Source organism: Chromatium okenii (assembly GCF_016583745.1).
GTDB lineage: Bacteria > Pseudomonadota > Gammaproteobacteria > Chromatiales > Chromatiaceae > Chromatium > Chromatium okenii.
In genome coordinates, this window is the sequence record NZ_NRRQ01000014.1 from 1 (window position 1) to 57,671 (window position 57,671).

Consider the following 57,671-nt stretch of genomic DNA (forward strand, 5'->3'; position numbering starts at 1 on the left):
CGGAGTAGCGATTAAAAACTGAATGTAATCTTGTTCGGTACATTTTGCAGCGTTCATCTTTGTATAGCCAAGCCAGAATAAATTGATTGCGGCACAACAGTAGGATTGAAGGTGCTGCGCCGATTTTAACAATCATTTTGTGGTGGATCGACTATATTCTAAAGCTATTTTTGGTCAACTGCGTAACTCCTATTTTAGCATAACCCGCCATAAAACGCTGTGGTGCCCTTGACAGGAATTGAACCTGTGACCTACCGCTTAGGAGGCGATCGCTCTATCCAACTGAGCTACAAGGGCAAAACTAAATGCGGCAGATTCAAGAACGCGGTGACACAATCCCTAATAAATGCGCCATATCTTTAAAGAAAATGCGCAAATGTGCGCCGGGACGCGCTTTTACCAGCCGTTTATTCATATACGCTTCCCACGTCAGATATTGAATATCGGGATCGGCGCATAAACTGACAAATCGCTCGCGCCGTTTGTCATTCGCATACCAAAACCGCTGCATAATGCCCAATACCCAAAACACTTTACCGTGCGCTTTCATAAACTTTTTTCGCGCCGATTGCAGCGCTGCCGCTTTGCCGGTGGTTAAAAATTCTGCCACCGCTTCACCCGCCAACCGTCCGCCCGCCAGCGCGTAATAAATGCCTTCACCCGACGCTGGCGCGACCACGCCAGCCGCGTCGCCAGCCAACACGATGTCGCGCCCGTTATCCCAGCACCGCAGCGGCTCCAACGGAATCGGCGCACCTTCGCGGCGCAGCGTTTCCGCGTCTGCCAGCCCAGCGCGACGGCGCAATTCAGTGCAAGCCGAGCGTAGCGAAAATCCCTCAACCGCCGTGCCAACGCCAACGCTGACGGTCGCGCCGTGCGGAAACACCCAGCCGTAAAAGTCTGGCGAAATGTCGCCCTGATAATAAACGTCGCAGCGGGTGCCATCGAAACCCGCCGGCGTGCGCACGATTTCGTGATACGCGGAGACAAATTTCATGCCTTCCGAGCCGGGAATGCACTGCTTGGCGACCGCAGAATGCGCACCATCTGCGCCAATCACCGCTCGCGCCCGCACCCGCTCGGAATCGCTGCCGCTGCGACCTTGACCGGGGCGATAACACACCAGCGCCGTGCCGTCCGTATCGCGTTCAATCTGCTCGAAGGTGCCGGTGCGCCGCGTCGCGCCAGCAGTCGCTGCCCGCTCGCGCAGCCACTCATCAAAATGCTCCCGATCCACCATTCCGACGTAACCGCCGTTGATGGGCATGTCCACCGTGCGATCCGTCGGCGACACCATCCGCGCCGAATTGACCTGACTCGCCAGCATGGATTCGGGAATCTCAAATTCGCGCATCGCTTGCGGCGGAATCGCGCCACCACAGGGTTTGATCCGCCCAGCGCGATCCAGCAACAGCACCGAGCGTCCCAGTTTGGCGAGATCGGTCGCCGCCGTCGCGCCAGCGGGACCGCCGCCAATCACGACTACATCAAAGGTTTCAACATTTGCCATGACAGATTCCATTGCTAGAAATCAATAAAAATCAAACTGTTTGCGCCATGCCGCGCACCGCAAAGGCGCTGATCATCATGCCGATGACGTACACGCTCACGCCCAAGCCGCTAAACCACGTCGCCCGCTCACGCGGACTGCCGAGAAAACGCACCATCAGCGCCACCTGAATCAGCAGAATGATGCCAACGGCGAGCGCGTGAACCGGTTTGTCCCATGAATACAACAGCGCGATGACCACCACCTGCGGCAGTCCCATCACCAGACAAGCGACTCGCGCTGCGCCGTCCACGCCGAGCTGCACCGGCAGCGAGCGCACGCCCATTTGAATATCGCCCTCAATCGCTTTGAAATCGTTGAGCGTCATAATGCCGTGAGCGCCGAGGCTGTAGAGCAGCGCCAGCGCCAGAATCGGCCACTCCGGCATCGCGCCGCCGATCATCAACGTCGCGCCGGTGAACCACGCCAGCCCTTCATACGAAATGCCCGCCGCGAGATTGCCCCACCAGCCATTGGCTTTCAGACGCAGCGGCGGGGCGCTGTAAATCCACGCAATCGTCATGCCGATCAGCGCCGCACCAAATACCCAAGTGCCGAGAAAATAAGCCAAAGTCAGCGACACTGCCGTCCAAATCAGCGACAAATAAAAACCCCATTTGCCGGGAATGCGTCCCGACGGAATCGGGCGATATGGCTCGTTAATCGCGTCCACGTCGCGGTCATACCAATCGTTGACGACCTGACTGGTGGCGCACATCAGCGGCCCGGCAAAGACGATGCCGATCAACACCAGCAGCCACTGCGCGGCAATCGGCTGACCGGAGGAGACGACGCCGCAGGTAAATGCCCACATCGGCGGAAACCATGTAATCGGATGCAACACTTCGAGAATCGCCGCTGGCGCGGGATAGCGCCGCAGCGGTAGCTGGGTGACGTGATTCATGCAGAAAACCTATCAAGGGAGATGTTTGTGCTCAGGTGCGGGCGCATCGGGCGTGTGGTCAGCAACAATGCCGTAACGGTCGATTTTGACGTACAGACTTTGGCGGCTCAAGCCAAGCAATTCGGCGGCAGATGCGCGATTGTCGCCGGTCAATTTCAGCGCCGCTTCAATGCACAGCCGCTCAATCGTATCGGTCGATTCGCGCACCAATTCCTTCAGCGGCACGCGTCCCACCCGCTCCGTCAATTGATCCAGCCAGCGCGTTTGTTCGGGGCTGATGGGCTGCTCGCTACTTAACCGCCGCCCGACATCGCGGATAAAAAAGCCAAAATAAGGACGCTCGCCGCTGTGGACGGCGGCAGCGGAAATCTCCACTTCCGTCGTCGAGCCGTATTCGCCGCGCAACATGGTGGCAAATAAACGGACGGTGACGTGCTGGCGCAGGTTCGCCATCAACACGTTGAGATCAACGCCGGGACGACCGAGCCAGCGATCCAGCGATTCACCGCGTGCCTGCTGTTCGGTGGCGATTTCCGCCAAACTCAAAAAGGTGCTGTTAGCGGTGAGAATCCGCCCGTCGGCGTCGGTGATGACCACGCCATCCGGTGCATTTTCGAGCACCCGCAAATAACGCGCTTTCGTTTCCGGCAAGACGGCGCTGCTCGCATCCGCCAGCAACGGCGATAGCCGCACCAATAAAAAGGTCACGTTTTCTTGGCGCAGCAGCGACGCAGACACGAGGAATTCCTGCAAGCCGTCAATCAGCCGCGCTCGCACGTCATCAGCGCGACCGGCTGCCCGCACGCCAGCGAGTAAACCGTTGATTGCTTGGGTACTTTCGGGATCAAAGCCTTCGGGAAATGGTCGCCCGATGACGCGAGTTGGCGTCTCACCGAGCAGTTGACCGGCAGCGGGATTGACTTCCACCACGCGCTGCGTGGGCGCATCAATGATGAGGATGGCTTCGGAAACCATCCGAAACAGCAGCCGATAACGGGTTTCGACCTGCCGGAAGCGCCAATAATCGCGCTCCAACGCTTGCTGCGCATCGACGAGCTGCTGTTGCAACGCCGCCATGCCCTGCAAATTGCGTCCGACAGCAATCACCACTCCGGCGTCACTCAGCCGCAGCGCCCGATATTGAATGGGAATGTCGCTGCCGCGCAGCGAGGGGTGATTGATCTGGCGCCAGCGCGTCATTCCGTGCATGTGCGATTCGGCCAGCAGAGCTTCGAGATTGAGACGACTTTCTGGTGACACGGTTGCCAGCCATGGCTGCCCAATCCAGTCGGCGCTGAAATCCGCCTGCAGATCGGCGCTGCCAAAGATAATATCGCTGACCACGCCGTGAGAATCGACGACAACGGCGATGTCAGCCATGCCTTCAATAAGGGCGGCTGCTGTCTTGGCGTCAAGGCTGCAAGTCAACCCTTGTTGTATTGGATTTAGCAACCAGACCACCTCCCTTTCTTGCTTGCTTTTTTTCAATCCTTCGTTGTGATGAGCAACCGAAAAGTGGAAAAATCCAGTGGCAAGTGTTCACAACCACACTGCCGCTCATGCCAACTCACCCTATTGTGGTAGCTTGTGTACAGTTGTCAAGTTAGCTTTACGTTAAGCACTGTTGACAACTTGCTGAAAAGCAGACTAGATTTACGGTTGCATGTGCGCGTTGATTCAACCCCCAATTTTCCGCGTACAGCACGATTGGTACGCGACTCGCAGGCGGGTCGTTTGACTCACTCCCAAGAAAAAATACCCCGAGTCCAGCTCACCAATGACCGATCAACACACTCAGCCAACTCCGCGTCCGCTGCTGTACACCGCAGAAGAACGGCAGCGGCGCGATGCAACGCCCTGGACTCTGGTGCAGGGTATTCTTGCGCCAATTCAATTTTTAGTTTTTCTCGTTAGCTTATATCTGGTTATCAATTATTTAGTGACTGGCGAAGGCGCAAGCGCCGCCACTGCATCTGTCGTGATTAAAACGCTGGTGCTTTATATCATTATGATTACCGGCTCAATTTGGGAAAAGGTCGTCTTTGGGCGTTATCTATTCGCGCCAGCATTCTTTTGGGAAGATGTCTTTAGCATGTTAGTGCTCGCCTTGCACACTGCTTATCTCATTGCTGTATTCACCCAAACACTTGATATTCATGGGCAAATGTTATTAGCACTCGCCGCCTATACCACTTATCTCATTAACGCTGCGCAATATATTGTTAAATTACGCGCCGCTCGTTTAGATGCTGCCAGTCGCGCTCCGGTGGCACTCGCCGAGGTCGCAGAATGACAACGCCCGTATTCGGCTGTGATGTCGCCAACATCGTCTATGAACGCGGGCAGCGCCAAGCGTTCTGTGGTTTGGCGGGCATCGTCTGGCTGCACCGCAAAATTCAAGATGCCTTCTTTTTAGTCGTTGGTTCGCGCACCTGCGCCCATCTGCTGCAATCCGCTGCCGGCGTGATGATTTTCGCCGAGCCGCGTTTTGCCACTGCGATTCTGCAAGAGCGCGATCTCGCGGGCATGGCGGACTGCAATCAGGAATTGGATCGCGTGGTCGCTGAGGTGCTGGGACGGCGTCCTGATATTAAGAGCCTGTTTTTAGTCGGTTCTTGCCCGTCCGAAGTCATCAAGCTCGATCTCAATAAAGCGGCCGAACGGCTGTCAGCGCAGTATCAAGGACGGGTACAGGTGTTTGATTATTCAGGCAGCGGTCTCGATACCACGTTCACTCAAGGCGAAGATACCTGTTTGCTGGCGCTGGTTCCGCATCTGCCCGCTTTGCCAGCGACTGAACGCAACTTGCTGATTTTGGGCACTTTGCCCGATGTCGTTGAGGATCAATTCACCCGCTTGTTCACCGAGCTGGGCATCACTACCGTGCATTTTTTGCCACCGCGTCGCATCGATGCGCTGCCGCCGGTGGGAGCGGGAACGACGCTGCTGTTGGCGCAGCCGTTTCTCGGCGAAACCGCCCGCGCTTTGCAAAAACGTGGCGCAACGCTGCTGACTGCGCCCTATCCGTTTGGCGTTGAAGGGACGCTCGGCTGGCTACGAGCAGCGACGGAAGCGTGGGGCATTGCGGCGGAGCGTTTGGACACAGTGACGGCAGCGCCGATTGCGCGAGCACAACAGGCGTTATCTCGGCAGCGAGCATTGTTGAGCGGCAAACGCATCACCTTTTTGCCCGATTCACAGTTAGAAATTCCGCTGGCGCGGTTTTTAGCGCGGGAATGCGGCATGGAATTGGTGGAAGTCGCCACGCCCTTTTTAGAACGGCAATTGATGGCACCCGAGCTGGCGCTGTTGCCGGCGGGAGTGCGCTTGACCGAAGGACAAGACCTCGAAGCGCAATTGGAACGGCTGCGCACAGATCGCCCAGATTTGACGGTGTGCGGATTGGGCTTGGCGAATCCGTTGGAAGCGGAGGGTTTGCGCACGAAATGGTCAATTGAGTTGGTGTTTAGTCCGGTACACGGTTTCGATCAAGCTGCCGATTTAGCAGAACTTTTTGCGCGACCCTTGGTACGCGGCGCGTTGTTGCAGGTGTGATGTTATGCAGTTGACGCTTTGGAGCTACGAAGGCCCGCCACACATCGGCGCGATGCGCATTGTCACCTCGATGACCGGGGTGCATTTGGTGTTACACGCGCCGCAGGGCGACACCTACGCCGATTTGCTGTTCACCATGATCGAGCGGCGCAGCCAGCGGCCGCCGGTCAGTTACACCAGTTTTCAAGCGCGGGAGCTGGGCGGTGACACGGCCGAATTGGTGAAGCGCACGATTCAAGAAACGTTTGATCGCTTTCGTCCGCAGTTGATTTTGATTGGTGAATCCTGCACGGCGGAGTTGATTCAGGATCAGCCGGGCGCGTTGGCGCAAGGCATGGAGCTGCCGATTCCGGTGCTGGCGCTGGAACTGCCGGCTTACACCCGCAAAGAAAACTGGGGCGCGAGCGAAACCTTTTATCAATTGGTACGCGGGCTGCTGAAAAGTCGCGTCCCTGCGCCGGGCACAGAACGGGAATTGCGCCACTCGAGAGCGCGTCCGCTGGCAAATCTGCTCGGCCCGACGGCGCTGGGTTTTCGCTGCCGCGATGATGTGGTGGAAATCACACGGTTGTTGGATTCGATTGGCGTGGGCGTGAACGTGGTCGCGCCGCTCGGTGCCAGCCCGCAAGACGTGCTGCGCTTACCAGAAGCGGATTTCAACGTTTGCCTGTATCCTGAAATCGCCGATCAAACGTGCGACTGGCTGCGGCGCAGTTTTGGACAACCAACGATCAAAACGGTGCCAATTGGCATCGGTGCGATCCATGATTTTATTGCTGAAATTGGGCGCGTTGCGGGCATTGATGTCGGCACAACCGTTGCTCCGTCATCCGCCAGAATGGCGTGGTATTCGCGCTCGGTGGATTCAACTTATCTCACCGGCAAGCGCGTATTTATCTTTGGTGATGCGACTCATGCCGTTGCCGCAGCGCGGATGGCGACCGAAGAATTGGGATTGATGGTTGTCGGTTTAGGCACTTACGCCCGCGAGTTTGCGCGGGAAGTGCGGGAAGCCGCCAAGCGGTACGGCGTGGAGCCGTTGATTACTGATGATTATTTGGAAGTCGAGGCGCGAGTTGCCGAAGCGCATCCTGAGCTGGTGTTGGGAACGCAGATGGAGCGCCATATTGCCAAGCGGCTCGGTGTGCCCTGCGCGGTGATTTCAGCGCCAGCGCACATTCAAGATTTTCCCGCCCGCTATGCGCCGCAGATGGGTTTTGAAGGCGCAAATGTGATCTTTGATACTTGGGTGCATCCGTTGATGATGGGACTTGAGGAACATTTGATTACGATGTTTCGGGAAGATTTCGAGTTTCACGAAGGCGCAGCGCCATCGCATTTGGGCGGCATGGCAACGCGCCCGGCGCTGACTGCGGCAGTTGTGCCAGAAGAGGCGGCAGCGGAAGAGACTCCCGCGACAACATGGGCAATGGAAGCCGAACAAGAACTCAAGAAGATTCCGTTTTTCGTTCGCGGCAAGGCTCGGCGCAATACCGAACGCTTCGCTCAAGAACGCGGGATTACCACCATTACCGTGGAGACGCTCTACGATGCCAAAGCGCACTTCGGTCGCTGATATTCGTTCTAAAACTGAGGCGACGCCCGTGCGCGTGGTCATCATCAATCTTGATGGTCACTTGTCGGGGACGACCCAGCGGGCACTGCCAACAGTACGGCGCGAGCTGCCGGGGTTGGAACTCAGTCTCCATGCCGCGACCGAATGGGCTGATTCACCTGATGCGCTGAATCGCTGCCTCGCCGACATCGCCGCTGGCGACATCATCATGGCGACCATGTTGGTGATGGAGGAGCACTTCAAACCGATCCTGCCGGCGTTGGCTGCTCGCCGTGAGCAATGCGACGCGATGATCGTGTGCATGTCCGCTGGCGAGTTGATGAAGCTGACGCGGATGGGCGGCTTTGCGATGGATGGCACGCCGGGCGGCCCAATGGCGCTGCTCAAACGGCTGCGCGGTAATAAAGAGAAAACCCAGAGCACTGGGGCGCAGCAGATGTCCACGCTGCGGCGGATTCCCAAACTGCTGCGGTTCATTCCCGGCACCGCGCAGGATGTCCGCGCTTATTTCCTCACGCTGCAATACTGGCTGGCGGGCACTGACGACAATCTCGGCAACATGGTGCGCTTTTTGGTGGATCGCTACGCCGATGGTCCGCGTCGCCATCTGCGCGGGACGCTGAAAGTTGCAGCGCCAGCGGAATATCCCGAAGTCGGCATTTATCACCCCAAAATGAAGGGGCACATTTCCGAGAAGATCGCGCATCTGCCGGTCATCAACGGCAAACCGAAAGGGCGTGTCGGGCTGTTGCTGATGCGGTCGTATGTGTTGGCGGGGAATGCCAGCCATTACAACGGCGTGATTGAGGCGCTCGAAGCGCGGGGGCTGCATGTCGTGCCCGCGTTTGCCAGCGGTTTAGATGCGCGTCCGGCGATTGAAAAGTTTTTCATGCAAGACGGTCAGGCGACCGTCGATGCCGTTGTGTCATTAACCGGTTTCTCGCTCGTGGGCGGCCCGGCTTATAACGATTCCAAAGCTGCCGAGGAAATACTGGCGCGGCTGGATGTGCCCTATCTCTCCACGTTGGCGGTGGAATTCCAAACGCTCGATCAATGGCAAGACTCCAATCAGGGGCTGCTGCCGGTTGAAGCGACGATGATGGTGGCGATTCCTGAACTTGACGGCGCGACCGGTTCGATGGTTTACGGCGGGCGCAATGGCGGCGGTTCCAACGATGCCCGCGATATGCAATCGCATCGGGAACGGGCGGAATCATTAGCTTCGCGGGTGGAAAAGCTGGTGCGGCTGCGGCGCAGTCAACGCGCCGAGCGCAAGGTCGCCATCGTGTTATTCAATTTCCCGCCGAATGCGGGCAACACCGGCACGGCGGCGTATTTGTCGGTATTCGCGTCGCTGCATCGCACCTTGTTGGCGATGGACGCTGCCGGTTATCGCGTTGATTTACCCGAAGATTTAGACGATCTGCGCGAGCGCATCGTCAACGGCAACGCCGCAAAGTTTGGCGCTCATGCCAATGTTCACATCCGCATTCCGGCTGATGACCACGTCCGCCGCGAGCCGTATTTAGCCGATATTGAAAAGCAGTGGGGTTCAGCGCCCGGCAAACAGCAGAGCGATGGCGCGTCGATTTTTGTGCTCGGTGCGCAGTTCGGCAACGTGTTTGTTGGTATTCAACCAGCGTTCGGTTACGAAGGCGATCCGATGCGCTTGCTGTTTGAAAAAGGCTTTACGCCGACTCACGCTTTCAGCGCCTTTTATCGCTACCTCCGCGACGATTTCGGCGCTCACGCGGTGCTGCATTTTGGGACGCACGGCGCGTTGGAATTTATGCCCGGCAAACAGGCTGGCTTGGCGAGCACCTGCTGGCCAGATCGTTTGATCGGCGATTTGCCGAATATCTACCTGTACGCCTCCAACAATCCGTCCGAAGGCACGATTGCCAAGCGTCGCGCTGCCGCCACGCTCATCAGCTACATGACGCCGCCGATTGCTCATGCCGGGTTGTATAAAGGTTTGATTGATCTGAAAGGGTCGATGGAACGCTGGCGCGGTTTGCCGCCCGAAGATGCCGAGGAACGCAGTCAGCTTGCCGAGTTGATTCAGGCGCAAGCCGCAGAATTGGAGCTGGCGCAACTTGAACCGGCGTGGGGCGCGACGGCGGAATCTGAAGTCGTGACGCTGCACGAGAAGATGCTGGAGCTGGAATACACGTTGATTCCGCACGGGTTGCACGTCGTTGGTGAAGCGCCGACCGAAGAGGAACGGATTGATTTGCTGGACGCAGTTGCTGAGTCAACGAAAAACATCCGCCCTGCGCGTAAAGCAATTGAGGCGTTGGTTGCCGGTAAATCGCCCGAAAAGGCGCTGAAAGCTGGTGGCATGGCGACTTCTGAAGAAAACGTGACGCTGTTCCGCGAGCTGGCGGAAACCGACCGGCTGTTGATTCAAGACAGCGAATTGCCAGCGATTTTGCGGGCGCTGGATGGGCATTTCATCCGCCCCGCGCCCGGCGGCGATTTGCTGCGCACCCCGGCGATTTTGCCGACCGGACGCAATTTGCACGGCTTTGATCCGTTCCGGCTGCCCAGCATTTACGCGGTGAAAGATGGAGCGCAGCAAGCGGCTCGCGTGATTGAGCGGCACATGGCGGAGGGCAATCCCTTCCCAGAAACCATCGCCATCGTGTTGTGGGGCACCGACAATCTCAAAACCGAAGGTGCGCCGATTGGACAGGCGCTGGCGCTGATTGGGGCGCGACCGCGTTTTGATAATTACGGGCGGCTGGCTGGCGCGACCTTGATTCCATTGGAAGAATTGGGGCGACCGCGAGTGGATGTGGTGATGACGCTGTCGGGCATTTTCCGCGATCTGCTGCCGCTGCAAACGCGCTTGCTGGCAGAAGCGGCGTTTCAAGCGGCATCTGCTGACGAGCCGCTGGAGCAGAATTTCATTCGTAAACATGCGCTTGACTATCAAGCTGCGCAGAATTGCGATCTGGAAACTGCGTCGCTGCGCGTGTTCAGCAACGCCGACGGTGCTTACGGCGCGAACGTCAATTATCTGGTGGACAGCAGCAGTTGGGACGAAGGCGACGAGCTGGCGGAGACTTACACCCGCCGCAAGAGCTTTGCTTACGGGCGCTCCGGGCAGCCGGTGCAACAAGCTGCGCTGCTGAAAAGCGTTCTGAGCACGGTGCAGTTGGCGTATCAAAATCTGGATTCCGTTGAGCTGGGCGTCACGACCGTTGACCATTATTTCGACACGCTCGGCGGCATTACTCGCGCCGTCGGTCAATACAAAGGTGACGAGGTGCCGGTTTATATCGGCGATCAAACTCGCGGCGATGGCGTGGTTCGCACGTTGGCCGAACAGGTGGCGCTCGAAACGCGGACGCGGATGCTCAATCCCAAGTGGTACGAGGGTATGTTGAAGCACGGTTATGAGGGCGTGCGCCAGATTGAGGTGCATGTCACCAACACGATGGGCTGGTCGGCAACGACGGGTCAGGTCGCGCCTTGGGTGTATCAGCAGCTCACGGAAACCTTTGTTTTGGATCAAGAAATGCGCGACCGGCTGGCGCAGTTGAATCCGACGGCTTCGGCAAAAGTCGCCAACCGTTTGATTGAAGCCCACGAGCGCAATTATTGGTCGCCCGATGCGGCGACGCTGGAGGCGCTGCGCCGTGCGGGTGAGGAATTGGAAGATCGGCTTGAAGGCGTTACGGAGGCAGCAGCCTGATGAGTGCTTTTTCTAAGGACGATAACCATCTGGACGGCGAAGGCAGCGTACAGGTGCAGCTTGACCCCGATTTGCGCATTGATGGCGCGAAAGTCTTTGCGGTGTACGGCAAGGGCGGGATCGGCAAAAGCACGACTTCGTCGAATCTGTCGGTGGCGTTCTCGAAACTCGGCAAGCGGGTGCTGCAAATTGGCTGCGATCCGAAGCACGATTCGACGTTCACGTTGACCAAATGCCTCGTGCCGACCGTCATCGACATTCTGGAATCGGTCAATTTTCACGCCGAGGAATTGCGCCCCAGCGATTACGTTTACGAAGGCTATAACGGCGTGATGTGCGTGGAAGCTGGCGGGCCGCCAGCGGGCACGGGCTGCGGCGGTTATGTCGTCGGGCAAACGGTGAAGCTGTTGAAACAGCATCATTTGTTGGAAGATACCGACGTGGTGATTTTCGACGTACTCGGCGACGTGGTGTGCGGTGGTTTTGCCGCGCCGCTGCAACACGCAGAGCGGGCGCTGATCGTCACGGCCAACGATTTTGATTCAATCTTTGCCATGAACCGGATCGCTGCGGCGATTGTGGCAAAAGCGAAACATTACAAGGTGCGCATCGGCGGCGTGATCGCCAATCGCAGCGTCAATACCGATGAAATTGATCGTTTTAATGCGGCTATCGGTTTGAAACGGCTGGCGCATTTGCCGGATTTGGACATCATTCGCCGCTCGCGCTTGAAAAAATCGACGCTGTTTGAAATGGTGGAATCAGATGATCCGGGTTTGGAGTTGGCTAAACAGCAATATCTCCAGCTTGCTGAACGGCTCTGGGAAGGCGTCGAGCCGTTGTCGGCGCAGCCAATGCGCGACCGCGACATCTTTGATTTCTTGGGGTTTGATTGAATTGGAATCCAATACAACAAGGATTGAAATATGCAAAATCCAACTCAACAAGGATTGAAACCTTATCAAGAGCGGCAAGCAAAGATCAAAACCTATTTTGATCGCACCGCTGCCGATGCGTGGTCAAAACTGACCTCGGACGCCAAAGTTAGTCGCATTCGGGAAACGGTTCGCGCCGGGCGCGATGACATGCGCGGCACGTTGTTGAGCTGGCTGCCGGCTGATTTGACGGGCAAACGGCTGTTGGATGCGGGCTGCGGCACGGGATTGCTGGCAATTGAAGCGGCGCGACGCGGTGCGGAAGTGATCGCCATTGATGTTGCGCCGACGCTGATTGACATTGCCCGCGAGCGGATGCCGAGCGATTTGGGCGCGGGTTCAATCAATTTTCAAGCTGGCGATATGCTTGATCCGGCGCACGGGCAATTTGATTATGTGGTGGCGATGGATTCGTTGATTCATTATCGCCCGGAGGATGCAGTGAAGGTGCTCGCTGGGCTGGCGCAGCGCACCAATTCCTCAATTGTGTTTACTTTTGCGCCGCGCACCGTGCCCTTGACGCTGATGCTGGCGATTGGGCGATTGTTTCCGCGCAGCGACCGCTCACCAGCGATTGAGCCGGTGAGTGAGAAGGCGATGCGCAAACGGATCGTAGCGGATGATGAGTTGCAGGGGTGGGATGCCCGGCGCACGCGGCGCATTATTTTGGGTTTTTACATGTCTCAGGCTTTGGAGCTGGTGCGCCAAGGTTGAGATGTTTGTTCGGCCTAGCCATTTGCGGCTAGTTATTCTCAATCCTACGGAGGTTATATCGTGTCTGCTGCCCTCACTGACTATCTTGATGTTGCCCAAATTTCGATTTGGGCGTTTTGGTTCTTTTTCGCTGGGCTGGTCTACTATTTACACCGCGAAGACAAGCGCGAAGGGTATCCGCTGGAATCCAGTCGCACTGATCGGTCTGGTGGGCGCGTGAAGGTGGTTGGTTTCCCTGCAATGCCCACGCCAAAAACGTTTGTTCTGCCTCACAACGCTGGCACCGTTTCTGTGCCACGTCAGGAAGCAGTGGCAGCCGTTAATGCGACGCCAGCCGCACCATTTTCTGGCGCACCGCTGATTCCAAACGGTGATCCGATGCTGTCAGCATTCGGACCGGGCGCATCACCTGATCGGGAAAAACATCCTGATTTGACCCACGAGGGCGCACCGAAAATCGTGCCGCTGCGTGTTGCCACTGATTTCTCCATTGCAACCCGTGATCCTGATCCACGCGGCATGACCGTGATCGGATTGGATGGCGAAGTGGGCGGCACCGTGACTGATGTGTGGGTGGATCGTTCTGAGCCGCAAATTCGTTATTTAGAAATGAAAGTTGCACAAGGCGGTAAACAAGCATTGTTGCCGATTAACTTCTGCAAATTCAATAAAAAAGCGCGGACAATCAAAGTATTAGCCATCAAAGCAGCGCATTTTGCTAATGTGCCGGCTTTGACTAATCCTGATCAAGTTACGCTTTTTGAAGAAGATAAAGTTTGCGCTTACTACGGTGGCGGCAAACTGTATGCCACTCCAGAACGTGCCGAGCCGCTGCTGTGAAGGAATACGACTTCGAGCCAGTTCGAGGCTTGCCGGAACAACTTCCAGCGGGTGAGGAAGTGCTCTGGCAAGGTGCGCCCAGTTGGACCGCATTGGCACAGCGTGCCTTTCATGTCCGCACCGTTGGGTTGTACTTCGCGCTGCTCGTGGTCTGGCGCCTCGCCGTCGATTGGTCTAGCGACTCATCGGTGGCGAGTGCGTTATTAGGGGTGCTTTGGATCATCATTTTGGGCGCAGTCGCGGTTGGCGCACTCGCCTTGCTGGGTTGGGCGATGAGTCGCGCCACGATTTACACCATTACAAATCAACGGGTTGTAATGCGCGTTGGCGTAGCAATTCAGATGATTATGAATTTACCCTTCAAACAGATTCGCGCTGCAGATTTGAAACGTTATGCCGATGGCACTGGTGATATTCCGCTGCTATTAGCAGAAACAGCGCATCCGTCATACATTATCTTTTGGCCGCATGTGCGTCCTTGGCATTTTTCGCCACCGCAACCCATGTTGCGCACCATTCCTGATGCTGAAAACGTTGCGGCACTTCTTGCTGATGCGCTCAAAGCGTATGCAGCAGAACAAGTAACGAATACGGCTGCCGATACTGCTGAATAACATTCAGAACTTTTTAATCAATGAGGTTTTCCAGTGAGTGAAGCATTTGGTCAGCGTCCATTCCCCCGGGGCGTATTGATCGCAGTCGCGTCTTTATTGGCTTTTATCATTGTGATGATTAGCATTGCGCGATTGACGGGAATGAAAATGGATCAAGCGGAAGTCACTCCTGAAGTGCAAGCGCGTGAGATTCGTTTCCAAGATGTTCCTGATGGTGGGCTTGCTGTGTATGATGTGAATACCAGTGAATTAATTACCACCTTGCCACCCGGTGAAGGTGGTTTCATTCGCGGCGTATTGCGCACGATGGAAAGACAACGTAAAGGTTATCATGCAACGCTTGCCGAACCTTTTCACTTAGCGCGGCGCGAAGGTGGTGATATTACATTGCGCGATCCCATCACTAGCATTCAACTTGAATTAAAAGCCTTTGGTGCCACCAATGCAGCCGCTTTTGCAACCTTACTACCACCGCCATTAGCCCCAGCGCCGCCGCAACAACAATAGTATTGTTATGCGCGAATACAAATTCAATCAATAAATTTGTCAATTCTCGCCTCGTGTGATGCGGTGCCTTCATTCAATAATACGCATTGACTTGCGTTAATCCTCGGCTGACACCAACTCGGTTCTGAAGCAGCACGATAGTTGGGTTTTATTCATGTCTGACTTCGGTATTCCGATTTTATTTGCCTTAGGACTATGGTGGTTTAGCACCGGCGTGGTTCTCTATGTCGATAATTTACCTGGACGAACTTTCCACTGGACCATGCTCGGCGGTGCGGCGGTGCTGGCTATTGCAACTTTTGGCTTTGTTGTGAGCAGCGCCACCATGACTGTCGTGATGAATTATGCCGCCTTTACTTGCGGCATTATCATTTGGGGAGTGTTAGAAATGAGTTATTTCACTGGGTATGCAATTGGCCCGCGCAAAATTCCTTGTCCCGAACACTGTTCGCATTGGCAACGGTTTGGTCTGGCTATTATGACGAGCCTGTACCACGAATTAGCCATTATGGTCACTGGTCTATTTCTCATTATTATTTCGTGGGATGAACCCAATCAAGTGGGCACTTGGACTTTTATGGTGCTGTGGTTGATGCGCTGGAGCGCCAAGTTAAATTTATTCTTTGGTGTCCCTAATCTCAATGAAAATTGGTTGCCAGAACCGCTCCGCTATTTGAAAACCTATATGATAAAACGCAGCATGAACCTGTTATTTCCACTTTCAGTAACTGTTGCAACGGTCGTTGTCGTATTGATTATTTTGAAAGCGATGGCATTACAAGTGACTGATGCGGAAGTAGTGGGATTTACGCTGGTTGCAACCTTATTAGCATTAGCCATTTTAGAACACTGGTTTTTAGTGTTACCGATTCCTGATGAAGCACTTTGGCGGTGGGCACTGCCAGCAAAACAGAGCAACCCGCGCCGCTAGAGTGTCAATTGATCACCTATTTAACTTTGGTAATGAGAAGACGCGATGACGATTAAATCTGATCGGTGGATTCGACGGATGGCTGAACAAGGAATGATTGAGCCATTTGAACCTTTTCAGGTGCGGGAAGGCGCTCACGGGCGCGTGATTTCTTATGGCACATCGAGCTATGGTTACGACGTGCGCTGCGCTGATGAATTCAAAATTTTTACCAATATCAATTCGACTATTATTGATCCAAAAAACTTTGATTCAAATAGCTTTGTTGATTTCAAAGCTGATGTTTGCATTATTCCACCCAATTCATTTGTATTGGCGCGTACAGTCGAATACTTTCGTATTCCGCGTAATGTATTGACCATTTGTTTAGGAAAATGTTTAACGGCAGAAACCCGAGTTGTTGATGCTGAATCTGGCGCGTATCTTCCAATTGTTGATTTTGCTTTTGGCCGCATGACCATTGGAATGCAAGATTGGCATTTGAAACCAGTTAAAGTTGGAGGATTTCTGCCGCAAGGTATTAAACCCGTTTATGAATTGACGACTAAAACTGGCTTAAAAATACAAGCGACGGCAAATCATCCTTTTCGCCAATTACATGGTTGGACAGCATTAAATCAGTTGAAACGAGGTGATCGGATTGCTGTTGCGCGTGAGATTCCTATTTTTGGTAAAACTCCATTGCCTGATTGGGAAGCAATTTTACTGGGTTTAATGATTCCCGAAGGGCAATGTAAAACACCTGGTTATAGTCCGACCTTTAGCACTGGTGACGCAGTATTGGCTGATTTAGTGAAGCAGTGCGTAAAAAATGGTGGTCTGGGTGAAGTGACGTTTAATGGTCAATATGGCTATCGTTTAGTGAATAAAGCTGGGCGGGGAGGAAAACCAGAACGCAATCGTGCTTACCAATGGCTTATTCAGCATCAATTAAATGTGACTGCTGAGAGTAAATTTGTTCCACAGGCGATCTTTATGTCGCCTAAAGAAACGACGCGCTTGTTTCTAAGGGCGCTTTTTTCTGGTGATGGAGGTGTTTACCGTAGTGGCGAGGTTTTTTATATTGAGTATTACTCAAAATCACGTCGTTTAATTGAAGATGTTCATCACCTGTTGTTACGGTTTGGCATTTTATCGCTGATTCGTCACAAAATAACAGCGATTAACACAGATGCCTATCGTGTTCAAATCACAGACCGAGAACAAATACAGCGGTTTGCAAAAGAGATCGGTTTTTGGGCAGAGTCGATTAAACAGGTGCGCTTAGAACAAGAGATATTACCAGCATTCAAAGATGCGCCTCATCGGTTGCGCAGCAACTTTGATACGTTACCGCAAGCAGCTTGGGAATTGATGAAGAATGCTGTTTTATACGCAGGGACAAGCCTAAATCAGTTGGTGGTTAGCACTCGTCCGACACAATCGCTGCCATATACTTTAGCTAATCAAGTTGCTGTGGCTACTCAATATGATGAGCTTTCTCTTTTAGTTGATGGACCTGTTTGGGATGTCGTCACTGATATTCAGTTTATTGGTGAAAAAGAAGTGTTTGATTTAAACATTCCTAATGTTCACAATTTTCTAGCGAATGACATTATTGTTCATAATTCGACGTATGCACGTTGTTTTAGAGGAGATACTCGCGTTGCATTAGTAGATGGTTCTGCGCCAACATTAGAAGAAATGGCTATTCGTGCTGAACAAGGAGAGTTGTTTTGGGGCTATAGCATTGGTGCAAATGGTCGCTTGATTGTAACGCAACTCGATGCCCCTCGCTATATTGGACGCGATAGTTTAATTGAAATGAAATTAGATAATGAGAAAAGTATCTTTGCGACACCCGATCACTTATTTATGTTGCGCGATGGACACTGGATGACTGCTGGTGAGCTGAAACCTGGGGCTTCGTTAATGCCATTATATCGGCAACTCGCACGAGGTTATGAAATGGTTTATCAGCCGTTAAATGGTCATTTATATCCTACGCATCGTTTAGCAGATGAATGGAATTTGCGTCATGGTTTGCCTAAAAATCATCGTCATATAGAACATGCACGACAAGGTGAACGCATGAAAGCGGTTCGGGAACGTAGTCCAGATAGACATCTGCGTCAGGCTGAACTTGCCAGTCTATTAAACTGTGATCGCGCTGTGTTTGGACGTTTTCCGCATATCATTGATTCATTTCGTGGACACAAAACCGCAGAAAAACAAAACCATAAAGTGGTTTCTGTACGACCGATTGCAGGTGATCATGATGTTTTTTGTTTAACTGTTCCTGAAGCAGGTAATTTCGCACTAGATAACGGTGTTTTTGTTCACAATTGCGGCATTATTGTGAATGTAACGCCTTTAGAACCGGAATGGGAAGGACATGTCACTTTAGAGTTTTCTAATACCACGCCATTACCTGCTAAAATTTATGCAAATGAAGGTATCGCACAAATTTTATTTTTTGAATCTGATGAAATTTGCGCAACATCTTATAAAGACCGTAATGGTAAATATCAAGGACAACGCGGCGTCACCTTACCAAAGTCGTGAACACAACCGTAGTATTGGGAGCATTTGATCGTCCCACCCGTTTGTTTATCATTCTTGGTGGCTTTTTCATTTGTAATGCCCTCATTGCTGAATTCGTTGGCGTCAAAATTTTTGCGCTTGAAGCAACGCTCGGCTTGCCGCCCGTTCATTGGCATCTATTGCAACACACGGGTTCTTTGAATTTTACGGCAGGCGTGTTGTTATGGCCGGTCGTTTTTGTGATGACCGATGTCATTAACGAATACTACGGACAACGCGGAGTACGCTTTCTTTCTTATTTAACTGTGGGCTTGATTGTATATGCGTTTGTATTCGCTTATCTTGCCATTGAATTAGTGCCAGCCGATTGGTGGGTGACAACGCAAACTGATAGTGGGGTGCCAGATATGCAGGCAGCATTTCGGGCAATTTTTGGGCAAGGGTTGTGGATTATTATTGGTTCAGTCGTTGCATTTTTAGTGGGGCAATTATTAGACGTTGCGTTATTTCAGGCTATTCGTCGCGTTACTGGACAACGTTATTTGTGGCTGCGGGCAACCGGATCAACCTTTGTTTCGCAACTCGTCGATAGTTTTGTCGTTTTATATATTGCTTTTGTGTTAGGTCCGCAGCAATGGTCTATTGATTTATTTTTGGCAGTTGCCGTAGTCAATTATGCTTATAAAGTTGTGATCGCATTGTTATTAACACCTGTTATTTATATGGTTCATGCTGTAATTGATCGTTATTTAGGTGCGAGTTTTGCGGCAGCGCAACAGGAAAATTGCACCAAAGTGGTCTAAACTCAATAACAAGTGAAATTAGAGTTGAGGAGCACGCTCATGTTACTTTCTGGGGTCAATCAGGTGGGAATGCGCGGGTTGCAATACGGCATGGAAGGCTTGCGCCAAGATGCGACTGAACTTGCGGATGCACGTCAATTAGAGGGCAATGCGGATAACATTGCTCCGCCATTACTGGATGAAAATTTGCAGTTACAACAGTTGCAATCCGCAGCAAAAGTGATTGATGTGGGCACTGAAGTATTTAGAACCACGATTGATATTACTGCTTAATCCATAACAATACAGAGTGAAAAGAAAAATGATGCTGCGACTGTTTTATTTACTCTGTTTATTGATCCCGCTCGCGGCACACGCGGCGCCGTTGCACGTTTTTGTCAGCGTACTCCCGCAGCAAATGCTGGTTGAACGTGTCGGCGGGGCGCATGTCGTCGTGGAAACGTTGGTCAAACCCGGCTCTAGTCCGCACACCTACGAGCCAACGCCCAGTCAAATTGCGCGGTTGGCGCGAGCGGATTTGTACGTTCACATCGGGATGCCGTTTGAAGCCGCGTGGCTGCCGCGCATTCAGGCGACCAATCCGACGTTGCATCTGATTGATGCCCGTTTGGGTATCGCGCTGCGTCCGCTTGCCGCGCATTCGCACGACGAGGACGCAGCGGCGGCGCACGACCACGCCGCGCTTGATCCGCACATTTGGACGAGTCCGTTGCTGGTCAAGCAGATGGCAGCGACGCTTGAAACCACGCTCGCCGCGCTCGACCCCGCTCATGCTGCCGACTATCGCGCCAATCTCACCAATTTTATCAACGAGTTAGATGCACTTGACCGCGACATCCGCGCCGAATTAGCTAGCGTCACTGCCCGCCGGTTCATGGTCTTTCATCCGGCGTGGGGCTATTTCGCTGCCGCGTATGGGCTGGAGCAGGTTCCGATTGAATTGAGCGGCAAAGAACCCAGCGCCCAACGGTTGGCGGCGTTGATCGAACAGGCGCAACGCGAAGGCGTGCGCGTGATCATCGTCCAGCCGCAATTTCCGCGCAAAGCTGCCGCGCAAGTCGCGCAAGCGATTGATGGCACAGTAGAAAGTGTTGATCCGCTGTCCGCAGAATACTTCGCCACCCTGCGCCAGCTCGCCCATCTCATCGCCCACTCGGCACCGCAACCATGAACGACCGCACCTTTCTCCCGCTCAATCTCGCCGTGCTCACCGTCTCCGACAGTCGCGGCGAAGAACAAGACACCTCCGGACACTTTCTCAAACACGCCGCTGAAACCGCCGGTCATCGCGTGGTCGCCAAAAACATCATCCGCGATGACATTTACCAACTGCGGGCGGTGTATTCGCGCTGGATCGCGGATGCCGCCGTCCACGTCATCATCAGCTCCGGTGGCACCGGCATCACCGGCCGTGACTGCACCCCGGAAGCGGTGAAACCGTTGCTGGATAAAGAGATCGCAGGTTTTGGTGAGCTCTTTCGGCAGGTGTCATTGACCGAAATCGGCACCTCCACCGTGCAATCCCGCGCCTTCGGCGGCGTCGCAAACGGCACCTTTATTTTCTGTTTACCCGGCTCGCCCGGCGCGTGTCGCACTGCGTGGGAGCAGATTTTGCTGCCGCAATTGGACAACCGCACGCGCCCCTGTAACTTTGCGCAATTGATCCCGCGCCTGCTTGAGCACTGAAAAATGACGACATCGAATGCCCCACGCCGCCAGATTTTGAGCAAACAGGAAGCGGTGGATTTTGTGCTGGCGCAGGTCGCGCCGCTGACTGAGATGGAAATCGTCCTGCTGGACGCCGCGCTGGGACGTGTGCTCGCGCAGCCGCTGGTGAGCGCCATCAACGTGCCGAGTTGGGATAACAGCGCGATGGATGGTTACGCCATTCGTCACGCCGATCTTGCCGCGCACAATGGGCAATTGCCCGTCGCCCAACGCATTCCCGCTGGCAGCATTGGCGTGGCGTTGGAGCCGGGGACGGCAGCGCGGATTTTCACCGGCGCACCGATTCCCGCTGGCGCAGATACGGTCGTGGTGCAGGAAAATTGCGAGCGTGATGGCGAGTGGGTGCGCATTCCGCTGGACTGCAAAGCCGGCACCAATATCCGCTGCATCGGTGAAGATGTCCGTGCTGGCGCGGAAATCTGCGCTGCGGGAACGCGCCTCGCTCCGCAACACCTGGGTTTGGCAGCGACGATTGGCGCAGCGCAGGTGACGGTGTATCGACGGTTGCGCGTGGCGGTGTTGACCACCGGCGATGAGCTGGCGCAGCCGGGTGAAGCGTTGCAGCCCGGGCAAATCTACAATTCCAATCAATTCATGCTGCACGGAATGCTGCGGGCGTGGGGCTGCGAAGTGGTGGAGATCGGCATCGTCGCTGACAGCCGTGAGGCGACAGTGGCGGCGCTGCAACGCGGGGCGCACACCGCCGATTTAATCATTGCCAGCGGCGGCGTCTCGGTTGGTGAGGAAGATCATTTGAAACCGGCGCTGGAGGAACTCGGCAGTTTGGCGCTGTGGAATATCAACATCCGTCCTGGCAAGCCGGTCGCGTTTGGCACCATCGCCGGTACGCCGGTGCTCGGAACGCCGGGCAATCCCGTGTCGCTGTTTGTGACTTGCTGTTTATTTGCGCGACCGCTGGTGTTACGGCGGCAAGGCATCAGCGGCGATCTCGCGCCGCGAGTGTTGAAAATCCGCGCTGGTTTCGCGTGGACAAAACCGGATAAACGCGCCGAATTTCATCGCGCTCGCCTCCAAACTGGCGCTGATGGCGAATTGGAAGTGGCGGTATTTCCCACCCGTTCCTCGGCGGTGGTGTCGTCGCTGACGTGGGCAGATGGATTGATTGAACTTGCGCCGAGGCGGGTGATTGCGCCCGGCGAAATGGTTGATTTTCTGCCGTTTGCCGATTTACTGCACTGAGATAACCACTTGATCCAACTGCTTTATTTTGCACAATTGCGCGAACAACTCGCCTGCGCCAGCGAGACGTTGCACCTGCCGCCTGAAATCAACACGGTGGCGGCGCTGCGCGAGCAGTTGCGGCAGCGCGACGGTGCGTGGGCGAGCGCATTTGCGCCGACTGCGCTGGTATTAAGTGCGGTCAATCAAGAGCTTGCAGCAGCCGCTACGCCGATTTGTGACGGCGACGAAGTGGCATTTTTTCCGCCAGTGACGGGCGGCTAACTGTTTCACAGCTTGAATATCAATATGAATCACTTAAAACCGCGTCCCGTCTTTTTAACGCTTTGGCAGATTCAACTGCCGCTGCCGGGTGTCGTCTCGATTCTGCACCGTCTCAGCGGAGTGGTGATGGTGCTGGCGCTGCCGGTCGCCGCAATTGTGGTTGAGCGGGCGCTGGCCTCGCCGGACGGATTCGCAGCGACTGCGGCATTTCTGACCAGTTGGACGGGCAAGCTGGCGCTGCTGCTGATGCTGTGGAGCCTGAGCCATCATCTGCTCGCGGGGCTGCGTCATATTCTGCTGGATGTGGACATCGGGCTGGAGCGGGACGTCGCCCGTCGCAGCGCCCAAATCGTGCTCATCGCTGCGCCAATTCTCACCGTCGCGCTGGTCGCGGCTGGACTCAGCGCATGAGCCGCCACGCTTCCGGTCTCATGGCGTGGCTGATCCAACGCGCCAGCGCCGTTTATCTCGCGCTGTTGATGACTTACTTGTTGATTCATTTCACTTTTTACGCGCCAGCCGATCACGCGGCGCTGGTGACGTGGATCACGCAACCGCTGGTCAACAGCGGGCTGTTGTTGGGAATTCCACTGCTGCTGATCCACGCTTGGGTCGGCATCCGCGACGTGTTGATTGATTACGTCCACCAGCTTGCCCTGCGTCTCAGCTTATTGATGTTATTCGCTTTTCTATTCATCGCTACCGGACTTTGGTTGTTCAAAGCGATCATCACCGCCGGAATCCAGCCATGACTGTTCCCACTCGTCATTTTGATGCGCTCATCATCGGCGCAGGCGGCGCGGGGCTGAATGCCGCGCTGCAATTAGCCAGCGCCGAGCTGCGCGTTGCCGTTGTCTCCAAAGTGTTCCCGACGCGCTCGCACACCGTCGCTGCGCAGGGTGGCGTCAATGCGGCGCTCGCCAATGTGATGCCCGATTCGTGGCATTGGCACATGTTCGATACCGTGAAAGGTTCGGATTATCTCGGCGATCAGGACGCGATTGAGTTTATGTGCCGCGAGGCGATTCCGACTGTGTACGAGTTGGAACATGCTGGAGTGCCGTTTTCGCGGCTGGCGGACGGCAAAATTTATCAACGTCCGTTTGGTGGGCAAAGTCAGCATTTTGGCGGTGAGCAGGCGGCGCGGACGTGCGCGGCAGCGGATCGCACGGGACACGCGATTTTGCACACGCTGTATCAGCAAAACATCCGCGCTCGCACCCATTTTTTTGATGAGTTTTTCGCGCTCGATCTGGTGCGCGATGCTGACGATGTGATCTGCGGGGCGCTGGCGCTGGAAATTGAAAGCGGGCAGCCGCTGTTGATTGAAGCCAAAGCGATTTTGCTGGCGACTGGCGGCTGGGGGCAGGTCTTCCGCACCACGTCAAATGCGCACATCAACACCGGCGATGGTGCGGCAATGGCGTTGCGAGCGGGCATCCCTTTGATGGATATGGAGTTTTTCCAATTTCATCCGACCGGAATTGCTGGCAAAGGAATGTTAATCAGCGAAGGCACTCGCGGCGAAGGCGGCTACCTCATCAATAAAGACGGCGAGCGATTTATGGAACGCTACGCGCCGCGAGCCAAAGATTTAGCCAGCCGCGACGTGGTGGCTCGCGCCATCGTCACCGAGGTCAAAGCGGGGCGCGGCTGCGGAGCACACGGCGATCATGTGTTGCTCAAATTGGATCATTTGGACGAGGCGCTGATTGCCAAACGGCTGCCGGGAATTCGGGAATCGAGCAAAATTTTCGCCGGCGTTGATCCGGCAGTCGCACCGATTCCGGTGTTCCCCACTGCGCATTACGCGATGGGCGGCATTCCGACCGACCGCTTTGGGCGGGTGATTGTGCCTGCCGGACGCGGTGAGGAAGTGGTGGCGGGGCTATATGCGGCGGGCGAATGCGCTTGCGCCTCGGTACACGGCGCGAATCGGCTGGGCGGCAATTCGCTGCTCGACATTCTCGTGTTTGGGCGGCTGGCTGGGAAAGACATCATTGATTTTGTAAAAGAAAATCCATATCAGCGCCCGACTGCGGCAGCGAGTTTGGAAACGGCACTGGCGCGATTGACGCGCTGGGATCAGCACGGCGCGGGAATTGCGGTGGCGACGTTGCGGGCAGAATTCCGCAAATGTATGGAAGATCACGCGGGCGTATTTCGCACCGAAGACGTGATGACAGAAGGCTATAACAAGCTGTGCGCGTTGCGCGAGCAATTAGCAGATGTGCGATTAAGCGATCATTCCAAAGTATTCAATACGGCGCGAATTGAAGCGTTGGAATTAGTGAATATGATGGATGTAGGAATGGCAATTGCGGTATCGGCATTGCAACGTCGTGAAAGTCGCGGGGCGCATTCCCGACCGGATTATCCAGCGCGTGACGATCAGAATTGGTTAAAACACAGTTTATATTATCAAGATGGCGACCGGATGGATTATAAACCTGTGCGCACCAAGCCATTAACTGTTGATTCTTTTCCGCCGCAAGCGCGGGTGTATTAAGTAAAACTTTATCTAAACCTGCGCCCGCTTTGTGACATCAAGCGGGCGTTTTTGATGTGTTTAAATCCGCATAATGCCGCGTTCCATCTCACCTTTAATGATTTCACCAGCTTGTTCAGGAGTGGCATCTTCAACTGCCAGCCAATGAATATAAACCGCTTCCGGTTCCATTTCTAAGGTGATGGTGCCGGGCGTTAAAGTAATGCTATTAGCGAGAATTAAACGCTGATACGGCGTGGTTAATTGCGTGGGAACCCGCACGATGCCGGGGTTAATTGGCAACTTAGGATTAAGAACCCGCATTGCCACATCAACGTTAGCCAACACCAACGCTTTCAAAAAGATCGGAAAATACGCCAACAAACCCAATACACTCCATTGCCGCGTGGTGGTTTCTGCCGGAATAGTCAACCACACGATGACAGTAGTAATGACGATGCCAGCGAGGATTTCTTGGTAGTGAAAAGAATTGGTTAATCCCAACCACACCACGAATAAAACCGCGCCCCACTGCATTTGATTAACGCTAATACGCTGCATAATTAACAATCCTTGGGCATGTATAAAAAGCTATTGGCATCCGCACTAGCATAGCTGTATTCACTGTCAAGCCGCAAGGAATCTGGACCGCAAACATCGGTACATAAACCACACCAACAACAGCGCCCATAATCAATACGAGGCACCAAACCGCTGGCGTTTTTAGGATTGATTTTTCCCACTGCTTCGACCATATCAATGGCTTCATTCATACAGATGTCTTGGCAGTTTCCACACCCAACACACAGGCTCAAACTATTCAAATGAAACCCACGATAACCAATCACATCTTGGCGTTTTTCTAATGGATAATTTAAAGTATGCGGTTGTTTTACCGTGAATTTAAGCGCACCAAAGGGCTGAATGAGCCCCTTAATATCAAGAGTCCAAGCCATGAGAATCACCTTGCAATTGCGGTGGAAATCGGTTGTCCAGCAGCGCGTCAATTGGGTTTAAGCAATGCTTGTTTGCGAGCGGTTGCTGAACGTCGCGATGAAATTAAGTGCGGGGAGGTGGCGACTGATGGTTATCAGTCGCCGTTGGATAGCAGATTAAATGAAAGCGGATTGGCAGAGGGATAACAATGCGGTTGGAAATAGCCCCAGCATTAAAAGAATTAAACCGTTAAATGTCATTGCAAACCGCACGCCACCAGTGGTGACAAGTGGCGGTGCATTCAATACGGCACGATCAAAGTAAATGAACTTAATCACGCGCAAATAATAAAATGCGCCAATGACCGAGAAGAATACTGCCACTAATGCTAACCACAAAAGATCAATACGAATGACCGCTTCTAAGACTAATAACTTCGCCATAAAACCAACAGTTGGCGGCACTCCAGCCATAGAGAACATGATGATCGTCATCATTGCCGCATACCAAGCATCACGATCATTTAATCCTTTTAGGTCTTCAAGCGTTTCGGCATCAAAACCTTTACGGCTTAAAATCAACAAAATACCAAAGGCACCAGCCGCCATGAGCGCATAGACAATCGCGTAAAACATTGCCGACGCATATCCTTGCGTTGATCCCGCCAGCAGACCGAGAAAAATAAAACCAACATGTGAAATCGTCGAATACGCCAACATTCGTTTGATATTCGATTGCGCAATTGCCACTAAATTGCCAAGTCCCATAGAGAGAACGGCTAAAATCAGCAGCATTCCTTGCCAATCCGCGTGTAATTCCTGCAATCCATCAACCAGCATCCGCGTCGCCAAAGCAAAAGCCGCTATTTTTGGTGCGCTACCTAGAATTAAAACTGCGGGTGTTGGTGCGCCTTCATAAATATCGGGTACCCACATGTGAAATGGCACCGCGCCAAACTTAAAGCCAATACCAATCACTAAAAAGACGATACCAAATACCAATACTTCATTCGCCATACCCTGTTCAGAAACCGCTTGCGCGACCGCGCCAAACTCAACACTGCCGGTAGCTCCATACAGCATGGAAATTCCATACAGCAACATGCCAGAACCAAGCGCACCCAGCACAAAGTATTTCATTGCCGCTTCCGCGCCTTTTTTCGACTCACGATCAAAAGCAACTAACGCATACAAAGACAGGGCTTGCAGTTCAAGACCAAGATAAACCGTCAAGAAACTATTTGCCGATGCCATAACCAACATGCCAAGAACTGCAAATAGTCCTAGAACGTAAAATTCACCCACCAACATATCCCGATCTTTTAGCCAAGGACGGGCGTAAATAAATCCCAGCACGCTAACAACGAGAATGGCACCTTTTAATAAATCACTGATGCCATCTTGAATCAGATTGCCATCAAAGAAAATCTGACGATCACCGCCACCAACAACGCCAGTGAGCGCAATTGCGATGATTAGACCAATCAAAGTCAGCGTGTGATTCACATCTTTGTTTTTATCTTGCAAATAAAGATCAACCACAAGCACTAAACAAGCTGTGATTAAAACAGCGATCTCCGGCAAAATGGCGATCAGATTAGCGACATCAAATTGCATGTGGTTTATCCAAAGTTCTGAGACATCGGGTGATTCTGAGAAACCAATACTGAACTTATCTCAGTGATGCGGTGTGTATGGTAGTGAAGAATGATGGAGATTAATTAGCAGCTTACCATTGCCATCTTTCACATAACCAAAAGTAAACTCAACTTTTGTTTCTTTACCAGTCTTGGCGTCAGTGAAATAATAATTCCCCATCGCCGTCGCTGAATGCGTGTTGACATCGATTCCTGCATTTTCAAACCTTACCTTACTCCAAGGTTGAATCGCAAAACCATGATCTTCATGTATGTTTCCGGTTACAAAATACGAAATTGCATCCGTTTTATTCAAGCGAAACTGCCGTTCAGCAGCCTTTGTAGGCTTAAACAAAACAGTGCCTTCATCGTAAGCGTAAAGGTTATCGACAACTTGTGCAGCCAACGCTTTATAATTTTTTCTTTTTGTATATGCGTTGCCAATTGCGACGATAGCATCCGCCCATTCTTTTTGGGCGCGGACAACATCATCTTCAGAAATGCCAGTGATAACGCACTGCGCACTCTGATATGTTTTCAGTGGCGACGCCGAGCAACCAAGTATTGCTGGGAACACTAACAATAAAAGAAGTAACTTCTTTGTCATTATATTACTTCCTTTGCCAAGATGGATTCAAATTAACCGTTAGGTACACGCCATTTCGGTTAATTAACAACTCGCTAAATGCAACCTTAGTTGTTCGGAACGGCTACGATTGGCTCAGGATGTGTCAACACACAATCGGAACGTTCAGAACTAGGCAACTTACAAGTGGTGACTTGAACTACTAAGTTTTCAACTGTCGTGTGCATAACGTTGACCAAAGGTGCTGGCCAAATACCGAGCGCAAGCACTGCAATTGCTAAAACTGCAAGATTAAATGTCTCGCGTTGGTCGATGTCTTTTAATGCTGCAACCTTGTCATTTTTTACTTCACCGAAAATAACACGCTTAACCATCCATAAGGTAAAAGCGGCTGCCAAAATTAATGTCATTGCTGCAAGCACTGCCCACCAAAAATCGGCGCGAAATGTTGCCAAAATGACCATGAATTCACCAACAAATCCTGATGTGCCCGGCAGTCCGGCATTTGCCATTGCAAAAAAAACGACAAAAGCGCCATACCAAGGCATGGTATTGATTACCCCGCCGTAGTCTGCAATTTCCCGTGAATGAACTCGGTCGTAAAGCACACCAACACAAAGGAAGAGCGCTCCAGAAATAAATCCGTGTGAAATCATCTGTACCATGCCGCCTTCAATGCCCATGATAGAACCAGAAGACAACGCTGGATTTTGCGCAATGGTGAATACAATGAAGAAGCCGAGCGTTACAAATCCCATGTGCGCAATAGAAGAATAGGCAATCAGCTTTTTCATATCCTGCTGCACGAGCGCAACAAACCCGATGTAGAGAATAGCAATCAGTGATAATGCAACAATTAGCCAAGTGAGTGAAGCACTTGCATCTGGTGTAATTGGCATGGAAAAGCGTAAAAATCCGTAGCCACCAATTTTAAGCATGATTGCCGCTAAAATAACTGAGCCACCGGTTGGCGCTTCCACATGCGCATCTGGTAACCAAGTGTGCACCGGAAACATGGGCACCTTTACCGCGAAAGCGAGCAAAAAAGCTAAAAAGATAAGTGTTTGGGCAGTGATGCCTAGCTGCATTTCTTGAAAATCTAAAATACTAAAACTGCCAGATTGAAAATACATATAAATCAGTGCGACCAGCATGAACACCGAGCCGAGAAAGGTGTATAGGAAAAATTTAATAGTCGCATAAACGCGATTGGGTCCGCCCCAAACGCCGATGATAATAAACATCGGAATCAACATCGCTTCCCAAAACACATAAAACAAAATGCCATCCAAAGCTGAAAAAACACCAACCATGATGCCATTCATAATCAGGAACGCAGTCATGTATTGTGCAGGTTTATATGTAATGACTTCCCAACCAGCAACAATCACAAAAATTGTGATAAACGTTGTTAACACAATCAGCGGCATTGAAATCCCGTCAACGCCTAAATAATATTCAACGTTAAATGTTGGTATCCACGCTGATCGTTCAACAAATTGCATCTGTGCCGTATTGGAATCAAAACCAATCCACAACCCAATACTTAATAAAAACGTGAGCACTGCAAAGAAAAGCGCGGTCCATTTGGAAATACTAGGAGACTTTTCGCCACTCGCCAAAACGACGATACCACCAACAATAGGCAGCCAAATAACTAACGTCAGCAAGGGAAATTCATTCATTGCATGTGTCTCAGCGCGTCAAAACATCACGAAGAATGTCAAAAGGCCGATTAGCCCGACGATCATCGCAATAGCATAATCATAGAGATAGCCAGTTTGCAGGCGACGTGCCCATTGCGCCATGTGCGCTACACGCCACGCCGAACCATTGACGATCATCCCGTCAATAAGCGTTCGATCACCTGTCAACCACAGCATCCGTCCTAGGTCACGGCTACCACCAGCAAGAACGCGCTGGTTAAAATCATCAAAGCCATATTTATCTTGCAGAAGCTGAGTAACTGGACCACCAGCCGCCTGAATTTGAGCGTCAATCTTTGGATTCCAGCGGAATACTGCCCACCAAATAATGATTGCTAAACCTAAACCAGTCATTGCTAAAAAGAATGGTAAAGCGGTGATTCCATGTTGAACAAATGCGGCTTGACCATGCCAATGCTCACGCAAGTGATGCAAAGTGTCGTGTTCATGTGCAACAACAATTGGATTCCAATTTCCAGAGGCAAACCAATTATCTATTAGCAAAGGCTCCACTGCATACCATCCAATAAAAATGGATGGAATCGCTAACAGTACTAGCGGTAAAGTTACAACCCAAGATGTTTCGTGCAAGTGATGTTTCGTATGTTCATCCATACGTTCCTTGCCGTGAAAAACTAGGAAGTACATCCTAAAGCTGTAAAGCGCCGTAATTAAAACGCCTACGGTCAGTAATAGCGTGGCGTAGCCTGAACCAAAAATTTGGGAAGAACCAACGGCTTCAATAATCGCGTCTTTAGAGAAAAAACCAGAAAATCCGGGAAATCCAATCAACGCTAACGAGCCAAAAAGAGCAGTCAACCAAGTAATTGGCATGTATTTACGCAGACCACCCATCTGACTAATGTCTTGCTTATGATGCAACGCAATGATTACAGAACCTGCCGCTAAAAACAGTAAAGCCTTGAAAAAAGCATGAGTCATCAAATGAAAGATGCCTGCGGCATAAGCGGAAGCACCAAGTGCAGTAACCATATACCCTAATTGTGACAGGGTTGAATACGCGACAACACGCTTAATATCGTTTTGAACAAGACCAATTAGCCCCATGAAAAAGGCTGTACTTGAACCGATAATTAAGATGAAACTCAAAGCCGTTTCAGAAAGTTCATAAAGCGGCGACATCCGCGCTACCATGAATACACCAGCAGTAACCATAGTTGCCGCGTGAATCAATGCTGAAATTGGTGTAGGACCTTCCATTGAATCCGGTAGCCAAACGTGCAACGGGACTTGCGCTGATTTTCCCATTGCACCAACGAATAACAGAATACAGATTAAGGTCATTAACGATGTGCCACCAAAGAGCGCAACTTCAGTGTTTGCTAATTCAGGTGCTCGCGCAAACACCTCTACATAATCCATTGAGTTAAAGTACATGCCAACGGCGGCAATGCCAAGAATAAATCCAAAGTCGCCAACGCGGTTGACTAAAAATGCTTTGAAGTTAGCAAAGATCGCAGTTTCACGAGTTGACCAGAAACCAATCAATAAGTAGGACACTAAACCAACAGCTTCCCAACCGAAAAACAACTGCATGAAGTTATTGGACATTACCAACATCAACATGGAAAAGGTAAACAGGGAAATGTAACTGAAAAACCGTTGATAGCTGTTGCGCCCTGTAAGCGCACCATGTGGCCAGTTATGTTCGTCGTCAGCCATATATCCGATGGTATAAATATGTACCATCAATGAAACAAAACTGACTGTAGCCATCATTAATACAGTCAATTTATCGACTAAAAAGCCAACTTCAAAGTGTATTCCATCTGACACCATCCAAGTGTAAATGGTGTCGTTAAAAACTGGTTGGTCATGCCAGATGAACTGCGACAACACCCATAATGAAAGCGCAGCAGAAACGCCAACGCCAACAATCGTTACCGAATGCGCACCGCGACGCCCAATTTTACCGCCAAAGAAACCGGCGATAATGGCACCGATTAGCGGTGCGAGCACAATAGTCAGGTAGACGTTTTCCATCTCTTCGTTGGCTCTTTACGCTGATCTTGTGAGGGGGATGAACAACATTTCTAAATTAACCTTTTAATGCGTCGAGGTCTTCAACGTTGATTGTTCTCCGCTTGCGGAACAGTACAACTAATATCGCTAATCCAATTGCAGCTTCTGCCGCTGCTACGGTGAGAATGAAAAAGACAAATACCTGCCCCGCCATATCATCAAGGAAGTGCGAGAAGGCTATGAAATTGACGTTCACTGCCAAAAGCATCAGTTCAATGCACATCAAAAGCAAAATAACATTTTTACGGTTTAAGAAGATTCCAGCAACAGCAATGGAAAACAGCAAACCGCTGAAAACTAAGTAGTCGGAAAGTGCAATCATGCCGAATCTTCCTTTTCAAAAGGTTCTGAAGCCATTTTAACAATCCGAATCCGATCAATCCCTTTTTTGACAAGCACTTGACGCGCCGGATCAATATACTTGTTTTCAGGACGTCGCCGCAGTGTTAAACGAATTGCTGCAACAATTGCAACTAATAAAATGACCGCCGCAATCTCAACAGGATAGAGATAAACCGTATACAGCAAAAGTCCCAATTCTCGAGTATTATTGAGACTGGAATCTGCCGCATCAGGTGCCGGAAACGCTGACAGGTTAAAGGTTTCTGAACCAACAACCAAAAATATCTCAATAGCCATTACTAGGGTAACAATCGCCCCTAAAGGCAAATAACGGATAAATCCGGCACGCAAAGCAGCAAGATCAATATCGAGCATCATTACAACAAACAAAAATAGCACCATTACGGCGCCGACATAAACAAGGACTAAAACAATCCCTAAAAATTCAGCTTCTAACAAAATCCATAGTGCTGCGCTTGTTACAAATGCTAATACTAAAAAAAGCACAGAATGAACAGGGTTTCGCCGCGTAATCACCATGCCTGAAGCCCAGAGAGTGATGAGCGCAAAGACGTAAAAAAGAAATTTTTCAAAGCCCATGATTCATCTCGCTCAACGGTAGACTGCATCAGCTGTACGCGCTGCCGCAATCTCAGTTTCATATTGATCACCGATAGCGAGTAACTTTTCTTTAGTCATTATGTTCTCACCACGATTCTCAAAGTGATATTCATAAACATTTGTTTCAACAATAGAATCAACTGGACAGGATTCTTCGCAAAACCCACAGTAAATACATTTGAATAAGTCAATTTCATAACGGGTCGTACGCCGCGAACCATCTGCACGTTCTTCACATTCAATGGTAATTGCTAATGCTGGACACACCGCTTCACAGAGTTTGCAAGCAATACACCGCTCTTCACCATTTGGATAACGACGCAACGCATGTAACCCACGAAAACGCGGCGATAATGGCGCTTTTTCTTCTGGGTATTGAACTGTAAATTTACGCTCGAATAAATAGCTACCGGTCAAAGATAATCCTTTGAACAGTTCCACCATGAACAAGCTATGGAGATAGTTGCGCGCAGTTTTCAGCATGGGTTGTCTCTGGTTCAAGCGGACCACCATGGCGGTAGCTTATAAATGACCGCGAGTGCCACAATCAAAATCCAAACAATCGTGATCGGAATGAAAACTTTCCAGCCTAAACGCATAATCTGGTCATAGCGATAGCGTGGAAATGTTGCCCGAAACCACAAGAATAAAAACATAAAGAAAAACGTTTTTAACAATAACCAGTGAAAGCCATCATCAAGCAAAAAGACGCCATCTACCAAGGTTTGTGGCAATGGCGATAACCAGCCACCTGCAAAAAGTAACGCCGTCAATGCTGACACAAGGATCATGTTGGCGTATTCGGCTAAGAAGAAAATTGCGAAGGTCATGCCGGAATACTCGACATGAAAACCAGCAACAATTTCCGATTCACCTTCTGCGACGTCAAAGGGCGCACGATTCGTTTCAGCGACGCCCGAAATTAAGTAAACGCCAAACAGTGGCAACAATGGCAACCAATACCAAGTGAATACATGACCTGCTTGGGCATTTACAATATCACCTAAATTCAAACTTCCGGCAGCAACTAATACACCAACAAGCGCAAATCCCATAGCAATTTCATAGGAAACGATTTGCGCAGCTGAACGCATTGCTCCGAGTAAAGCGTACTTTGAATTAGAAGACCAACCAGCAATAATAATTCCATATACACCCAGCGACGTCAGCGCCAAAATGTATAGCAGACCCGCATTAATATCAGCCAGCACTAGTTCTTCATCAAAAGGAAATACTGCCCAAGCGGCTAATGCTGGCGCAAGTGCAATAACAGGTGCCATTAAAAATAGCGTTTTATCAGCCTTAGTTGGAATGATGATTTCTTTCATCATTAACTTGACTGCGTCAGCAATTGGCTGCAACCAACCGCGCCAACCCACGCGATTAGGACCAATGCGTACTTGGATATAACCAATTACCTTACGTTCAGCATAAGTGTAATAGGCAACTAATCCCAATAAAGGCAAAACAATCGCTGCAATTTTAAGTAAAATTTGCAAAACCAGTGGCAGCGCGTTCCAAAGTTCAATCATCTTTGCCTCGTCACCTTGTGCCAGTGCGTGTTGGTGCAGCGACCTTGACTAGGAGGTCAATAGCGCCAATTTGATTGCCAAGGAGCGCACTTGCTTCAATTCCTGCGGCAATATAAGCGCATCCCATTGCAATGTGCTCATCAAAGAAGCATGGCGCAGTGATTTCACCATTCGCTTGATGAATACGCACCCAATCAGTTGCAATTAACCCTAATGCAGTTGCTTGATTTGGATGTAAATAAACACCAAAAACTGAGCGCGTCATTGGTAATTGCTGCAATGGAAGCGCCCGTCGTATTAAAGGATCGGTCGCATAAATCGGCACTCCACCAATGCGCATCATGTCCGCTTGCATCAATTCGGTATGTGCCACCAATTCGGCGCTAGGAGCGTTATCAAACTGACTGTCCGCACATAATGCCGCCAATTCATCACGAACCTGCGCCCCGTCTTGATAGTTAAACCCTTGAATATCCAATAAATTGCCAAGCACGCGTAACACTTTCCAGCCAGGACGCGCTTCACCCGGCGGCGGAATCGCACCTTGAAACCGCTGCCAAGTACCACTGGCATTGACATAAGTTCCTGAAGTTTCAGCAAAAATACCAATAGGCAGCAACACATCAGCGGCATTTTCAAGCGCAGGCGAGCGGAAAGCAGAACAGGCAATCACAAAGTCGGCTTTTGCACAGGCATTCAAAGCACTCGCAGGGTTTTCCAGATCAAGCTCTGGCTCTATTCCCCATAAAACCAAAGTTTTCAGTGCGTTATTGAGTATCTCCGCAGTCGTCAACCCGGCTGCAATTGGCTTGGCTCCTGGCAGGCGGCGCGGATGCGCTCCCGCTAAATACGCACCTACGCTATTGGCAGCGGCAGGCAAATATCCAACACGGCATTGGGTCGCTGCGGCAAGCGCATACGCCAACATCTTGAGCAAGGCGAAATTGGGATGTGCCGTTGCCAAAGAACCCAATAGAATCAAACCACTTGCGCTCTGTCCGGCATCACGCAACGCCGTTGCAGCAGCGACATGCGCCGGAGTTGGCGTGGCAGTTGCGAGCAATTCGCCCACTGTGCCAGAACCAGAGGCGCCGGCAGCCTGCGCGATTGCTGCCAAATCAGTGATCATGGTCGCGGGCGCACCCACGAACTGCTGGGCGGGATGATTGAGATCAATCTGTAATGGATTCAGGCACATGACTTGAGCGCCAGCAACCGCCGCCTTGCGCACGCGATGCGCCAACAACGGCTGCTCTTGACGCAAATCCGTACCGATCAGGAACAAACTGCGCTGTGATTCCAATTCAGCAATGCTGACTCCAAGCCAAGGCAGCAGCGGGTCTGACGCATCGCCGCTGAAATCTTGTTGACGCAGGCGGTGATCGATATTGGCGCAACCCAGTTCACGCGCAAGTCGTTGTGCTAAATAGAGTTCTTCCAACGTCGCAGTTGGGGACAACAGCCAACCCATTTCCGCTGGCGGAGCAGATTTCAGCCGCTCGGCGACTTGCGTCAGCGCAGTTGACCAATCAACTTCACGCCACACGCCCTGCTGTTTTAGCAGCGGCACCGTCAAGCGGTCGGCGCTGTTGAGACCGAGATAACTGTAGCGGTCGCGGTCGGAAATCCATGTTTCGTTGACCGCGTCATTCTCACGCGGATGAACGCGCATAACCTGCCCACGGCGAATATGCAAGCTGAGATTGGAACCAACGCCATCATGCGGGGCGATGCCATCCACTCCCGTCAATTCCCACGCCCGCGCCGTAAAGCGTGACGGTTTAGCGGTCAAGGCACCAACTGGACATAAATCAATGATATTACTAGACAATTCATGGTTGACGGCATGAGCAACAAAGGTGCCGACGCGCATATCTTCACCGCGTCCAGTCGCGCCCAACTCGCGTACTCCAGCAATCTCAGCGCAAAACCGCACGCAACGTGTGCATTGAATGCAGCGCGTCATATCAGTGGCAATCAGCGGACCAAAATCTTCGTCTTCAACAACGCGCTTGCCTTCCGCAAAACGAGACACATCGCCGCCATAACCGACGGCAACATCTTGCAATTCGCATTCACCGCCTTGATCACAAATTGGACAATCAAGCGGATGATTAATTAATAAAAACTCCATTGTGCCCTGTTGGGCTTCAATCGCTTTTGGTGATCGCGTCCACACTTTCATTCCGGCAGCAATCGGAGTCGCACAAGCGGGAACCGGTTTAGGAAATGGACGACCACCTTGCTCCGCTTCTACCAGACACATGCGACAATTTGCGGCAATAGATAACTTTTTGTGATAGCAAAACCGAGGAATTGAAATGCCCATCCGATCAGCGACCGTGATAATCATTTCTCCCGGTGCCGCTTCACAAGCGCGACCATCGATCTCAATAGTGATCTTATCCGTCATGATGTGTCTGTTTCAGTCAGTCCGAAGCGCAGATCATTCAATACGCTATTGGTAAAATAATTACTGAATCAATTAAGCAGCAAGGCTGCGCCCGTGTTCAATCAAGTGAGTAAATTCATGTCGATAATGCTTCAAAAAACTTTGCACCGGCATCGCAGCCGCATCGCCCAAAGCACAAATTGTGCGTCCACCAATGCGCCCAGCAACACTGTCCAATAAATCCAAATCTTCAGGACGCCCGTTGCCATCTAAAATACGCTTTAGTATTCGCGCCAACCATCCCGTACCTTCACGACATGGGGTGCATTGACCACAGGATTCGTGCATATAAAAATGCGCCAAATTGTGTAACAACTTAACCATACACGTCCCTTCAGCAATGACAATGACTGCGCCAGAACCCAGCATAGAACCGGCTTTAGCGATGCAATCATAATCCATATCAACATTCATCATCATTTCACCTGGTACCACCGGGACAGATGAACCACCTGGAATAACTGCTTTCAAAGGACGTCCATCTAAAACTCCACCTGCAAGCTCTAATAGACTGCGAAATGGCGTTCCTAATGGAACTTCAAAATTACCGGGCTGATTGACATGACCGCTAATAGCAAACAACTTAGGTCCGCCATTATTCGGACGCCCTTGCTCTAAAAACCACTGCCCACCTTTTTCTAAAATAACCGGAATAGAAGCGAGCGTTTCAGTGTTGTTAATCGTTGTTGGACGACCATAGAGACCATATTGCGCTGGAAATGGCGGCTTAAACCGAGGCTGCCCTTTTTTACCTTCAATAGATTCTAATAACGCCGTTTCCTCACCGCACACATAAGCACCAGCGCCAAGATGCGTGTAAAGATCAAAATCAACGCCAGAATCTAAGATATTTTTGCCCAACAATCCAGCAGCATAGGCTTCTTTAATTGCTTCTTCAAACCGCGCAATTGGCTGATGAAATTCGCCGCGAATGTAATTATATCCTACTGTCGCGCCGATACAGTAACCAGCAATTGCCATACCTTCAATCAATTGATGCGGATTGTAACGAAGAATATCACGGTCTTTACAGGTGCCAGGTTCACCTTCATCAGAATTACAGACAATGTATTTTTGTCCCGGCGCTGTGCGAGGCATGAAGCTCCACTTCAATCCCGTAGGAAATCCAGCTCCACCGCGTCCGCGTAAATTAGACTTTTTTACTTCATCAATTAAATGATTTGGGTCAATCTTTTCGCTCAGAATCCGTTCCCATTGCGCGTAGCCACCAAGACTGCGATATGTAGCTAACGTATGCCGCACAACATCATCCAGATGGGCATTACGAAAACAAACTGTATTTTGATTTTGGACCATAATGTTTATTCCAGCCCATCAATCAGTTTATCAAGTGATCCCGGTGACAAATTTTCATAATATTGTTTATCAATCATCACCGCCGGAGCACCGCAGCAAGCTCCTAAACATTCAACTTCTTTCAAGGTAAAACGACCATCAGCAGTAATTTCATTCGGATGAACGTTGTATTTAGATTCAACGTGATGCAATAACGTATCAGAACCCCGCAACAAGCAAGAGACGCTATTACAGATGCAAACCTTGTGTTTACCCTGAGGTTCTAGGTCATACATACCGTAAAAGGTTGCGACTTCATAAACCGACACTTCTGGCATATCGAGATAAGCAGCAACCGCATTCATTAATTCCGTAGTCAGCCACCCGTCATTCGCATCTTGTACTAACGTCAAAGTCGGCATCACTGCCGATTGCTTCCAGTCAGTCGGGTATTTCGCAATTAACGCATCAATTGCAGCCCGAATCTCAGACGTAAAGATCGCCGACTTATCACAACTGTGCGTCACTGCGAGCGGTGCGTTGCGGAAGCTCATCAGCGGTCAATCTCCCCAAATACGATATCGAGTGTTCCAATAATTGCCACGACATCAGCCAACATATGCCCTTTAGACATTTCATTTAATGCCGCAAGATGTGGAAATCCAGGTGCGCGCACTTTTAGACGATAAGGTTTATTAGCGCCATCCGAAATAATATAGCAGCCAAACTCTCCCTTAGGTGCTTCGACAGCGGCATATACTTCACCGCAGGGTGGACAATACCCTTCGCTAAATAACTTGAAATGATGAATGAGACTTTCCATATCGCTTTTTACTGCTGCGCGTTGCGGCGGTGCAACTTTGTTGTCACCAACCATAACCGAACCTGGATTTTTTCTTAACCAAGCAACGCATTGTTTAACAATACGATTAGACTGGCGCATTTCTTCCATGCGCACCAAATAACGGTCATAGCAATCGCCATTGACGCCAACCGGAATGTCAAAATCGACTTGGCTATAAGCGGCATACGGTTGCTTTTTGCGCAAGTCCCATTCAATTCCAGAGCCACGCAACATAGGACCAGTGAAGCCTAACTGCAATGCACGTTCAGGAGAGACAACACCAATGCCAACAGTGCGCTGTTTCCAAATACGGTTATCCGTTAATAACGTTTCATATTCATCAACATACTTGGGGAAACGGTATGCAAAATCATCAATGAAATCTAGCAAAGAACCTTGTCGAGCGCCATTACGTTGCGCAATGGTTTTGGCGCTGTGCCATTTAGAACTGCCTTGGTATTGCGGCATTTGATCGGGCAAATCACGATAAACACCACCGGGACGATAATATGTTGCATGTAACCGCGCACCTGACACAGCTTCATAGCAATCAAGCAAATCTTCTCGTTCTCGAAAACAGTACAAAAAAATACTCATTGCCCCAATATCTAATCCATGCGCACCGAGCCACATCAGATGATTAAGAATGCGGGTGATTTCATCGAACAAAGTACGAATATATTGAGCACGCTCTGGAATTGTGATGCCGAGTAATTTTTCAATTGCACGAACATAGCCATGCTCATTACACATCATTGACACGTAATCAAGCCGATCCATATAACCAATGCTTTGGTTGTATGGTTTATATTCCGCAAGTTTTTCAGTCCCACGATGTAATAACCCAATATGAGGGTCAGCACGTTCAATAATTTCACCATCCAACTCTAATACCAAACGCAAAACCCCGTGCGCCGATGGATGCTGTGGACCAAAATTTAAAGTGTAATTACGAATTTCAGGCATTGGTCAGCCCCTTGACATAACGGCTGTCTTCGCGGATGACGCGAGGAACTAATACGCGAGGCTCAATAGATACTGGTTGATAGACCACTCGACTTTGCTCAGGATCATAACGCATTTCGACCTGACCACTTAATGGGAAATCTTTACGGAAAGGATGACCAATAAAACCATAATCAGTCAAAATGCGCCGCAAATCAGGATGACCTTGAAACAGAATTCCGTAGAGATCAAATGCTTCCCGCTCAAACCAATCAGCCGATTTCCAAATGGGAACAATAGAATCCACAATGGGGTCGTCATTATCGGCGTAAACGCGCACGCGCAAACGCTGGTTTTGTGTCAATGACAACAAATGATAAACCACCGCAAAGCGATTTGAATCCGCTACGTTAAAAGCGGAGTCACGATCAACACTTCTTCCGAAACCAGTATTTGATGCAACTTCCGTTTCCCATTCCGATTGCCCCAGTGCGGCGTAATCAACGCCACATAAATCAATGAGCTGTTCAAAATGAAAGCACGGGAGATCGCGCAAAATTTGAGCAACTTCAAGTAAATGATGATTTGGAACAGTGAGCGTCAATTCAGAAAATTCAGTGTGCAGCGCACAATCAAGCGTTATAAAATGCTCATGAATTGCAGCAGCAAGTTTAGAATGACGAGTGAAGGAAGATGTAGTCATGTGCTATTACGATGCTGAACGGGCAATAGTATTTGTGCGCCGAATTTTATTCTGGAGCTGCAAAATACCGTAAAGCAACGCTTCCGCAGTTGGTGGGCAGCCCGGCACATAAATATCAACAGGAACGATGCGATCGCAGCCACGAACAACAGCATAAGAATAGTGATAATAACCACCACCATTTGCGCAAGAACCCATTGAAATAACCCAACGTGGTTCCGCCATTTGGTCATACACTTTGCGTAAAGCTGGTGCCATTTTATTCACTAAGGTTCCAGCAACAATCATAACATCTGATTGGCGTGGACTAGGGCGAAAGACAATACCAAAGCGATCTAAATCATAGCGAGCTGCGCCGGCGTGCATCATTTCAACTGCACAACATGCTAATCCAAAAGTCATTGGCCACAGTGAACCTGTCCGTGCCCAATTAATCAGTTTGTCGGCTGTCGTTGTGACAATGCCTTCTTCAAGGAGACCTTCTATTCCCATTCCAGTGCTCCTTTTTTCCACTCGTAGAGGAAGCCAACAACTAAAATACCGAGGAATATAAACATGCTCCAAAACGCAACCATCCCGAGGTCTTTAATTACAACTGCCCAAGGGAATAAAAAAGCGATTTCTAAATCAAAAACAATGAAAAGGATTGCGACCAAATAGAAACGCACATCGAATTTTAGGCGTGCGGTCTCAAATGCTTCAAAGCCGCATTCATAGGGAGCATCTTTGTCTTTGTTTGGATGACGTGGACCGAGCAGATAACCAAGTACTAGCGGACCAACGCCCACCAGAATTCCGACGAGAATGAATATCAGAATCGGAAGATAGTTGTTAAGCACGGTCTCCTCACTATTTTTTTTATAATGTATCTAGCGATGAGACAGTCTAGTGCAGCACTCGCCAATATGTCAACCGCTGGAAAAGCTGATTACAGATGAATGCGTTCGGGACTTAGAGTTGGAATTGTTATCGCACAAAAAACGGCATACCGGATTTGCACGGTATGCCGTTGTCAATTGGTGCCGACGACCAGACTCGAACTGGTACAGCTTGCGCCACTACCCCCTCAAGATAGCGTGTCTACCAATTTCACCACGTCGGCAATTTTATTTAATCATCTGAATTCGTTGGAGGCGATTGTAGCTGAGTATCAGCACCTGCGTCTAGTACCGCTGGCACATCCGTTTGCGAACTGGTTGATGAATCATTGATAACGACCGGCACATCATTCGTATTCATCTCAGGTTTAGCATCTGGACGAGCGAAATCTTTGATTGTTTCCTCGCTCAATCGCCCCATTAAATCACTAGATACCTCATTGCTTTGCGTCGCGTAATACGCAAGTGCCATGCTGGTTAGAAAAAACAGCGTGGCCACAATAGCAGTGATGCGTGTCAAAAATGAACCGGTTCCTTGAGCACCAAAAACTGTTTGCGATGCACCGCTTCCGAAAGCAGCACCGGCATCTGCGCCTTTACCATGCTGAATCAACACCAAGCCAATGAGACCAAGCGATAAAAAAACCTGAGCGACAGTTAAAATAGTTTGCATGAATGAACAGCCTGTGTAAGGTCTCAAATTAGAGAACTACAGCATCTCCTGCCTGACAAATTGCTAAAAAGTCTTCAACAATTAAAGACGCACCACCAACCAAGCCACCATCAATATCTGGTTGCGATAACAGGTCTTGTGCATTAGAGGCTTTCATGCTGCCGCCATATAAAATTCTGACTTTTTCGGCAATGATTTGATCGTGTTTAGCGAGTTGTTGACGAATGAAATAATGGACGCTCTGTGCTTGCTCTGGCGTAGCAGTTTTACCGGTACCAATTGCCCAAACCGGCTCATAAGCGATCTCAATTTTTTGAAATGTGTCAATACCAATTTGAGCAATGACATTGCCGAGCTGCGTACCAATAACTGCTTCAGTTTGTTCTTGTTCACGCTGTTGCAGAGTTTCACCAACGCATAGTATAGGAGTGAGCTGCTGTTTTATACAAGCAAGCAATTTTTCTGCAATGATTGAATCGGTTTCGCCATAATACTCACGCCGTTCTGAATGCCCACAAATAACATAATGACACCCAAATTCTGCCAGCATTAGCGCCGACACCTCACCGGTATACGCGCCAACATCTTGCGTACACACATTTTGCGCCCCAAGTCGAACTGAGGAACCAATCAAGAGCCGCTCACCGAGAGCAAGGTACGGAAATGGTGGACAAACGGCGATTTCCGCCTTAGAAATTCCCACTGAACCGGCAACTAATCCAGACAACAGCGCCTCGGCGCTCGTCTTGGTGCCGTTCATTTTCCAGTTTCCCGCGATCAATGGCTGACGCATAACGCAAACTCCGTGAAGTGAGGCGGCGATCATAGCTATTTTTCCGTAGAATTCAAGCCAAACCCTGACATACCCGCGCCATCTCACCAACTTTTGAGTGCGTGAGTAGTCGTTTTTTGAGTAAAAAACCGAATTAAGCGCATCGTTGTGATTTATAAAAGTGGAATTTTTAATTCAGTTTTTTCTGTTGCGGATCAATCAACACATGGTAAAAAGTAATTTTTTAGTGCCCCACTGCTCGCGCTTTTTGAAGCTATTAAGAGCAGCACTTGCATTGTCAATCATAGTCGTTATTGAAGGTTGCGCGGTAGTTCCGCCAATAGTCGCAGCGCACTCCGCCGTGAAAACAACACAAATGATGGCGATGCCGTCAATTCAACCCTCTGAGCCAACCGCCACTGCGTATTCGGAAACGAAACCAGATAATAACAGCTCACCTTGGGAAGACCCAACTAATCCATTACATCAACGCATCGTTTATTTCGACGCAGATAGCATTGAAGTGAAACCTGAGTATCTCCCAACAATTAGTCTTCATGCGCATTATCTCGGCAATCATCCCACTCAGCGTATCACCCTCGAAGGATACACGGATACGCAAGGAACACGTCATTATAATCTTTCACTTGGCGATCAACGCACGAATGCTGTGCGCCAATTGATGCTTGCTGAAGGCGTATTGCCCGCGCAAATGGCAACGCTCAGTTATGGTGAAGAACGCCAGGTCGATGCAGCGTTTCGTGCTCCGTCAGGACACACCAATCACTGCGTTATTATCAACTATTGAGGTACGGTTATGAGCATTATTTTAATCAGAAATGTGTTGTTGATTAGCGGATTATTGTTCGCATTTCAATTGAATGTGTATGCTGCTGAAGCTGGCTTTGGTTCCAACCTTGAAGAACGTATGGGACGATTAGAACGCATTCTTAATAATCAAAGCGGATCAGATTTGGTTTTGCAAATACAACAATTGCAAACTGAAATTCAGGAGTTGCGCGGATTATTGGAAGCGCAACAACTTGTTATTGCCAAACTTGAACGGTTACAACGCGATCAATACCTTGATATTGACTCCCGTTTAAGTGCCACTCCAGCGGTTGCTGCTGCCGTTACTGAAGCCAGTTCTGCGAATGAACCCACCGCAGCACCGGTACCTGCGAATAAAAGCGGAGTTCCGTCCTTGCCATTACCGGAAACATTGAATGGTAATGAACGAGAGGCATATAGCGCCGCTTTCTCGCTATTAAAAGAACGTCAATATGAACAAGCGAAAACTGCGTTTAGTGCATTACTGCAAAGCTATCCACAAGGCGAATTTACTGACAGCGCCCGTTATTGGTTGGGCGAGACCTATTATGTGCAACGCAATTATCCCGCTGCGCTCGAAGCCTTTCATCAGTTAATTCAAAATCATCCCAACAGTGCAAAAGTAGCAAGCGCCATGCTGCGTATTGGCTACATTCAATTTGATCAAAAGGCTTTTGATCAAGCAAAAGCCTCTTTAGAACAAGTGATTGCGAGTTTTCCAAATAGCACCGAAGCACGATTGGCGCGTAGTCGTTTAGAGCGAATTAGCAACTAATTTTTATAACGCAGTTGTTTTTTCTCGCCGCCAAATCAACCACCACGCTGGCAAAATAAGCATCAATAACAGCAGACTACCAATCATCAGCGGCCACACTATTGGCTGATTCCAAGCGTGGCGCAGGTGCTGGCGTTGCGCCGGATCAAGGCGGCGATATTTCAGCGTATTATTGGCCATTTGATTCGGAACAACATTCGCTAACCATTGATGATGCAGGCTGAATGATTTAGGAAAAAATCCCCAAATCCATGGCGCATCAACTCGCGCAATATCGAGCAGTTGGTCAATAATCGCTTGTCGTTCTGCGCCGTCATTCATAAACTTCATCGCTTCAAATAAACGATCAAATTCTGGATTGGCGTAATTCGCAACGTTTTCGCCTTGATGTATCACTTTACTATTGCCGCCGTATAGCAAAAATAGAAAGTTTTCTGGATCGGGATAATCTGCATTCCAGCCCACCATGAATAATTGACCAGCGCCAGTGCGCAGTTTATCTTGAAAGCGATTGTAATCAGTAGAACGAACGACCAATTCAATGCCTAATTTCGCAAATTGTTTCCGTATCCAATTCAACCGTGCGCGATCATCTGGTCCAGTCGCTACTGCTTCATAATTCAGCGTCAATGTCTGTCCGCTCTCACGATCAATTCCATGGGGATAACCCGCTTGTGCCATCAATTCCTGCGCCGCTGCCAACGGTCGCCGCACCGCACGTCCGTCGCGCCACTCGTACACCACCGGATTGATTCCCGCTGCGCCGTCCCGATACCCAAAAATCCCCGGCGGCAGCGGTCCGTGCGCGACCACGCCGCGCCCGTTGGCAAAAATCGCAATAAATTCTTCGTAATCAACCGCAATTGAAATCGCTTGGCGCAGCCACCGCGCTCGCTGCGAACTGCCGCCGACGATTGGATCCAACATGTTGAATCCTAAATAATAATTTGACGGCTCCACCGAAGTGAGCAACGTGATTCCCTGCTCGCGCATCGCGTCGGTGAGCAACGGCGTTCCATCAGTATCAAGCTGCACCGCTTGATCGAAGGCGTCGGAGGCGATGCCGGAGCTGTCGTAATAGCCCTGCAAAAATTTGTTCCAGCGCGGAATGTCTTCTTTTTCAAGGCTATAAATGGCGCGATCCAGCAGCGGTAACGGTTTACCGGCATCGGCAAGAATGCCGCTTGCTGCGTCGCCCGGCATTCCGTCGGTCGGATAGCGTTCGAGATGAACATTGGGATTACGCGACAACACCATCCGCAGATTCGGATTGTTTTCGCTCAACAAAAATGCGCCCGTGCCAATTGGATACCAATCCAAACTGAGATTGCGTTCACTCATTCCCGGCTGGGCATAAAACGCCTCCGCTTCCCAAGGCATGGGCGCAAAAAATGGCATCGCCAGCCAATACACGAATTGCGGATATTTGCCATTGAGTTGAATGCGAAAGCTGTAACGATCAATAGCAGTCACGCCCGCGAGCGCGGTTTGACGCAGCGCTGCGACCTGCGCTGACGGCGTGGCTTGCGCCAGCGGCGTCAATTGCGTGGTCAAGTCCGCAAATCCAACCAGATGTTGCGCCATCACGCCCGCAATCGGTGATTGCAACCAAGGTGCGGCGAGACGTTTGATTTGATAGATAAAATCATCAGCCGTCAGCTCGCGGGTGCCGGTTTCCGCAAAATCTGCCAATTGCTTGATGTCGGTCAAATCAGCTTCCGTCAGCGCGTGATAGCGCAACTGACCGTCGCTTGTCTGCGCCAGCGCCGGATGGGGTTGAAACTGAATGCCGGGCTGAATCCGTATCACATAATCGGCACGCGCAATGGTCGCGGCGGGCGCGTCATCTGGCAGCGGTTGGCCGGCAGCATCAAAATAGTGCGGCGTTGGCACCTCGGCAGCGGATAACGGAATCAGGCGATAAGGTCGCCATAAAAAATGATATTGCAGCGGCGGCTCATAAATCTGCGCTAAAAAGGCATATTCATTGGCGCTATACGACCGCACCGGGTCCAGATGTTGGGGGCGCTCATCAAAGGCGCTGTACAGCGTGTGCTGCGCACTGTCAGCCGCCGGATAGGGATCATTCCACAGCGTCTTCTCGCAACCACCCAGCGCCAGCGCCAACAGCCCTACCGTCAACCGCCATCTCGCATTCATTGCCTTTCGCCTGTCCACAAGTTTCGTTACTGTTACCGCCCGCTCGCGGCGCGACTCGCAGCGAATTCTATTCTTAACCACACGAAAGAGACGATCATCATGGGTTTTTTAGACGGCAAGAAAATTCTGGTCACCGGCGTTGCCAGCAATCGTTCGATTGCGTGGGGTTGCGCGGAGGCGATGCACCACGCTGGCGCACAGATCGCGCTGACTTACCAGAATGACAAATTGAAATCTCGCGTGGAGGAAATGGCGAACAAATGCGGCTCGGACGTGGTGTTGCCGCTTGATGTCGGCAGCGATCAGGATATTGAAACTTTATTCACAACGCTGGGCGAGCGTTGGGACGGCTTAGATGCAATCGTTCACTCCATCGCCTTTGCACCGCGTGAGCAGTTGGAAGGCGATTATGTGGACGCGGTGACGCGAGAAGGGTTTGCTGCCGCGCACGACATCAGTGCTTACAGCTTTGCGGCGTTGGCGAAAGCCGGGCGAGCGTTAATGGCGGGACGCAACGGCGCATTGGTGACGATGACGTATTTGGGCGCAGTGCGGGCAGTGCCGAATTACAACGTGATGGGTGTCGCCAAGGCGAGTTTGGAAGCCAATGTGCGCTATCTCGCTGCCTCGCTGGGACCGCACGGGACGCGGGTCAACGCCGTTTCCGCCGGCCCGATCCGCACCTTAGCGGCAGCCGGAATTGCAGATTTTCGTGACATGTTGAAAAAAGTGGAAGACCGCACCCCGCTACGGCGGAACGTGACGATTCAAGAAGTGGGCAATGCAGCAGCATTTCTGTGTTCTGACTTGGCGTCTGGAATCACCGGCGACGTGCTCTACGTCGATACTGGCTACCACATTTTAGGTTTGGGTTGAGCAGAAAAGTTACCAAACCGCAACGCGCTTGCGGTTTGGTCAGCGCGACGTTACAGCTCGTCAACAACGCGCAGCGGCGTCCGGTCGATGTCAGCGCGTCGTTCCATATCCCGCACCATCTGCGCATACGTTTGTCGCGCCAGCCCCGGCAGCAATTGCGCCGCTTCCGGTGCGGTTTTCAGATCAACGTCAGCGGCAATCGCGCCATCTTCCACCCGCAGCACCCGCACCAGCGCCACATCACCGGCTTCCAATTGCGCCGTGTCAGCACTCACTTTATTGGCAAGCGGCGCGGGCAACGTAAACGCCGTATCCAGCACTGCCGCCGGGACATTGTCCGCCTGCCGTGCCACCAACCCCGGCTCTTCCAATTTGACCGTGCCGAGCACCGTCGCCCAGTCCGCGCCTTCGCGTAACTTGGTCAGCGCCGCCGTTGCCGCCGCCGCAGTTGCAACTCCAGCAGCCTCGGCGTTGAGGTCAGCAATGATCGCCTCACGCACTTCCGCCAACGGTTTGAGCGCCGCCGGACGATGTTCAACCACGCGCACCACGATGGCTTGCAGCGCATCGCGCTCCGGCTCAATCAGCTCGCTGTTGCGCCCTTCGGTCAGCACTTCCTCACTAAACGCGGCAGCCAGCACCTTCGGCTGATTCAAGATGCCGCTGCCATCGCTGCGACTGATCCAATCGCTGTGCTGCACCGTCAAACCCAGCGTTGCTGCCGCCGGTTCGAGACTGTCTGGCGTTTCATACGCGAGATTGGCGAGGCGCTCGCCGAGGTCATAAAACTGCGCTTCCGCCCGCTGCTTGGTGACTTCCGCCTGCAATTGCTCGCGCACGGCTTCAAATGGTTTGGTCACGGCGGGCGTGATTTCCGTGACGACGATCAGGTGATAACCAAATTCAGTGCGCACCGGCTCGCTCACGGTATTGAGCGGCAGCGCAAACGCAGCTTGTTCAAACGCAGGCACCATCATGCCTTTCTCGACGCTGCCAAGTGCGCCACCAGCGGACGCGCTGCCGGGATCAGCCGACAATTGTTGTGCCAAGGCTGCGAAGGCTTCACCGGCTTGAATGCGAGCGCGGATGTCATTGATTTTACTCAACACCTGCGCGGCGGTAGCGTCGTCGGCATCTTTGGGCAGCGTGAGCAACAAGTGGCTGATGTGACGGCGTTCTGGTTCGGTGAACTGCGCTGACGCAGCGGCATAACGCTGACGCAGTTCCTCGTCAGTGCTGACGCTATTTGCTGCCAAAGTGCTGGCATCAAGCAATAAATAGTCGAGTTTGACCTGTTCTGGAATCTGAAACCGGGCGCTGTTGACGTCATAAAACGCGGCGATTGCGGCATCCGTCGGTGGGGTGGTGGCGGGGAAATCCGCAGCGCGAAAACGGGCATAAACCAGTTCGCGTTGTTGCTGGGCGAGGCGTTGATAGTGCGCGAGTTCGGCACGAGTGATGAATTCGCTGCCGGCGATGGCGCGAATCAATTGGGAGCTGGTGAGCTGCTGGCGCAACTGCGCTTCAAACAGCGCGGGCGTCAGACCTTGGAGCTGCAAAATGCGTTCGTAAGTGTCGTGGTCGAAACGTCCGTCTTTATGAAAAGCGGTCTCAGCGAGCACTTGCATTTGCAGGTCTTGATCGGACACACGCAGCCCGAGGTCTTGCGTGACATTGAGCAACAACACTTCTTGAATCAGCGCATCAAGGACTTCGGCGCGGAGGTGTTGATCGTTGAGAGTGCTGTCGGAACCAAGGCGGTCGCGGAGTTCAAATTGGACGTTTTGCACGCGGCGATCAAGGTCGCGGGTGGCGATTTCAACGCCGTTGACAGTAGCGGCGACGGGTTCGCCACTCTCGCCGAGATAGGACTGAATGCCCCACAAAGCGAAGGGCACGCTGATGAGGATGACAATAACCCAAGCAATCCAACCTTGAGCGCGTTCACGGATGGTCTGAAGCATAGTGGTGAGGAGCGGTGAGTGAGTGGAATTCAGAAAAAAAAACGGGATACCCAACTGGGTACCCCGTTTTTTACTTGATTTGGCGGAGCGGACGGGGCTCGAACCCGCGACCCCCGGCGTGACAGGCCGGTATTCTAACCAACTGAACTACCGCTCCAAAACTTTCCCTAACGATCTAAATGGTGGGTGTTGTAGGGATCGAACCTACGACCCTCGCCTTGTAAGGGCGATGCTCTCCCAGCTGAGCTAAACACCCTCGAAATCAAAACAGGAGACTATTGTACTGCATCTTTTAGGGCTTTACCAGCCTTAAATGCAGGTGTCTTGGAAGCCTTGATACTGATGGATTCTCCAGTCTGGGGGTTACGTCCCATCCGCGCTGCCCGTTCCTTGACGGAAAAGGTTCCAAACCCAATCAACGACACCGTGTCACCAGCTTTCAAGCAGGTGGTGATCTCATCAATCATCACATCCAAGGCACGCCCCGCCGCTGCCTTAGAGATGTCCGCAGCATCTGCCATTTTTTCGATGAGCTCCGATTTATTCATAAATTGCCTTTCCCCTAAAGTTTAACGGCTGGCTAACTGTATCTGTTTTACTCAACATTGACTTCCAATCGCTTGCGTTGGACGCGCTGGAGTGAAAGTGGAAGGTCAGCGCCATCGCCACACATGTGATCAACAGCATCCTTCAACAAAACGAGTCAAGATGCGCATCATCGTGCATCCTGCAATTGACGGCGCATCCTAAGGCGGAGACCGCATTAGAGCAAGCAGCGTCTGCTTTGAACCAGCGACCCCGTGCGGACGCAGCAAGCGCCCTGTCGCACCAAAATCATCTTACCGACCGCCACTAAAAAACAACCGATCTAATGTTTCAATCAATTGGCGCGGTGGTTTATCAAAAAATAAGCCCTGACTCGGCGCTTCAATTCCGCGCAAAAATACATAAATTGCGCCACCAAGATCGCGGTCATAATTGTAATTCGGCAATCGCGCTGTTAATAATCGATGCAGCGCCAGCACATATAATACATATTGTAAATCATAACGCGAATGTAATATCTCATCGCGCATCGCCTTCTCCGTGTACGCAGCCGCCGTCGCGCCGAGATAATTTGATTTCCAATCAACGATATAGTAGCGCCCGTCGTATTCGCAAATCAAATCAATAAACCCTTTTAACATGCCGTTGAGCACATTATATTCTAATGCTGGACGCGCATAACCCGCTAAACAATGCTGCTGCACCAATTGATCTAATTGCGTCGTTGTGACGTGATGAATTTCTAACCAAAACTCCATTTCAATTTGACACTGCGCCAGCGTTAAATCCCGCAACGCAAAGCCCGTGATGTTCCAACGTTGCGTTAAAAACCGCGCCAGCCACGCATCCAACACCGGCACCCAATCCGTCAAACCGTGTAACCGGCAGCGCGTCGTCACCAGCGCCAGCCGCTCACTATCTGCCGTTGCCGCCGCCGCAAATCCCGTCAAATGTTCACCAGTAGCCGTCACCACCTGACATTGCCCCGCCCACTCCAGCAGCGCGTGTAAAAAGGTGCCTTGCCGACTCCCACGCGGCAGCCCGTGCAGGCTGAACTGTTCAACAATGTGCTCATCAACCGCCGTTGCAGCGGTCGCCTCTTCCAGCATCGTTTCCTCTCGCGCCGTCTCCTGCGCTGGCAACGAATGCCGCTGCCCACCGCCGTGCCGTTTGAGTGAGGAATAGCTCGCAATCCACCACGACGGCAATCGCGCTTTTTGTGCCATTCGCGCTGATTCCAGCGTCAGAGCGGCTGCGGTCGTGACGGCAGCGTCCGCCAACTCCGGCAGCGGTGTTAGCACAATGTCCGCACATCGCGCCGGCAGCGCCGCTAACGCCGTTCGCACTGCCGCCACATCAGCAAACGTTTCTCCGCCGTTGAGGAGATAGCCAAATGCTGATTTTTCCAACTGCGGCGTTTTGCCGTTGCGACCTTTTAACGGCGCGATGCCCAGCCACAGCGCATGACGCGCCCGGGTGACGGCAACGTAAAGCAGGCGCACGTCCTCACTTAAACGGGCGTCATCGGCCGCTTCCCACGCCGGTTCAAACAGCTTTTTATCAGCCAGCTCCAGCCGCGTGCTCGCGCCGTCGTGATAGAACACTTGACGGGTGTTGCCATCAACTTCACGCCACGAGCAAATAAACGGCAGCAGCACCAGCGGATATTCCAAACCTTTGGCTTTATGAATCGTGATGATTTGCACCAATTCTGCATCACTTTCAAGGCGTTGAATGAACGCATCGGGCACCGTATCTGCCGCAGTGGCGGTCAATTGTTCGGCTAAATGCCGAATCAACGCCTGCTCACCATCCAGCGCCAGCGCCGCCTGTTGCAGCCATTCGGCGAGATGCAGCAAGTTAGTCAACACGCGCTCGCCGCCCGCTTCAGCGAGTAAACGGGTCGGTAATTCAAAGTCTTGCAACAACTGCCGCAGCATGGCGAGCACGCCGTGCTGCTGCCAGCGCAGTTGATAACTGCGAAAGCGTTCGATCTGCGCTTCCCACGCCAATTCGTCCTGCTGCAACTGCGCCAGCCATGTCAGCGGTAGTTGCAGCGTGTTGGTGCCCAACGCTGCCCGCACCAAGCTGTCATCGGTCGGGGCGGCGACGGCTCGCAACCAATGGCGCAGATCGCTGGCTTCTTCGGTAGCAAACACCGATTCCCGATCTGACAAATAAACGCTGTGTATCTGCTGCGCGGCCAACGCTCGCTGCATGGCGATGGCTTCGGTGCCGGTGCGCACCAAGATGGCGATGTCTTTGGGACGCAACGGCGTCCACGCGCTGTCGTGCTGGAATCCCGCCAAACCCTGCTGCGCCTGCGCCAGCCACGCGACGATTTGCCGCGCTGCTGCTGCCGCCATTTGCTCCCGATAAGCGCCGACCTGCACGGGCGCATCGTCATCACCATCCAGCCACCACAGCGTGAGTGCTGGCGCGGGTTGTCCGTTGAGTTGCAACTGCTGCGGCTGACCATGCGCCTGCACCGGATGCAGCGGAATCGGATTGCCGGCGTTGGTTTTGCAGCGAAACGCGCCGCGTTGGCACGTTTCTGCGGGAGCAAACAGCGCGGCGCAGGCAGCAACGACGGCGCTGGTGGAGCGGTAATTGACGGCGAGGGTGTGATGACGTCCGGCGGTGGCGGCGCGAGCGCAGAGATAAGTTTGGATGTCGGCACCGCGAAAGCTGTAAATCGCTTGTTTGGGATCGCCGATCAAAATCAGGGCGGTGTCGGGATGCGGTTGGGCGACCTGATAAATGCGATCAAAAATGCGGTATTGAATCGGATCGGTGTCTTGAAATTCATCAATCAGCGCCACCGGAAACTGAGCGCGAATGGTGGCGGCGAGCTGCGTATTTTCAGTTGGCAGTGAAACGGCAGCGTTGGTTGGCGCGACTCCGCCAGACAACTGACAACTGTTCAGCGCCGCATCAAGCTGGCGCAGCAAATCATCAAATCCCATTTCTGCTCGCGCCACCAACCGCCGTTCCAACTCCGCCCCAACCCACTGCGCGGCATGAGCGGTAACGGTTGCCGCCAACGGCACGGTCGAGAGCGCCGTCCGCCAAGCGGCAAGTGCTTGAAACGCGGGATGCACCACTTCCGTTTGTACTTTGGCGGTTTTTTTGAATTGAAATGCGCCAGCAGCAAAATGTTTTAACGCTGTTGGTTCCGCGCCACCCGCAGCCCAAAGCGCAATTGCGGCTAATAAATCCTCAAATTTATCGACTTGGGCGCTGTTGTGCGTCTTGCCATTGAGATGCTCGCGCAGCTCGCGCAACACCGCCTCCACCGTCAGCCGCTGCTCGTGCCAAATATCCCGCGCCGTGCGTTCTAACTCCGCCTGCCGCTGCGCTGCCGCCAACGGCGCAGTCAATGACGCACAGCGCAGCGGTTGGCCGCAATACGTCAGCACCGCCTCGCGCCGATGCAGCCAGAGCCGCAGTTTTTTTTGCAGCTCCGCCGGTGAACCAACTGCTTTGACCACTAACGCTGCCTGCGTGGGCGACAGCGGATAAAAATGAATCCGCCAATAATCGCGCACCACCTCCGCCAACACCTCGCTCTGATCGGTGACTAACTCGCGCTGAAACAAGCCGCGAGTGGCAAACGCATGTTCCTGCAACATGCGATAGCACCAGCTATGAATGGTCAGAATTACCGCCTCATCCATCCACTGCGCGGCCAGTCGCAGCCGCGCCGCGCAGGTCAACCACTCGGCGGACGCATAGCTGGCGCGGAGTTGCAGCAAGAGCGTTGTTGCCGCGTGAGTTGGCGCGGGTTCTTCATCAAAACAGTTGGCAGCCGCCACCAACAAGCCGCGAATCCGCTCGCGCAGTTCCTTGGTCGCCGCGTCAGTGAACGTCACCACCAAAATCTCCGGCGGCGTCAGCGGACGCACAAATCCTGTCGCAGCACCGCCGTGTCCGAGCACCAGCCGCACATACAGCAGCGCCAGCGTGAAAGTTTTACCGGTGCCGGCGCTGGCTTCGATCAAGCGCGAGTGTTGCAACGGAAATGTCAACGGTTCCAACGGGTTAATCATCATCGCTCTCCCGCGTCACTGGCTGAGAACCGGGTCGAGCGTGATCAAACAGCGGTTGATAGAGCTGCGCCAACAGCGGCTGAAATCGCTCATCAGCCTCCAGCTCTGCGTAAGTCGGCCAGAAGCGGCGATAACCGGGATGCTCAAACATCTCGCCCGGATTGGAATCACGTTTGAATTCTTCGCCTTCGTAGGCGGTTTCTGGATTGACCGGGGTTCCAGCTTGAGCGGCGAGCCATGCAAAGCCGGTTTTACACGCCAACGGCAGCGGCGCAGTCAACGCGGCGCGATAACCGGCGAGCAGCGCCAGCAAATGCGTCTGCGCGGTGGCGGCAGGCAGCGGCGCAATTTGGAAATCGGTATCTGGCCCAAGCACATGCGTCGTCGTCGGGGCGGTCAGTTGCGCTGCCAGATGTTCCGGCCAGACAGGCGCCAGCAGCGTCCATTTCAAATCCGTGCCGACGTGGAGACGGCTGGCTTGCAACTGCAAACGGACGCGATTGCCAGCGTCATCAGTCCGCACCGCAGCGAGCGTGTCTTCTAAAAAAATCCCCGCCATTCCCGCTTGATCTCCACCCTTTGCAAAAGGGGGGCTGGGGGGGATTTCTAACGCCACCGCCTCACCCGGCAGCGCCAGCGCAAACTGCTTCAGCAACGCTTGATAACGGGCGACCGGCGTTTGCAGCGTGGTCAACAGCGCCTCGCTCCACTGCTGCGCAAACGGCGGCAGCGGCAATTCACCCGTGCGCACCAGCCGCTGCGTTGCCATCGTCACCAGCATTTCCGCATCCGCATCCGGCTGTTGCGCCAGCGCAGTACGCACCTGCGCCAGCACCGCGTTGGATAACTGCCATTTCTCCAGCCCATCGACCGTAAACGTTTCATCATCCGCCAGCGCGGTGTCGTCGGCGGTGAAATAGAGCGCCAGCCGGTCGGTATAAAACGTCTTGAGCGGCCAGCGCAGAAAACGTCCCAACGCAGCGAGCGTCAGTGCTGGCGCGGCATTGACAATTCCCAGCCACCCTTTTGCAAAGTGGGGAACTGTTGCCAGCGGCGTGATGATCGGCGCGTGAGCAGCTCGCCATTCGCTGGCATAAGTGAACAACTGCTGCGGTCGGTCAGGCTGGAAATAACGGACGCTGAACGGCTGCAACGGATGTTCAGTGGTCAGCGCCGCCAGCAATTGCTCACCGCTGGCGCTCGCGCTCGCAGTGGCCAAGCGCCAGCCCGCCGCGAGGTGATCGCGCAGTTGTCCGACCAACACCGACGGCGGTCGCGGCGAATCGTCGCGGATGCTGCGCCCCACCCAACTGATCGCTAAATGCTCGCGTGCCGACAGCAGCGCCTCCAAAAACAGATACCGATCATCTTCACGGCGGGAGCGGTCGCCGGGGCGGTAATCCTTCGCCATCAAATCAAAATCGGCGCGTTGATAGTGGCGCGGATAATCACCGTCGTTCATGCCCAGCAGCCAAATGTGCCGAAACGGAATCGCCCGCATCGGCATCAAAGTCGCCACATTCACCGCGCCAGCAAAAAACCGTTGCGTCAAAGTCGGCGCATCGACTGCCGCCAACACCGCCTCGCGCACCACTTCCAATGGCACCGTGACCTCCGCCCCAGCGGTGAGCGGCTCGGCTTGTTGACACTCGGTTGTCCACTGTTCCAGCGCCGTCGTCACCCGCGTCACCGCCAACACATCCGCCTCGGTGGTGGCGAGAAAAACTGCGTCCATCAACTGCGTCAGCGTGTGCATCCACTCCGTCGGCGGGCGCGGCGTTTGTAACTGCTGCCATGCCCACTCCAAAGTGGTGAGCAATTCGACCAGCGGCCCGATCAATGCTGCGTCCAAGCCGCCAATTTCGTCATACGGTTCAATGCCTTGCCATGCCGCGCTGGTGCCGGTCGCAAAACCGAGCACCATTCGCCGCAGCCCAAAACGCCAAGTGTTCTGTTCCAAACCGACGGGAAAATTGAGGCTGGCGCGGTGTTCGGCAGATAACCCCCAGCGAATGTTGGCACCGCCAATCCAGCGCCGCAGTGGTGGTAAATCGGTCTCGGCGATGCGAAACCGTCCGCGCACGGCGGCGATGTCAAGCAAATCCAGCAGCTCGGTGACGGTGAAACGCGCTTGCGGCAAATTGAGCAGCGTGGCCAAGCCCAGCAGCACCGGATTGCGCTGGCGCTGCCCTTGATCGGAGAGATGAAACGGGATGTAGCGCGGATCGCTCGCTTCCAAGCGCCCAAACACGGCGCTGACGTGCGGCGCGTACAGGTTCACATCCGGCACCATCACCAACACCTCGCGGGGTGCCAGCGGAGTGCCGGCTTGGGCTGCGGCTGCGAAGGCGTCAAGTAATTGATCGTGCAGAATTTCCACCTCGCGCAGCGGGCTGTGCGCGACTAAAAATTCGATGCTGCGATCCGTCGCCGGATCAATCGCCACCGCCAGCGCCTGCCGCTCACTCAGGGGGCGCAACTGGAGGATGTCATCTTGCAATTGGTGCAGCAGCGTGGCGGTACCCGGCGAGGTGAACAGATCAATTTTTAACTCGGCGCGTTCAAAATGCGCGGCGTAGTGCGTCCGCTCGTCGTATTCGTCCAGCATCCGCAAATAATCGCGCCCCTGTTTGCCCCACGCGGCGAGCAGCGGATGACCGTGTAAATGCAGCAGCGTTGGGTCTAAAGCGGGCGGAATTTTGCGGGCGGCGGTGCGGCGGTAGTGCGAGCGAAACAGCTCGCGCCCTTCAATCAAATCGCCCCAGTAATGCTGGCTGGGATTGTGAACAAACAGCAGCACCTGCGTGTGGGCGGCGATGGCGGCGAGCACTTCGAGCCATTGGCGCGGCAGCGCCGAGATGCCAAACACGATCACGCGTCGCGGCAGGGCGGCGGGGCGGGAGGTGAAAGCCTTGATTTGCGTTAAAAATTCGCGGTGAACGTCGGCGCGACTGGCGGTGGCAAATGGAAATTCCCCTTTTTCTAAGGTGGGCGCGTTGATGTCAGCCACCAGCCAGCGCCACAGCGCCGGTTGCCAGCGTTGGGCGGTCGGAATCGGTTCGCGCTCGCCCTGCGGACGGATGAGCACGTCATCGTGCTGCTGCCACGCGGTCAGCCAGTCGGCGCGATAGACCTGATATTGATCGTATAAATCGGCGAGGCGGGCGGCGAGTTGGTGGCGACGGCGGAGATGATCTTCACCGCTGAGGAAGTGCGTGAGCGGGGCGAAGCAATCGACATCTGCGCTGGTGAGTGCTGGCGCGGTATCCAGTACCCCCAGCAGCCGATACAGCCGCCAAGTCAGCGGTGCTTTGTCAAATGGAGAACTGTCGGGCAAGTCACCGAGCACTTGCCGATAGGCTTGCCAGATGAATCGCGCCGGCAAGGTGACTTTTAATGCTGCCGCGATGCCGCAGCCGCCGCTCAAACCGTCGCTGCCAACATCAGCGGCGATGGCGAGTTTCAGCCACTGCGCGATGCCGTTGCTCTGCACCAACACCACATCATTTTCCAGCGGCTGCAACGGGTGTCGCTTTAACCACGCCACCAGCAGATTACATAATTCTTCGAGCCGATTGCCTTGAATCAGCATGAAGCCGGTTGGGAAATGGTTAGTTGACATGGGCGCGACCGCTGCTGACGTGGTGAAAAATTGGCGGTTTTAGGTGCGCGTT

General features: G+C 52.3%; 50 protein-coding genes, 4 tRNA genes and 3 pseudogenes (1 of these 57 running past the window's edge). 25 read left to right on the forward strand and 32 right to left on the reverse strand.

The features are described from left to right. Positions 1–220: 220 nt before the first annotated feature. From CKO12_RS07180 to ppsR, 4 genes are all read right to left on the reverse strand, one after another. A tRNA-Arg gene (locus CKO12_RS07180) sits at positions 221–297 on the reverse strand. A 19-nt stretch (positions 298–316) separates the two neighbouring features. Continuing rightward, entirely contained in the window at positions 317–1,510 is a 1,194-nt protein-coding gene (locus CKO12_RS07185; RefSeq protein ID WP_200154063.1) for a geranylgeranyl diphosphate reductase, read from the reverse strand. A 31-nt stretch (positions 1,511–1,541) separates the two neighbouring features. Next, positions 1,542–2,453, reverse strand: coding sequence for a chlorophyll synthase ChlG (chlG, locus tag CKO12_RS07190; RefSeq protein WP_105073650.1), 912 nt, complete (start codon positions 2,451–2,453; stop codon positions 1,542–1,544). Between the two features lie 12 nt (positions 2,454–2,465). Continuing rightward, the gene (gene ppsR, locus CKO12_RS07195) at positions 2,466–3,905 is read right to left on the reverse strand and encodes a transcriptional regulator PpsR (protein ID WP_242466246.1); all 1,440 of its coding nucleotides are present in this window, start codon (positions 3,903–3,905) and stop codon (positions 2,466–2,468) included. Between the two features lie 325 nt (positions 3,906–4,230). Here ppsR and bchF point away from each other — a divergent pair, with 325 nt between their 5' ends. The 22 genes and pseudogenes from bchF to sdhA all read left to right on the forward strand — a co-directional run bounded on the left by bchF (position 4,231) and on the right by sdhA (position 24,852). Beyond that, positions 4,231–4,746 carry a 2-vinyl bacteriochlorophyllide hydratase gene (gene bchF, locus CKO12_RS07200; RefSeq protein WP_200154064.1) on the forward strand — a complete coding sequence of 172 codons (516 nt, stop codon included), beginning with the start codon at positions 4,231–4,233 and terminating at the stop codon, positions 4,744–4,746. Then, positions 4,743–6,008: a ferredoxin:protochlorophyllide reductase (ATP-dependent) subunit N gene (locus tag CKO12_RS07205; RefSeq protein ID WP_200154065.1), complete on the forward strand. Its 1,266-nt coding sequence runs from the start codon at positions 4,743–4,745 to the stop codon at positions 6,006–6,008. Before bchF ends, CKO12_RS07205 begins: the two co-directional genes overlap by 4 nt. Positions 6,009–6,012: 4 nt before the next feature. Next, the gene (bchB, locus tag CKO12_RS07210; RefSeq protein WP_200154066.1) at positions 6,013–7,584 is read left to right on the forward strand and encodes a ferredoxin:protochlorophyllide reductase (ATP-dependent) subunit B; all 1,572 of its coding nucleotides are present in this window, start codon (positions 6,013–6,015) and stop codon (positions 7,582–7,584) included. Beyond that, complete coding sequence (locus CKO12_RS07215) at positions 7,559–11,284, forward strand: magnesium chelatase subunit H (RefSeq protein ID WP_200154067.1); 3,726 nt, start codon at positions 7,559–7,561, stop codon at positions 11,282–11,284. Before bchB ends, CKO12_RS07215 begins: the two co-directional genes overlap by 26 nt. Further along, a complete protein-coding gene (bchL, locus tag CKO12_RS07220; RefSeq protein WP_200154068.1) occupies positions 11,284–12,180 on the forward strand; it encodes a ferredoxin:protochlorophyllide reductase (ATP-dependent) iron-sulfur ATP-binding protein in 897 nt (298 codons plus the stop codon). The genes CKO12_RS07215 and bchL overlap by 1 nt, the downstream gene beginning before the upstream one ends. Before the next feature lie 30 nt (positions 12,181–12,210). Beyond that, positions 12,211–12,933 carry a magnesium protoporphyrin IX methyltransferase gene (bchM, locus tag CKO12_RS07225; protein WP_200154069.1) on the forward strand — a complete coding sequence of 241 codons (723 nt, stop codon included), beginning with the start codon at positions 12,211–12,213 and terminating at the stop codon, positions 12,931–12,933. 60 nt (positions 12,934–12,993) lie between these two features. Beyond that, the gene (gene puhA, locus CKO12_RS07230; RefSeq protein WP_200154070.1) at positions 12,994–13,773 is read left to right on the forward strand and encodes a photosynthetic reaction center subunit H; all 780 of its coding nucleotides are present in this window, start codon (positions 12,994–12,996) and stop codon (positions 13,771–13,773) included. Next, positions 13,770–14,387, forward strand: a complete 618-nt coding sequence (gene puhB / locus CKO12_RS07235) for a photosynthetic complex putative assembly protein PuhB (protein ID WP_200154071.1) — start codon at positions 13,770–13,772, stop codon at positions 14,385–14,387. The genes puhA and puhB overlap by 4 nt, the downstream gene beginning before the upstream one ends. A gap of 33 nt (positions 14,388–14,420) precedes the next feature. Further along, positions 14,421–14,894: a photosynthetic complex assembly protein PuhC gene (puhC, locus tag CKO12_RS07240; RefSeq protein WP_200154072.1), complete on the forward strand. Its 474-nt coding sequence runs from the start codon at positions 14,421–14,423 to the stop codon at positions 14,892–14,894. Positions 14,895–15,048: 154 nt separating this feature from the next. Then, positions 15,049–15,825 (forward strand): putative photosynthetic complex assembly protein PuhE, encoded by a 777-nt coding sequence (gene puhE / locus CKO12_RS07245; protein ID WP_200154073.1) that lies wholly within the window; start codon positions 15,049–15,051, stop codon positions 15,823–15,825. A gap of 45 nt (positions 15,826–15,870) precedes the next feature. Then, a pseudogene (locus CKO12_RS14900) lies at positions 15,871–16,227 on the forward strand (dCTP deaminase); the annotation flags it as partial. Positions 16,228–16,290: 63 nt separating this feature from the next. Beyond that, a pseudogene (locus CKO12_RS07250) lies at positions 16,291–18,144 on the forward strand (LAGLIDADG family homing endonuclease); the annotation flags it as partial. Between the two features lie 6 nt (positions 18,145–18,150). Beyond that, positions 18,151–18,369: pseudogene (locus tag CKO12_RS14905) on the forward strand (dCTP deaminase); the annotation flags it as partial. Continuing rightward, a complete protein-coding gene (locus CKO12_RS07255) occupies positions 18,366–19,151 on the forward strand; it encodes a queuosine precursor transporter (protein WP_338032711.1) in 786 nt (261 codons plus the stop codon). The pseudogene CKO12_RS14905 and the gene CKO12_RS07255, both read left to right, overlap by 4 nt. 39 nt (positions 19,152–19,190) lie before the next feature. Beyond that, the gene (locus CKO12_RS07260) at positions 19,191–19,424 is read left to right on the forward strand and encodes a hypothetical protein (protein WP_200154075.1); all 234 of its coding nucleotides are present in this window, start codon (positions 19,191–19,193) and stop codon (positions 19,422–19,424) included. Positions 19,425–19,452: 28 nt separating this feature from the next. Then, positions 19,453–20,322, forward strand: coding sequence for a metal ABC transporter solute-binding protein, Zn/Mn family (locus tag CKO12_RS07265; RefSeq protein WP_242466247.1), 870 nt, complete (start codon positions 19,453–19,455; stop codon positions 20,320–20,322). Continuing rightward, the gene (gene moaB / locus CKO12_RS07270) at positions 20,319–20,837 is read left to right on the forward strand and encodes a molybdenum cofactor biosynthesis protein B (protein ID WP_200154076.1); all 519 of its coding nucleotides are present in this window, start codon (positions 20,319–20,321) and stop codon (positions 20,835–20,837) included. Before CKO12_RS07265 ends, moaB begins: the two co-directional genes overlap by 4 nt. A 3-nt stretch (positions 20,838–20,840) precedes the next feature. Continuing rightward, positions 20,841–22,079, forward strand: a complete 1,239-nt coding sequence (locus CKO12_RS07275) for a molybdopterin molybdotransferase MoeA (RefSeq protein WP_200154077.1) — start codon at positions 20,841–20,843, stop codon at positions 22,077–22,079. A 9-nt stretch (positions 22,080–22,088) separates the two neighbouring features. Beyond that, positions 22,089–22,343, forward strand: a complete 255-nt coding sequence (gene moaD / locus CKO12_RS07280) for a molybdopterin converting factor subunit 1 (protein ID WP_200154078.1) — start codon at positions 22,089–22,091, stop codon at positions 22,341–22,343. Between the two features lie 24 nt (positions 22,344–22,367). After that, positions 22,368–22,754 (forward strand): succinate dehydrogenase, cytochrome b556 subunit, encoded by a 387-nt coding sequence (gene sdhC / locus CKO12_RS07285; protein ID WP_200154079.1) that lies wholly within the window; start codon positions 22,368–22,370, stop codon positions 22,752–22,754. Then, positions 22,751–23,095 (forward strand): succinate dehydrogenase, hydrophobic membrane anchor protein, encoded by a 345-nt coding sequence (gene sdhD, locus CKO12_RS07290; RefSeq protein ID WP_200154080.1) that lies wholly within the window; start codon positions 22,751–22,753, stop codon positions 23,093–23,095. Before sdhC ends, sdhD begins: the two co-directional genes overlap by 4 nt. Further along, positions 23,092–24,852, forward strand: coding sequence for a succinate dehydrogenase flavoprotein subunit (sdhA, locus tag CKO12_RS07295; RefSeq protein ID WP_200154081.1), 1,761 nt, complete (start codon positions 23,092–23,094; stop codon positions 24,850–24,852). Before sdhD ends, sdhA begins: the two co-directional genes overlap by 4 nt. A 60-nt stretch (positions 24,853–24,912) precedes the next feature. On the opposite strand, the gene CKO12_RS07300 is transcribed toward sdhA, so the two are convergent. From CKO12_RS07300 to tpiA, 20 genes are all read right to left on the reverse strand, one after another. Then, on the reverse strand, positions 24,913–25,392 hold the full coding sequence (locus CKO12_RS07300; protein WP_200154082.1) for a Na+/H+ antiporter subunit E: 480 nt from the start codon (positions 25,390–25,392) through the stop codon (positions 24,913–24,915). A 2-nt stretch (positions 25,393–25,394) separates the two neighbouring features. Then, positions 25,395–25,787, reverse strand: coding sequence for a 4Fe-4S dicluster domain-containing protein (locus tag CKO12_RS07305; protein ID WP_200154083.1), 393 nt, complete (start codon positions 25,785–25,787; stop codon positions 25,395–25,397). Between the two features lie 156 nt (positions 25,788–25,943). Continuing rightward, entirely contained in the window at positions 25,944–27,383 is a 1,440-nt protein-coding gene (gene nuoN / locus CKO12_RS07310) for an NADH-quinone oxidoreductase subunit NuoN (protein ID WP_200154084.1), read from the reverse strand. A gap of 60 nt (positions 27,384–27,443) precedes the next feature. Next, positions 27,444–28,010, reverse strand: a complete 567-nt coding sequence (locus tag CKO12_RS07315) for a hypothetical protein (protein WP_200154085.1) — start codon at positions 28,008–28,010, stop codon at positions 27,444–27,446. Positions 28,011–28,096: 86 nt separating this feature from the next. Further along, entirely contained in the window at positions 28,097–29,674 is a 1,578-nt protein-coding gene (locus CKO12_RS07320) for an NADH-quinone oxidoreductase subunit M (RefSeq protein ID WP_200154086.1), read from the reverse strand. A gap of 18 nt (positions 29,675–29,692) precedes the next feature. After that, on the reverse strand, positions 29,693–31,699 hold the full coding sequence (gene nuoL, locus CKO12_RS07325; protein ID WP_200154087.1) for an NADH-quinone oxidoreductase subunit L: 2,007 nt from the start codon (positions 31,697–31,699) through the stop codon (positions 29,693–29,695). A 55-nt stretch (positions 31,700–31,754) separates the two neighbouring features. Further along, positions 31,755–32,060 (reverse strand): NADH-quinone oxidoreductase subunit NuoK, encoded by a 306-nt coding sequence (nuoK, locus tag CKO12_RS07330; RefSeq protein WP_200154088.1) that lies wholly within the window; start codon positions 32,058–32,060, stop codon positions 31,755–31,757. Beyond that, complete coding sequence (locus CKO12_RS07335; protein WP_200154089.1) at positions 32,057–32,680, reverse strand: NADH-quinone oxidoreductase subunit J; 624 nt, start codon at positions 32,678–32,680, stop codon at positions 32,057–32,059. Before CKO12_RS07335 ends, nuoK begins: the two co-directional genes overlap by 4 nt. A 12-nt stretch (positions 32,681–32,692) precedes the next feature. Beyond that, positions 32,693–33,184: an NADH-quinone oxidoreductase subunit NuoI gene (nuoI, locus tag CKO12_RS07340; protein ID WP_200154090.1), complete on the reverse strand. Its 492-nt coding sequence runs from the start codon at positions 33,182–33,184 to the stop codon at positions 32,693–32,695. Positions 33,185–33,198: 14 nt separating this feature from the next. Further along, positions 33,199–34,233, reverse strand: a complete 1,035-nt coding sequence (gene nuoH / locus CKO12_RS07345) for an NADH-quinone oxidoreductase subunit NuoH (protein ID WP_200154091.1) — start codon at positions 34,231–34,233, stop codon at positions 33,199–33,201. A 10-nt stretch (positions 34,234–34,243) separates the two neighbouring features. Next, positions 34,244–36,646 (reverse strand): NADH-quinone oxidoreductase subunit NuoG, encoded by a 2,403-nt coding sequence (nuoG, locus tag CKO12_RS07350; protein ID WP_200154092.1) that lies wholly within the window; start codon positions 36,644–36,646, stop codon positions 34,244–34,246. Between the two features lie 72 nt (positions 36,647–36,718). Continuing rightward, entirely contained in the window at positions 36,719–38,002 is a 1,284-nt protein-coding gene (nuoF, locus tag CKO12_RS07355; RefSeq protein WP_200154093.1) for an NADH-quinone oxidoreductase subunit NuoF, read from the reverse strand. A 5-nt stretch (positions 38,003–38,007) separates the two neighbouring features. Next, the gene (locus CKO12_RS07360) at positions 38,008–38,535 is read right to left on the reverse strand and encodes an NADH-quinone oxidoreductase subunit NuoE family protein (RefSeq protein WP_200154094.1); all 528 of its coding nucleotides are present in this window, start codon (positions 38,533–38,535) and stop codon (positions 38,008–38,010) included. Then, on the reverse strand, positions 38,535–39,791 hold the full coding sequence (locus CKO12_RS07365) for an NADH-quinone oxidoreductase subunit D (RefSeq protein WP_200154095.1): 1,257 nt from the start codon (positions 39,789–39,791) through the stop codon (positions 38,535–38,537). The genes CKO12_RS07360 and CKO12_RS07365 overlap by 1 nt, the downstream gene beginning before the upstream one ends. Continuing rightward, a complete protein-coding gene (locus tag CKO12_RS07370; protein ID WP_200154096.1) occupies positions 39,784–40,473 on the reverse strand; it encodes an NADH-quinone oxidoreductase subunit C in 690 nt (229 codons plus the stop codon). Before CKO12_RS07370 ends, CKO12_RS07365 begins: the two co-directional genes overlap by 8 nt. Before the next feature lie 6 nt (positions 40,474–40,479). Beyond that, positions 40,480–40,965, reverse strand: a complete 486-nt coding sequence (locus tag CKO12_RS07375) for a NuoB/complex I 20 kDa subunit family protein (protein WP_200154097.1) — start codon at positions 40,963–40,965, stop codon at positions 40,480–40,482. After that, positions 40,956–41,312: an NADH-quinone oxidoreductase subunit A gene (locus tag CKO12_RS07380; RefSeq protein ID WP_200154098.1), complete on the reverse strand. Its 357-nt coding sequence runs from the start codon at positions 41,310–41,312 to the stop codon at positions 40,956–40,958. The genes CKO12_RS07375 and CKO12_RS07380 overlap by 10 nt, the downstream gene beginning before the upstream one ends. A gap of 178 nt (positions 41,313–41,490) precedes the next feature. Continuing rightward, positions 41,491–41,575: transfer RNA gene (locus CKO12_RS07385), tRNA-Leu, on the reverse strand. An 8-nt stretch (positions 41,576–41,583) separates the two neighbouring features. Beyond that, positions 41,584–42,024, reverse strand: coding sequence for a preprotein translocase subunit SecG (gene secG / locus CKO12_RS07390; RefSeq protein ID WP_200154099.1), 441 nt, complete (start codon positions 42,022–42,024; stop codon positions 41,584–41,586). A gap of 28 nt (positions 42,025–42,052) precedes the next feature. Continuing rightward, the gene (gene tpiA, locus CKO12_RS07395) at positions 42,053–42,817 is read right to left on the reverse strand and encodes a triose-phosphate isomerase (protein ID WP_200154100.1); all 765 of its coding nucleotides are present in this window, start codon (positions 42,815–42,817) and stop codon (positions 42,053–42,055) included. A 340-nt stretch (positions 42,818–43,157) separates the two neighbouring features. Here tpiA and CKO12_RS07400 point away from each other — a divergent pair, with 340 nt between their 5' ends. Both CKO12_RS07400 and ybgF read left to right on the forward strand, forming a co-directional pair. Further along, positions 43,158–43,604 (forward strand): OmpA family protein, encoded by a 447-nt coding sequence (locus CKO12_RS07400; RefSeq protein ID WP_338032712.1) that lies wholly within the window; start codon positions 43,158–43,160, stop codon positions 43,602–43,604. 9 nt (positions 43,605–43,613) lie between these two features. Then, entirely contained in the window at positions 43,614–44,402 is a 789-nt protein-coding gene (gene ybgF, locus CKO12_RS07405; RefSeq protein ID WP_200154101.1) for a tol-pal system protein YbgF, read from the forward strand. 3 nt (positions 44,403–44,405) lie between these two features. On the opposite strand, the gene CKO12_RS07410 is transcribed toward ybgF, so the two are convergent. Continuing rightward, a complete protein-coding gene (locus tag CKO12_RS07410) occupies positions 44,406–46,562 on the reverse strand; it encodes an ABC transporter substrate-binding protein (protein WP_200154102.1) in 2,157 nt (718 codons plus the stop codon). A 99-nt stretch (positions 46,563–46,661) separates the two neighbouring features. Here CKO12_RS07410 and CKO12_RS07415 point away from each other — a divergent pair, with 99 nt between their 5' ends. Further along, entirely contained in the window at positions 46,662–47,438 is a 777-nt protein-coding gene (locus CKO12_RS07415) for an enoyl-ACP reductase FabI (RefSeq protein ID WP_200154103.1), read from the forward strand. A 50-nt stretch (positions 47,439–47,488) separates the two neighbouring features. Here CKO12_RS07415 and CKO12_RS07420 read toward each other — a convergent pair whose 3' ends face one another. The 7 genes from CKO12_RS07420 to trxB form a co-directional block, all read right to left on the reverse strand. After that, a complete protein-coding gene (locus CKO12_RS07420; RefSeq protein ID WP_200154104.1) occupies positions 47,489–49,402 on the reverse strand; it encodes a SurA N-terminal domain-containing protein in 1,914 nt (637 codons plus the stop codon). A gap of 80 nt (positions 49,403–49,482) precedes the next feature. Next, positions 49,483–49,559, reverse strand: a tRNA-Asp gene (locus CKO12_RS07425). A gap of 23 nt (positions 49,560–49,582) precedes the next feature. Further along, a tRNA-Val gene (locus CKO12_RS07430) sits at positions 49,583–49,658 on the reverse strand. A gap of 19 nt (positions 49,659–49,677) precedes the next feature. Beyond that, positions 49,678–49,950: an HU family DNA-binding protein gene (locus CKO12_RS07435; RefSeq protein WP_200154105.1), complete on the reverse strand. Its 273-nt coding sequence runs from the start codon at positions 49,948–49,950 to the stop codon at positions 49,678–49,680. 291 nt (positions 49,951–50,241) lie between these two features. Continuing rightward, the gene (gene recB / locus CKO12_RS07440; RefSeq protein WP_242466248.1) at positions 50,242–54,000 is read right to left on the reverse strand and encodes an exodeoxyribonuclease V subunit beta; all 3,759 of its coding nucleotides are present in this window, start codon (positions 53,998–54,000) and stop codon (positions 50,242–50,244) included. Beyond that, positions 53,990–57,619, reverse strand: coding sequence for an exodeoxyribonuclease V subunit gamma (gene recC, locus CKO12_RS07445; protein ID WP_200154107.1), 3,630 nt, complete (start codon positions 57,617–57,619; stop codon positions 53,990–53,992). The genes recB and recC overlap by 11 nt, the downstream gene beginning before the upstream one ends. A 39-nt stretch (positions 57,620–57,658) precedes the next feature. Beyond that, a protein-coding gene (gene trxB, locus CKO12_RS07450) for a thioredoxin-disulfide reductase (protein ID WP_200154108.1) crosses the window boundary here: on the reverse strand, positions 57,659–57,671 show its end. It continues 941 nt past the right edge of the window; the window shows 13 of its 954 coding nt (coding positions 942–954); the start codon falls outside the window, past its right edge; it ends in the stop codon at positions 57,659–57,661.

What these genes read in the sequence shown, in the direction of transcription:
- CKO12_RS07185 (WP_200154063.1), bottom strand. Translation starts at nt 1,510, where the DNA reads ATGGCAAATGTTGAAACCTTTGATGTAGTCGTGATTGGCGGCGGTCCC.
- chlG (WP_105073650.1), bottom strand. Translation starts at nt 2,453, where the DNA reads ATGAATCACGTCACCCAGCTACCGCTGCGGCGCTATCCCGCGCCAGCG.
- bchF (WP_200154064.1), top strand. Translation starts at nt 4,231, where the DNA reads ATGACCGATCAACACACTCAGCCAACTCCGCGTCCGCTGCTGTACACC.
- CKO12_RS07205 (WP_200154065.1), top strand. Translation starts at nt 4,743, where the DNA reads ATGACAACGCCCGTATTCGGCTGTGATGTCGCCAACATCGTCTATGAA.
- bchB (WP_200154066.1), top strand. Translation starts at nt 6,013, where the DNA reads ATGCAGTTGACGCTTTGGAGCTACGAAGGCCCGCCACACATCGGCGCG.
- CKO12_RS07215 (WP_200154067.1), top strand. Translation starts at nt 7,559, where the DNA reads ATGCCAAAGCGCACTTCGGTCGCTGATATTCGTTCTAAAACTGAGGCG.
- bchL (WP_200154068.1), top strand. Translation starts at nt 11,284, where the DNA reads ATGAGTGCTTTTTCTAAGGACGATAACCATCTGGACGGCGAAGGCAGC.
- bchM (WP_200154069.1), top strand. Translation starts at nt 12,211, where the DNA reads ATGCAAAATCCAACTCAACAAGGATTGAAACCTTATCAAGAGCGGCAA.
- puhE (WP_200154073.1), top strand. Translation starts at nt 15,049, where the DNA reads ATGTCTGACTTCGGTATTCCGATTTTATTTGCCTTAGGACTATGGTGG.
- CKO12_RS07260 (WP_200154075.1), top strand. Translation starts at nt 19,191, where the DNA reads ATGTTACTTTCTGGGGTCAATCAGGTGGGAATGCGCGGGTTGCAATAC.
- CKO12_RS07265 (WP_242466247.1), top strand. Translation starts at nt 19,453, where the DNA reads ATGATGCTGCGACTGTTTTATTTACTCTGTTTATTGATCCCGCTCGCG.
- moaB (WP_200154076.1), top strand. Translation starts at nt 20,319, where the DNA reads ATGAACGACCGCACCTTTCTCCCGCTCAATCTCGCCGTGCTCACCGTC.
- CKO12_RS07275 (WP_200154077.1), top strand. Translation starts at nt 20,841, where the DNA reads ATGACGACATCGAATGCCCCACGCCGCCAGATTTTGAGCAAACAGGAA.
- sdhC (WP_200154079.1), top strand. Translation starts at nt 22,368, where the DNA reads ATGAATCACTTAAAACCGCGTCCCGTCTTTTTAACGCTTTGGCAGATT.
- sdhD (WP_200154080.1), top strand. Translation starts at nt 22,751, where the DNA reads ATGAGCCGCCACGCTTCCGGTCTCATGGCGTGGCTGATCCAACGCGCC.
- sdhA (WP_200154081.1), top strand. Translation starts at nt 23,092, where the DNA reads ATGACTGTTCCCACTCGTCATTTTGATGCGCTCATCATCGGCGCAGGC.
- CKO12_RS07300 (WP_200154082.1), bottom strand. Translation starts at nt 25,392, where the DNA reads ATGCAGCGTATTAGCGTTAATCAAATGCAGTGGGGCGCGGTTTTATTC.
- CKO12_RS07305 (WP_200154083.1), bottom strand. Translation starts at nt 25,787, where the DNA reads ATGGCTTGGACTCTTGATATTAAGGGGCTCATTCAGCCCTTTGGTGCG.
- nuoN (WP_200154084.1), bottom strand. Translation starts at nt 27,383, where the DNA reads ATGCAATTTGATGTCGCTAATCTGATCGCCATTTTGCCGGAGATCGCT.
- CKO12_RS07315 (WP_200154085.1), bottom strand. Translation starts at nt 28,010, where the DNA reads ATGACAAAGAAGTTACTTCTTTTATTGTTAGTGTTCCCAGCAATACTT.
- CKO12_RS07320 (WP_200154086.1), bottom strand. Translation starts at nt 29,674, where the DNA reads ATGAATGAATTTCCCTTGCTGACGTTAGTTATTTGGCTGCCTATTGTT.
- nuoL (WP_200154087.1), bottom strand. Translation starts at nt 31,699, where the DNA reads ATGGAAAACGTCTACCTGACTATTGTGCTCGCACCGCTAATCGGTGCC.
- nuoK (WP_200154088.1), bottom strand. Translation starts at nt 32,060, where the DNA reads ATGATTGCACTTTCCGACTACTTAGTTTTCAGCGGTTTGCTGTTTTCC.
- CKO12_RS07335 (WP_200154089.1), bottom strand. Translation starts at nt 32,680, where the DNA reads ATGGGCTTTGAAAAATTTCTTTTTTACGTCTTTGCGCTCATCACTCTC.
- nuoI (WP_200154090.1), bottom strand. Translation starts at nt 33,184, where the DNA reads ATGCTGAAAACTGCGCGCAACTATCTCCATAGCTTGTTCATGGTGGAA.
- nuoH (WP_200154091.1), bottom strand. Translation starts at nt 34,233, where the DNA reads ATGATTGAACTTTGGAACGCGCTGCCACTGGTTTTGCAAATTTTACTT.
- nuoG (WP_200154092.1), bottom strand. Translation starts at nt 36,646, where the DNA reads ATGACGGATAAGATCACTATTGAGATCGATGGTCGCGCTTGTGAAGCG.
- nuoF (WP_200154093.1), bottom strand. Translation starts at nt 38,002, where the DNA reads ATGGTCCAAAATCAAAATACAGTTTGTTTTCGTAATGCCCATCTGGAT.
- CKO12_RS07360 (WP_200154094.1), bottom strand. Translation starts at nt 38,535, where the DNA reads ATGAGCTTCCGCAACGCACCGCTCGCAGTGACGCACAGTTGTGATAAG.
- CKO12_RS07365 (WP_200154095.1), bottom strand. Translation starts at nt 39,791, where the DNA reads ATGCCTGAAATTCGTAATTACACTTTAAATTTTGGTCCACAGCATCCA.
- CKO12_RS07370 (WP_200154096.1), bottom strand. Translation starts at nt 40,473, where the DNA reads ATGACTACATCTTCCTTCACTCGTCATTCTAAACTTGCTGCTGCAATT.
- CKO12_RS07375 (WP_200154097.1), bottom strand. Translation starts at nt 40,965, where the DNA reads ATGGGAATAGAAGGTCTCCTTGAAGAAGGCATTGTCACAACGACAGCC.
- secG (WP_200154099.1), bottom strand. Translation starts at nt 42,024, where the DNA reads ATGCAAACTATTTTAACTGTCGCTCAGGTTTTTTTATCGCTTGGTCTC.
- tpiA (WP_200154100.1), bottom strand. Translation starts at nt 42,817, where the DNA reads ATGCGTCAGCCATTGATCGCGGGAAACTGGAAAATGAACGGCACCAAG.
- ybgF (WP_200154101.1), top strand. Translation starts at nt 43,614, where the DNA reads ATGAGCATTATTTTAATCAGAAATGTGTTGTTGATTAGCGGATTATTG.
- CKO12_RS07410 (WP_200154102.1), bottom strand. Translation starts at nt 46,562, where the DNA reads ATGAATGCGAGATGGCGGTTGACGGTAGGGCTGTTGGCGCTGGCGCTG.
- CKO12_RS07415 (WP_200154103.1), top strand. Translation starts at nt 46,662, where the DNA reads ATGGGTTTTTTAGACGGCAAGAAAATTCTGGTCACCGGCGTTGCCAGC.
- CKO12_RS07420 (WP_200154104.1), bottom strand. Translation starts at nt 49,402, where the DNA reads ATGCTTCAGACCATCCGTGAACGCGCTCAAGGTTGGATTGCTTGGGTT.
- CKO12_RS07435 (WP_200154105.1), bottom strand. Translation starts at nt 49,950, where the DNA reads ATGAATAAATCGGAGCTCATCGAAAAAATGGCAGATGCTGCGGACATC.
- recB (WP_242466248.1), bottom strand. Translation starts at nt 54,000, where the DNA reads ATGATGATTAACCCGTTGGAACCGTTGACATTTCCGTTGCAACACTCG.
- recC (WP_200154107.1), bottom strand. Translation starts at nt 57,619, where the DNA reads ATGTCAACTAACCATTTCCCAACCGGCTTCATGCTGATTCAAGGCAAT.